Origin of the sequence: Trinickia terrae (genome assembly GCF_005144415.1) — a bacterium.
Classification (GTDB): Bacteria; Pseudomonadota; Gammaproteobacteria; order Burkholderiales; family Burkholderiaceae; genus Trinickia_A; species Trinickia_A terrae.
Window position 1 is genome coordinate 281,678 of record NZ_SWJE01000002.1, and the last position, 54,905, is coordinate 336,582.

Below are 54,905 nucleotides of genomic sequence, written 5' to 3' on the forward strand. Positions count from 1 at the left end.
AGCAACCAGTTCATTGAATCTGTTGATGAAGCTCGCACCGCCCGACGTACCTGTAAAGATACGTATTATGTCTACGGCGGGAAGCGCCCAATAAGGGACCCGCAATCGGTTTTCGGCCCGTCCTACCAATACACTGCGAACCGACGCGCTGTCGGCAAGTGCCCGAGCATATTCACCATGCGGATCGACAACTACTATGTTTGCCGCACTCCATCCTCCACGCACAAAGTTCTGCATCAGCGAGGCGACAACGCTCGTCTTACCAGATCCAGTCGATCCCACGACCGCTGCGTGACGGACGACAAATTTGGATACGTTCACACACACCGGCACATCTTCGGCCGCAGCTAAACGACCCAAACGAAGATGCGTTTCATCCGCTCGCGGAAATATGGCCGCCAACTCTTCAGGGGTCGCAAAATGCACTGGGTCATCGAGGCCTGGAAACGTGCCCACCCCGCGCTGAAACCGCCCGGTTGCGCGATCAATTTCTCCGAGCAGTTGAATCTGAAGCCACCGTTCGTCTCGCTGAACCGCGTCAAATGGAGCTACTTTGTCGGCAAGCTCGGAGATTCCTACCAAAGTGACGGTCGCAATGAGATCGATGAGACCCTGCGGAATTCGCACCAATGAACCGATCTGCCCGATAGGTTGCAACTGACCTTTATAGATCGGTGCCACGCCAGCCAAGTCGGGATTCAAGGCGACGGTAATGGTTGACCCAAGGACGTGACGGACCTTACCTACGCATGTCGGATCAAGATCGCGCATTGTCACGCTCCTCCATCTGCAGGCAGGTTCTGCGCTACTGCATCAAGCAGCTGGCGCAGACGACCGTCAACATCGGGCTCTCGTGAGGCGCTTTTCGCCAGAAATTGCGCCAATCGCCGGAAATCGCCCAGCAGAAAGCGGCCATCTTCAAATATCCCGCCTATGTTATTTTCCGGCACTGCCCACGCAGCCCTTATGCCTCCGATAATGGCTTCGCGATCCCCAACTACCTGTATGTTCGGAGTAAGCAGCGCTCGCTCAGCAAGTAGCTCAGGAATAGTTGAATAGCAGAAGACAGCAATCTCGGTTCGTTCCCGGCGAACAGCGGCATCGAACAGCAATTCATTGAGGTGCGCGTCACCAAACGAATAGCCACCGACAATTACAAGTGTCTCCGGCTGGTGTAACGCCCTGCGCATCCGGTCTTGCAGCACCAAAAAGGGAACGCGCCGTGACTCTTCGTATTTTGTATCGGATGGATATATTGCCGCCGCGACCTCTTCGCCCACGGCTTGGCCGACGCGAACCACCTGCCGGGCATCCCATGCCCAATTCACTGACCCGTGGAGCTTCCAAAGGCGCGTGAAGAAAGCGGGCACTGAGTCTTGCTCTGATCCCGGAGCGGTCTCGACTAGATCCGTTTGAAATCTTGCCCGAAGGTTTCCTATGAATCCGTCAAAGTAGGCAACCTGCAGCTCTTCGAGTGCCGTCTCGAAGAGAAGGTCATAATTCACCGTAAATATTTCTACCGGGAAGTGATAGTTTGCTCGCGCCAGCCACGCGGCAAAATGGCGCGTCGCAGTGAGATCAGCGTGGCCTATGTCGACTTCCGAAATGATTACTCTACAAATCGCTCGATCTAGCTCTGTCGCACCGGCAGCTGTTAGCCCATCGATCGCCTGATCGCCAGTCAAGAGCGCAGAGATGCGCCTCAACCTGCTCAAACCTTCTTCGAGATTCCTCCCGTGGAGCAGCCCAGTCAATGAATCGCTTTGAGGCTTCGGCAGGGCAGCAAGAATTCGCCGCTGTAACTCAGCCACATCTGGCAATCCGCATGCCTTCGATGTGCCCGCACCAAACAACGCGCACACATGACGGGACCGCGTCGCCAGCTTGGCGCTCAGCCCTGTTGCAAAACGCAAGGGATCATGCTCGGCCATCTTTACGCACCTCGGGCAGATGTCCGGTCAAGATTACACTATTGTCGTAGGATTGCACGGCAAAAATTGGGGTTTTTCGACCGGAACGGCCCGAGTCAGGTAATTAGCCCGCATGCTCAAATCGCGTGAGCGCACAGCCAGCGGCGGGATACCGCACGAGCGGCATGCAGATCAGAGGGAGATCGAAGTCCCAAACGAGACACCAGTAAGGAAACACCAGCCCGAAGGGCAAACACAAATAAAAAATGGTCGAAGCACATTTCGACCATTCTTGTACTGCATCAATCATCAAACTGCCTGCATCAACCGCTCTGCGATGTGCTCATGTACAGAGGGCCTTTTACCACTATGCCGCCTCCTGCCCAAGATCGTTGACCGCATCGCCTGCTTCGGCCATTTCCACCAATTCCCCAGCCACCGGCTCGATCGCCATCGCATCGACGATCTGCTGCCCGAGCGGAACCGCCGGGCCATGCTGCACTTCGTTACCCCAGGAATACCAGCCGTCGCGAGAAACACCACGGCGGAACAGTTCCATCTTCGGCAGTTCCGGGTACATCCTCTCGATCACCCCGTAAAACTCGTCGGGCTTCTGGCTGTGCATTCGACGGTCGAACTGGAAGACCGATGCACATCGCGACTCCGCAGCAACCGTGGGCATGCGGTGACCGCGAAGCCCGAACAGCAGCACCTCGTGATTGACACGGAAATACTGCCCCATCCCACCCGCCCCTTTGTGCCAGATCGCCTGAGTGATGTAGCGAAAGCCCCAAGCCTCGATAACCTTCAGCCCGTCGCCCACAAGTGATGCCGGAACCCACAGGAACAGGGCAGCATCGTCTGCAACCGAAGCACTGTCGCGAAGCAGATCGCAGATTTCGCTCGTAGCCATCGTCGGATAACCGAGGGTCGTTTCCGCCATGTAGTCCCAAGGCGGATCGGCATAGATCACATTGAACGGCCCGACCGGGTGATCGAATGGACGATTCAAGTTGCGGATCGCCTGCACGGCGTTCGCCTGAAGCTTTCGCTTTTTCTCACTTTCCTCCTTGCGGGCCTTCTTGGCGGCCTCGTTCAGCTTCTCGGCCGACTCGCTTACCAGCTTGTCCAGTTCGTCCTGTGACAGAGTAATCACGGCTGCCGCATTGCTCACATCGAGCCGGCCGGAATCAACGGCTTCGATCAGGCCGTCGTGCCCTGAGCGGATAACCTTGCCAGCTCGTTGCACTGAGTCGACCGACACATGCAGACCAGCGGCAGCCTGCTTCTGGGATACCGCCTGAGCGGTATGCTGGTTGGCTCCGACACCCGTGTTCGTCAGGCGTGCAGCAACCATCGCTCGCTGGCTGTCGCTCAGGTGACGACGATGCAGGTTTTGGCTAACGATAAATGACAGTACCGGCATGTCCAGATGCGGGACGGCGAGATAGACCGGATTGATCCCGAGTTCGCGGCAGGCCCGCAGCCGCTGACGGCCGTCTATGATCTTGTCGTGATACACCAAAATCGGCATCCGTTGCCCATGCTTTTTAATGTCGTTCTTGAGCTGCCAGAACTCTTCATTGGTCATGTTGGGGAAGACCCCGGCCGCACCGTGGACTTCAAACTGTTCATAAATGCTGACATCATGATTGATCACTTCCATGTAAACCTCCTTGATTAAGTTTCGATTCCCTGCCGCCAGACATGCGACAGGAATTTTCACAGCAATATTGATTCGTTATCCTATATAAATAGGATTCATATTTCCGCTACAACCAAGCCTGATTTAGTCGCCGTCCTCCATAGCAAACATCTTTTCAAGCACTGCGAGACCTTCTTTAATCGTCAGCATATGCAGCTCCTCGTAGCTCAGGCCGCTGTATTCCAAATACTCTTTCGTGCGGTCGATTTTCGTGACAACTGGATTCTCTTTCATGTACTGAAGATGGATTTTTTCGTGCCTATCTTCGACAGCAATCAGACCATCGGCATTGACATAGTCAATGATCTGGATGGCCGGGTAGGAATGGCCCTTGTAGATGATCTGAACCCGCTGGATACTGCTCCCACAGGCATAGGAATCCACTGCCACGATTTGATAGGTGCGACCATCGGACGGAACGGTGAACGGATGAGGTTTAACTTTCTTCGTTTGCTTTTTCATGCTGATTCTCCTGTATTGATAAAGGGTTAAGGTGATCGGCACCGTGCTTCGCGTGAATTTCCCGGGTTTCGTCTGCACCGTGTCGATGATTGAAAGTTTGCCCGGATGCCATCAAAATCTCGCGGACAGCTTTCCGGGATTGCTGTCATGGACGCGGTGAAATGACGGCCGACCGGCCCTTTGCGAGCAACTGGCGCGGCGAAATTGCGAGGTAGGGACGAGAGACATGGCCGACGAAGTGAAAAAAAACAACACCGGGCCGAAGCCACGCAGCATTTTGGACACGGTCCGTTCCCGCGCATGGGTGGCAGATCTGAAACGACGGACGAACACGCAGACCTATGCTGCCCTGAGCCGTGCGCTGTTTGGCGACGGAAGCAGCGTTGCACCCACCTGGCATCACTACATGAGCGGGAAGCGCACGCCGGACTTAGTAACGCTCACGCTTGTCGAAAAAGCGAAGGTCGCCAGAGGATCAACAAAGGTTCTAAAAATCGGTCCGATGGAGGACCAGGTGAATATCCCTCTCTGGCGTCTGTTCGAGGAACAGGCCGATTTCGCCGCCTATCTGGACGAGATTCTGGGGGATCAGGGGATCGAACGTGGCGCACGTTTGCGCACACAGATCGTGCTCGATCTGTTCGCTGAGCCTGCCGCCCGGGCGGTAGCCAGAAAACAGTCCAAACCAGGCTGGCCGGACGGCAATGCCGTTGAAGCGGCTTGCGGATCAGGTTATTTCGTGCAGACGCTTGCCGGATTCGCCATGGCCGTCGCGGCTGGCGTTGCGCAATGGTTGATGGGGCCGATGTGGAGCTACTCCAGCTTTTGTTGGTCAGCCTGATCGAGGGACCGGCGGAAACAATACTGGATCGCCACGGCATTCGTGAGGGAATCCGTGATCTGATCGGTGCCATGGCGGTCGAATATCATCTGGGCCGGCTGGATCTGAGGTCGGCCGTAAGTGCGCGCGACCAGTTCAGGCTCGTGCCCACGCCGGCCTGACCCGCATTCCGAAGACCGCAAAATCCGCAGACGCTACAGCTTAATGGCCACCTTGGCAGTGTCGTCGTATATGCCTGTAGGCAGCTCATCATCCAGTTTTTTACGGAGTTCGTATTTGCCCAAGATGGATCTGAACCAGCCCGATCCAGACGAGGCATGGACACGCTCACCGATGGTTCGGGGTGTCAGCCGGTCACGGTTTGCCTTGTCGACCAGTAACCCTTGACCGAGAAGTTGGGTGAGCAGCCCGTGATACGCCTGATGACAGGACGGGTTCTCGCATTCTTCCGGTGGTTGCAACTGGAAGAATGCTCCGATCGTGTCGGCCAGCAGATGCCCAATGGTCCCGTGAAACAAGATATTGCCATTTGTCTCTGCAACCATTGCATTCCGGTTCAGTTCAATGTAGTCCGCAGCCAGGACGGATTGCAGTCCGTCAAAGTCAATTGAACAGAACCCGTTGCCCTGCCACAGGCGATACAGCCAGTCGGCCGGGTTGATGCGTTGCCGCCGCATTTCGGCAGGTACGCTTTTCAGAATATGACCGGCCACGCCGCCAGCACGCCCAAGCGACATGCGCAGAAACAGGAGCAGTGCATCCGGTGTCATCTTGCCCGTCAGGGCATCGAAAATTTCCGTCGCCTCCGCTGGAGAGCCCTGTAACTTTGTTTCGAAATCACCCAGTGCATCGAGTGCCGCCAGCAATCCGTCAAACTGGTCCCGCGTCAGGCTTGCGGGTGAATACGAGGCAATCGCGGGCGTGGCGATGCGCAGCACTTGGTAGCCGTCAGGCTCCACTTCCGCATCGTCCAGGCTGGAGAAGAAACCCGCCATCCGGCCATCGATAACGACTGCTGGAAACGGATCACCCCATTCGTATGCTTCGCCGTCTTCCTCGAACCGGCTCGCCGTAACGGGCAAGCCGTCCACTGCCGCATGGATATTCAGCCAGTCACGGACATCACCGGCTCGATAGCGAACGCCGACCCCGTGTCCCACCATCCTCCAGCCCTTCAACGTCGATTCGGACTCACCGAGCAACTCAACCAGATCAACTTCGGTGACCGTGCGCCCTGCAAGCGATTGAGTGTCCGGTACAGGCAGCAGGACTTCAGCCACGGCGGCCACGTGCGCGGCCGTCAATGGGGTTTCGGCTGCTAGCTGGCTTAGTTTGAGTTGAAGTTCGGCACAAGTCATAACAAACGAGGAAATGTCAGTCGAAGGGGCAGACCAACGCCCGAGCGGGAAATCTGACCACGTCCACGACTGCCGTCAAGGCGCCAGAGCGTGATCAGGATGCCCAGAATACGGCATTCGCTAGGCACCGATTGATCGCTTTACGCTGAAAATCGCCGTGCACCTGAATGCCTAGGCATCGTATAGAACCGCGATGAAAGAAGCTGGTCGGGCTCACGATATGAATCGTGTCCCGACCTTGCCAACCCCGGAACCTCAAGGCTTACGCCAGTGATCCCGCTTGCCGTTACTTGTATTGCGAACACGCTCGACCAACGGGGGACTTCCGCCGTTCAACTCACGCGCTCTCTCGATCGCCTCCCGCTGAGTAGGAAGCACGTCGCTTGCTCGTTGTGAATTGGGACGACGTACTGCGTAGTCGCCTTCGTCACGCCGTTCTACGAAGATCTTTTTGGGCATACAGGTTCCTTTGCACTGGGCAATAGGTGATCTGATCAACTATCAGGGTTCAGCGTTCAAGGTCTTTGTCGTCTGACAACCTTCAGAGTATGCCGGGATCGTGGACTTGTGCTTGCAAGCAACTTTTTTTATAACTACACTTCCGCTCGCAGTTAGACCTGCACAAGGGCTTCTTGACCGGCAGTTTCAAGAAACCTTTTTTGCTCAATGGTCCCTTATGGGGCCATTTTTTTTGCCGAGTGCGCTTCGTCGTCGGAGCTTTCACGCAGCCTCACTTTCATCATCGGGCGCATTCTTCCGCCATTCAATGTCGTCGGTTAGGTCCATCGGGATATCTATCGGCTCTTCGCCCTCGTGGATGCCATTCCAGTGGTCTGCATCAAGCGACAACTGAAGTCCGTCTCCCACCATTTGCTCGCGTCGGTTGATCAAGGACTTCAACATCTGATGCCGCGGAGCCTCGTCGATGTCGATCCACAACGTTAGTTGGACACCACGAACCGTCGAAGGCAAAGCGTGGTTCGCGCGATAAGGCTTGCCCGTCTTGGAGTCGGTCCGGAACTCCTGACGTGCCGCCTGCGCAAACTCCTTCGCGAGCATGTCAAACGGATCACGAGGCTTCGGCAGTGGCCAACCACGTTCATTCGCGAACTTGGCGACCTTATGCATATCAACTTCCACTTCGCCCGTAGTTTCCTTGTAAAGCCGGATCAAGCGCTGCATTTCTTGATGCTTATTCACAAAAGCTCCTTCTTAAGGCCCAACCGGGGCTACATCTCCCCACCCATCGACCATGGCGCCTGGTGCCACAATTGATCGAATCTTCACCAAATGATTGCGGAATCGGTCGTATCGGCCGGTCCGATGCTGTAGCTGCCCGGCGATTAGACCAGGATGCACGTTTAGCGTTTTCGCAAACCCCAATAGGTCACGCTCAGCGAAGAACGGTGCTTTTCGTGCAATGAACGCATCCATTTTCTTACGAGGCACACAGAAGTCAGCGGCAGCGCCGTTCGCGACGCGCTCCTCTTCGGACACGGAATCGCCAGTCCCGGCGCGCTCACCCTCCAGTTCGGCATCCAAAATAATTGCATCTTTCCCGTGACCGCATAACACATGCTCTAACTCGTGCCGAAGCACGAACCAGAAATTGTCTAGCCGATCATGACGCATCGTCATTCCGATAACCGGAGCGTGTTCATTGAGCCACATACAAACACCGTCAATTTTTGCCGATGCAAGCGATTCGACGATCACAAATCGGATTCCGCATTCAGCCAATATTCGCGGCACCTTTCTGGCCTCCTCGGCCGCAGCCAAGAGTTCCGAAAGGCGATCGATGGCTCGACGACCGGATTGCTGTGTGAACTTGGGCACAAGCATCTCGCTGGCAATTTCTTTGACCCGGTAAAGCCAGGCAATTTGAGGCGGCGTCGGGTCGCCATGCACCAAAGTCTTCTTTGCTGCGTGAGGCAACACTTCGATCAATTCGGGGGATTCGGCTTTAAAGAATTTCGACAACGCAGCCTCGACACGGGGTACGTCACGAGCGTCATCCGCATCGAGCCACCCGCGCTTTATCATCTCGGCAACCGGCAAGCCTCCAAACAATTGAGCTCGCGTTGCACGTGCAGGATCGGGGCGAGCCGCGATCCGCGCTTTCGCCAAGTCATACGACTTCTGCAAGTCCAGAAATTCTTCCGCTGGAACCTCAAAAATTTCTTCCAGCCAAATGGCCATCGCGGCGTCAACTGGCCGCTTGTCCGAAACCAGCCGATTGATGCTGCTGTCATCCACGCCCAAGATTACGGCGAGAACGCGCTTGGTCCAGCCACGCGTTTCGAGCAGTGCTCCGATGAACTGGCCAGGGGTTCGGTATTCTTTCGGGTCGATCTTCATAGTGTTTGCAGAATATGCCAGTTTGCGCAAAAACGCAAACTGGCATATCTTCGCCACGAGGGTTGTGGTCACGGAGCAGCGGTTGGGACGATGCATACGACCAGACGGCGACATCACACAGCGATTTTCGAATGCAAGCTCCTTGATCGGACCATTGCACCGCGCTATAAAATAGACACCGTGCGCCGGTTTGCGGCCGACGCACGGTGCGTTACTCGTGCCTACCTCAGCCCCGGCCGGTTTGCCGCTCGAAACGACTCTGGCTGGGGCTTCCCATCACGGCACCCAGCGGGCAGGCATGCGCTGAGTGCCGGTAGCTAATCTGTTGAACATCGATCCTCCCCTTTCTTCAATCTATGCCACCGCGTTAAATCAAGAAGTGCCTACAAACGCAGCTGTCGCTGCGGCGGCTGGAGATTCTTGCGCTTGCTTCACTGCAGCCTGGTTCGCTGCCGCTTGTGCCGCCATCGCTTCGCGCGCCGCGACGATCTCGCTGTGAGCACCAATCTCGGCCGCCCGATCGACAAATCGGCCGTATAGCCCATCCTGGATGCGCCCCGTCGACCTTAGGTACTCCACCACGGCATTGGGGTTGGTGAGAAGGACATAGTGAAAGTCACCAGAAGGTCCAGGTTTCGCCCTAATAAACCAAAGCTCTTCCAGCGTCTTCATGCGTCGTCGCCAGGTGTCCACGGCCCGCTCGCCGGTGAAACCTGCTTCGCTGGCGAACGTCGATGGATTTTCGATAGTGACGACTGGATGATCCGGCGAACGGGCCCACAGGCAAAAAAGCGTATGTCCGGCGGGCTGGCCCTTCGATAGCATGTCGATCGCCTGCATCACAATCGGCAGCGTGCGGGGGATCGAGATATAGCCGTCATTTTTTTTGCGATGCCACAGGTATGCCGGGGACATCCCGGGAAAATGGACATCCATCAATTGTTGTGCACGCTCGGCCATCTTCAATCGCTTGGTCGTGCTTTGCTTTGGGGTGAGCATCGAATTTCCTCTACGTCGGTGTTGATGCCATTGTCCGACGGCGCAAAGCACCTCGCAACGATTCGAGACGCGCGTCTGTATGGCACGACTGAAGCATCTAAAGTCTTGATTGGAATGACGGAGTTCCGCTTGAATTGTGTTTATTGATAGTAGGCAATCGCGCGAAACCGCGCAAGAATTTCTCATAACTCATTGTTCGTTTTCGGTGCTCCCGGTATTCCTGTGCTACCGTGCTCCAATGTGCTCCCGCTGCTCCAAGGGGATATGCAAGGGGAGCCTGAGATCTTTTAAGCGAACCATGAATTGCCTGAACGCACGCCGTCAAGCGTGTCTGCGCGCTTTCGGACTGACATAGTCCGATCCGCAGTTCGAGGATGCCGCCCAAGCGGTATCCTCGCCGTTCGTCGGATGGCCCTTGCTTTCCATATAAATTCCGGTATTGGTATAGGAAGCCGAACAACGCACACCAAGCAAGGTCAACGTTTAACACGCACATGCCGCGTTAAACGATGTATCTGGGGTGCCAGTCCCTTGAAAGGCAGCACCGCCAAACAGACACGGACGCAGCAACGCACGGCCCAAATAACAACTAAAAACAGGAGCCAATATGGAACAGCAGCAGCATGAGGCACTCGCCTCCCACATCAAGAAGCAACCAGGCCAGAGCGGCATCGACGGCAACATCCAACGCCGTGATCAGCGCATTGATGTCCGCGTCAGTCCCGCCGAACGCGAGAAGATCGGCCAGCTCGCCCTCGAATCCGGCTATGGCAATCTGGCCCAATACCTTCGCGAAACCGCACTCGCCGGCCCCGCGTCGCTGTCCGGCGATGCCCATGTCGCATGGTTACAGGCGATCAATTTCATCGGCAACAACGTCGCCGAAATCGCCACCCTGCTACGGGATCGTCAGCAGCCCGACGATGACATGCTGATCGCGCTGCTCCAGCTTCAGGAATGTGCCGAATATGTCTGGAAGGAAGCGAAGCAAGGGAGAAGCACGGGCAACGCATGATCGTCCGTGTTTTCAATGCGGGGATTTCGCGCGGCGAGTCCCCGGTCAAATATCTGATGGGCGGCCGTGATCATACCGGCCAGCCCCGTTCGGTTGCCCCGGAAGTGCTCGAAGGCAATCCCGACCTGACGGTCGCCATCATCAACGGCATCCGGCGTAAGCACAAATACGTGTCCGGCGCGATTGCATTTCGTGATAACGAGAAGCCGACCCGCGAGCAGATGCGCGATGTTATCAAGTCGTTCAAACAGACCGTGTGCCCTGGTCTGAGTGGGGAAAACATGAATACGCTGTTCGTCCTGCATCAGGACAAGGGCAACATCGAAATTCGCTTCATCGTGCCGATGACGGAGATGAAGACCGGCAAACGCATGAACATCCATCCGCCCGGTCGACAGAGCATCCGACTGTATGAAGCCTTTACGCAGGTAACCAATCACCGACTCGACTATGCCCAGATCGTACCCGACCCGCTCAAGCTTGCCCTCAGCGACTTCGAACGATATACGACGGAAGGCACGAAAGATCGCAGCAACAAGGTATATCTGCATCGCCGTCTGACCAAAGCAATCCGCACCGGGCAGATTGCCGACCGCGACCAGCTATGCGATTTCCTGTCGCGCGAATACGGGGTCGAGATCACCCGCAAAGGTAAGGACTATCTATCGATGAAGTTTCCGGGTGCAGAGAAAGCGAAACGCTTTCGCGGCCCACTCTATCGTGCCGACGCAGACTACCGCGAGATCGTCAGACAAGCTCGCGGCAACCGGCAGGAGCAACGCCTATCGACCGCCGAATACCAGCGGTCACAGGACATCCTGCAACAGCTTGTCGAAGAGCGTAGAGAGTTCAATGTCCGTGCCTACCTCACGTCTCGCATGCTGCGATCCCAACGATTGCAGCAACGCCGAGAGGTGCAATTGCAGTCCGTGTCCCAGCCAACAATAACAACAACAAAGGAGAGCACCATGAAAGAGAAGACACCATCCCACGACATCGTCCACCAGCAGAACGACTCATCACCGTCCAAATACGAGAACAAACCCAACGTGATGCGGACGATCAAGATGATGCGCGATCAGGCTGTCATCGGCGACCGGGCCAACATGACGAGTGATTTTGGGATCGCTGGATTGATGACCGGTCTGTCGGACATCGAATCCAGCATCAATGCCGCGGTTGCCGAAATGAACAGCGCGAAAAGCCCTGAACAGAAGACCAATGCCGAGCGTAAGGTGATGGCCTTGATGGAGCGTAAGCGCCGACTGGAATTGCAGCTTGCTCAGGCCAGACAACGGCAGCTCAATATGACGAGCGGATCAGCTCGCGTTTCGGTGGATGGGACTCGCTAAAGCTCACGCACTGACCGACCGATAAACATAAATTCTCGTGATCAATGGAGACGATATGGAATTGCTCGGGTGGTGTTGGGTCGCTGTCAAGGTTCTTGTCCCTCTGTGGCTTGCATCACACATCATCCGCTGGTTTCTCCCTAGCGAAGTCGCAGATCGGCTTGAGATCGTGGATAACTTCATACTCGCACGGATCGCGTCGATTCCGGTTTTTCTCTCAAATGCGTGGCTCGTGTCGGCACAAATTTGTTACTACGTAGGCAATTTCTTTGCCGTAGTCTTAATCGCTTTTGGGGCGGTCATCGTCGGTTATTCCATCTATCTGCAACGAGAGACCTTGCAGTTCAGTTTCGCCGGGGCATATCAGCTCGCAGGGCAACTTGCTGGTGACAAAGTGGCTTGGTCAGGAGCGACGATGCTCATCGCGGCAACCGTCGCCATTTGCAACATGTGGAAGCTGAATTTGGACAGAAAGCAGTATTTCGAGAAGCAAGAAAAAGAACTGCTTGAGCGCATCAAGAAAGAGGAAGAGGTACGTCGCGAGCAAATGAAGACGTATCACGTGCCTATGGAGCCGACCAAGCCATTTGAATAAACGAATGTGAGAACGGCTTACCCACCGTTTCCTAGCTCGTGGCCCGCATAGGTGGCCGCTTCGAAAACCGTGGATAAGCCGTTCAGAATGGACTACAGAAGGGTTATCGCGACAACTGATTCACATAGTGCGTGGCGGCCTTGTCCAAGGCTTCGGCGATGTCGCGTGCTCCTTCACCTTTGATTTCCTTCGTGACGGCGATTTCCCTGCCTTTTGCCTCGATATAGACATAGGAATCCGTCGTGCTGAACGGGCCGCGGTTTGCCTTGCGGATCGTGCTCTTCCAGCCGATATCGTTGAAATCACTGTAGGTCATAGCATGCCGTCCCCAACGAATGCCATTGCGCTCAACGCTAATCGTCGCCATTGTCCAATTCAAGCGGTAGAACACAATGATCGGCAAGGCGAACACGACGAAGAATGCGAGCATGCCGAGGATGAAGCCATGGTCGGCACTGACGACCACGGAAGCCAGCAAACCGCCAATGAGCAAAATGACCGCAGGCACTGCAATCAGAAGGTCGGCGGCCGTGAAATTGATACGCCGTTGTCGGAACGTGATGGCGACGGTTCCATCCGGTCGGGTCGTCACCTGACAAGCCCGTTTAAAATTGATGGTGCTTTCCATAGAATTCCTTTTATTGGTTCCGTGAACGCCTGCGAAGCAGGCGAATGCACTGCCAGATCAACCACGGCACCGTGGCGAGAGCCATACCGTAGTAGAGCCACGAGCCGAGTCGCAGATAGCCGAGGTCGCCTGCATACCGGTCAATCAGCCACATCGGAATGACGAACGGGAACAGGCGAAGCAACAACCACACGATCGCCAGCGGGTAGTCGATGACCGCTTTCCCGAGCCATTCACCCGCGTCAGTTACGTCAAGGGTTTCGACAATTCGGTCATTCCGCGAAATCTGCTTTTTCTCGACGGACATGGTTTCCTCACTATCGGGCGATGGTCATGTTTGCGATGACTGACATCGGCGGGTTCGCGTAGAGCGTCTTGAGAACGGGGTAAGCCCGGTCGGTACACAGTGCGCCGTTACAGTTGCCACCACTGCCTTCGCCGAAACCATCAAAGTGATTCGTCAGCCCGAGCGCATGCAGTAGTTCGTGCTCAACCAACGGCTCGAACGGCGCGCAGTTCGCGTTGCTGAAATCGACATCTACGTTGAACGTTGCTCGTGGATCGATAAGCGGGCTGGAATCCACTTCGACCTGCCAGTCCGAAGCCAACGGCGGATCGATGGAATATGTCGGATCGACCCAAAGCCCAAACATATTCAGTTTGTTGGCGTAGACCTCGCCGCAGTTGTTCGGCTCGGACGAACCTTGCGTCGGCGGCGTTTCGTTGTTGAAGACGATGCCCCGAGTGACGGATGCGGAATTCGTCGTCGCGGGAAGGCGGGTGAACAGCGTTTTGCCGGCCGCAGCCTCAAGGTTGTTCAGCGCCGCCGTCAACTCGGGCCGACCGCTCGTATCGAGAACCGGAATCCGGCCGTCGCGCTCGATGTTCCAGCGATAGGAATGCACCCCATCCACACCGCCCTTATACGGGTTGCCGACTGCGCCGTAAGCCTGCGAAGTGTCCCAGATCGGCGTGTTGCTCGTTGTGCCTTGGCTCGTGGCAATGTCGGCTCGAATTTGCGCGTCGGACGGCACAATCGATGCTGAGGCGCTGCTGCTCGATGAACTTGCCTGCCCGTTATTGCTGCTTCCGCCTCCACCACAGCCGGCCAATGACGCAGCCAGCACTGCTGCCACCACTACCTTCAAACGCATTTCGCCCCCGCAGTTGATTAACTGGCACGGCACCGGCCATGCTCGGGGCAATCATAGCGTAAACTGTAACCATATCCCGCGTACTTATATCCCGTGTTTTCTTATCCCGTGGAGATTTATTCACTGCGGAGGAAACATTGGGCATGGCAACCTCCTCGACATCCGGCCTCGACAAGGCAAAGCATCCCGTCCTAGTTGCATTTGGTGCGACAGTGCGACGGCGACGGAAACAGAAAGGCTTTTCACAAGAAGCCTTCGGTGACGCATGCGGCATTGATCGCAGCTACATGGGTGGCATTGAGCGTGGCGAGCACAACCTCGCGCTCGTCAACATCATGAAAATCATCCGAACGCTTGACGTTCGCCCGTCAGAATTCTTTGCCGACCTAGATAGGGTCGGGGACGAGAAAGCCAGCAAGTAGGCTGTCTCGCTGATGCTTGATATACTTCGCCGCGGCTTGGGTTAGATACCCACGCTTTTCACCCACACTTTCTTGCCTATTTTTTGTGCACAGGTGTGTGTGGATGTAGGATTGGCGGGGGTTTGCGGGATTCTGGATAGGATTCCCATCGCCCGCTCCACATTCGGCCGATGTCTGGCCACGAAGAAGCCGCCTCGCCGAAGGCGGCTTTTTAGCATCCGCGGCGGCCATGACTGCCATCGCCGCTCTATCGCCACTGAGCACGTTGCGCCTTCGCCGCGCGAACCGCAGCGCGCGTATTCCTGTAGTCACCGATGATTCACGATCCGAACGAAGACGGCCTTTCTCCCAAGCCCGGTCAAACCGGCGGCGCGCCCACCCCCGCCGAGACCGCCTCGCCCGATCAACCGCAGCACCCGCGCCGCATCCGCAGCTTCGTCACGCGCGCCGGCCGCGTCTCGACAGGCCAGCGCCGCGCCATGGAAGAGCTCGGACCGCGCTTCGTCATCCCCTATGCACCCGTCGCGGCCGACTGGGACGCCCTGTTCGGCCGCACGGCGCCCCGCGTGCTCGAGATCGGCTTCGGCATGGGCGCGACGACCGCGGAAATCGCCGCGCAGCGCTCCGGCGACGACTTCATCGGCGTCGAAGTCCACGAGCCGGGCGTCGGCGCACTGCTCAAGCTGATGGGGGAGCAGAATCTCGCGAACATCCGCATCGTCCAGCACGATGCAGTCGAAGTGCTCGAGCAGATGATCGCGCCGGCCAGCCTCGACGGCGCGCACATCTTCTTTCCCGACCCGTGGCACAAGGCGCGCCACCACAAGCGCCGCCTGATCCAGCCGAAGTTCGTCGCGCTCCTGGTTTCGCGCCTGAAGCCGGGCGCGTATCTGCATTGCGCGACCGACTGGCAGAACTACGCCGAGCAGATGCTCGACGTGCTGAGCGCGGAGCCCACGCTCGCGAACACCTGCGAGAACTACGCGCCGCGCCCCGACTATCGTCCGGTGACGAAGTTCGAACGCCGCGGCTTGCGGCTCGGACATGGCGTATGGGATCTCGTCTTCAAGCGGCGTGCGGAATAAGAAGAAAGGAAGAAAGACTCAGGAGCGAAGCGGCAAGGCGACGCGCCGCCTCGCCTCGCACCCTCGCGCTCAGCCCCAGTTCAGCCCGCCGCCATATCCGACGATCAGCACGAGCAAGCCGAAGCCGATCCGATACCACGCGAACACCGTGAAATCGTGCGTCGCGATATAGCGCAGCAGCCAGCGCACGCAAACGAACGCGCTTGCGAACGCCGCCGCCATGCCGATCGTGAACAGGTCGAGCATCTGGACCGGCGTCTCGTGCCACGTCTTTACGATCTCGTACAGCGTCGCGCCGACAATGATCGGAATCGCGAGAAAAAACGAAAACTCGGTAGCGACGCGCCGATCGAGCCCGAAACACATCCCACCAATGATCGTCGACCCCGAGCGCGACACGCCCGGAATCAGCGCGCAACACTGTGCAAAACCGACCTTCAGCGCGTCGAGCGGCGTGAGCGCGTCGATCGACTGCACGCGCGGCGGCGCATCGCCGCGCTCGCGCTGGCGCGACTCCGCCCACAGGATGACGACACCGCCCAGCACCAGCGCCACCGCGACCGGCACCGGCGCGTAAAGCGCGGCCTTGATCGGCCTCTCGAACAAGAGCCCCAGCACGATGGCCGGAATCGTCGCAATGACGACGTTGGCCGCAAAGCGTCGCGCGGCAGCCTGCGTGGCGAGCCCGGCGACCACCTCGCCGATGCGCCGCCGATACTCCCAGCACACGGCCAGGATCGCGCCGAACTGGATCACGACGTGAAAGGTCTTCGAGCCATCGTCGGTGAAGTTGAGCAGGCTGCCGACCACGATCAAATGGCCGGTGCTCGACACCGGCAGAAACTCGGTCAGCCCCTCGACGACGCCGAGTATCACCGCCTTGCAAATCAATACCCAATCCATCGATGGCCCTTTTCGAACGATGTCGCGCTCTGGCGGCGTAGCGCGACGCTGCGCAAACGCCGTCGCGAAGAGAAACGAAGGGCGAGGCAAATGCGCGGCCCTCACGGCCGCGCGCGCGTCATTTCTCGACGATCTGCACGCGTATGCCGTTTGTAAGGATCGTGATTGTACCGGGTTCGTAGTTCACGCCGGCAAATTGCAGTTGCTCGGGCTTGAAGGTGTAGATCGGATAGTTGGTGAGGAGCTGCGTCGCGAGCAGCCCGGCGGCCGCGCTAATTTGCTGGGCGTAGGCGCGGGAGTCGCCGTCGACGTTCACGCTGTCGACGGATGGCTCCTTGAGCACGACCGAGCGGCTCGCGCTGTCGTAGGCGAGCTGGCTCGACAGCGTGAAGCTGCCGGCCACCGGCTGGCGCAGGAACGGGCTCGCAAAATGCGCGTCGACGCGCACGCTCACGCGATTCGTCTCGGGCAGCAGGCCGACGACGGGATTGCTGAGCGTGACGTCGAACACCTGCGAGACCGTCCGCTGGAACGGAAACTTGCGCTGCACCGCTTCCTGCGCCTGCTCGCGCGAGAACGTGTAGTGATCGGGGATGAACGGAAACGTCGCTGTGGCACAGGCGCCGAGCGACACGGTGATGCTCGCCGCCGCGCAGGCCGCGAGCAGAAACCGGCGCCGCGTGGGCGCTTTCGCGTGAATCATGCAAAACCTCCTGCTCTTCGATGGTGTGTTGGGCTCGCTGCGCTCAGCCGGCGGCGGGCCGCGTCGCCGCCTCGAGCTGCGTCAGCCAGGCGATCGCGTGGGCGCGCGAGCTGCCGCACATCTGCTCTTGCGGCTGCAGGCCCGAGCAGCAAGCGGGCCGCTCGGGGCGCCCGAAAATCCCGCAGCGGTGGTGCTCGTCGAGCTGCACGCAGCGCACACCCGCGGGCTTGCCGTCGGGCATGCCAGGAATCGGGCTCGTGATCGAAGGTGCGATGCAGCATGCACCGCAATCGGGGCGGCACGCATGATCGATCACGGCGTAAGGGGCAACGGCAGTCACGAAAAGCTCTGATCCAGGACAAGAAAACGGGGCACTGCGCGGCAGACCATATAGAAAAACCGCACGAAGCCCGTATTGTGCCCGGATTGCGCAATTTGCCGCATGCGACGCTGTAACACAACGTTGCCCGGCGGCACGCGCCTAAACTGCATCGAATGCGCCACCGCCATGAAAGGCTGCCCATGGATTCCGTCGATTCCCTGTTTCATCCGGACCTGCTTGCCAAATACAGCGCGAACGGTCCCCGGTATACGTCCTATCCCACCGCCCTCCAGTTCCACGACGATTTCGACCCCGCGGACTACTTCCGCGCCGCGAGCGACGCCGGCGCGTCCGCAAGCGAGCTGTCGCTGTACTTCCACCTCCCGTTCTGCGACACCGTCTGCTTCTACTGCGGCTGCAACAAGGTCGTGACGAAGAACCGCGCCCGCGCGCGCCCGTATCTCGATCGCATGAAACGCGAACTGGCGCTGCAGGCGGCCCGCTTCGACGCGACCCGGCCCGTCAGGCAATTGCATCTGGGCGGCGGCACGCCGACGTTCCTGTCGGACCGTCAATTGGCTGAGCTGATGGCCGCCACGCGCGAGCACTTCGCGCTCGCGCCCGATGAAGAAGCTGAATATTCGATCGAAGTCGATCCGCGCGAAGCCGACCCGCAATCGATCGTCCATCTGCGCACGCTTGGCTTCAATCGCCTGAGCCTCGGCGTACAGGACTTCGATCCGGTCGTGCAAGCCGCGATCAATCGCATCCAGCCGTTCGAGATGACCGCCGACGTGATGCGCGCCGCACGCGCGTCGGGCTACAAGTCGATCAGCGCCGACCTGATCTACGGGCTGCCGCATCAAACCGTCGACAGCTTCAGCCGCACGCTCGACAAGATCCTCGAGCTCGCGCCCGACCGCCTCTCGGTGTTCGGCTACGCGCACATGCCGCAGCTCTTCAAGATGCAGCGCCAGATGGACGCGTCGGCGATGCCCTCGCCCGCCGAGCGGCTGGCGATCCTGCGTCGCGTGATCGAGCGGCTGACGGATGCGGGCTACGTCTACATCGGCATGGACCACTTCGCGCTGCCCGGCGACGAGCTCGCCCGCGCCCAGGCGCAACGCACCCTGCATCGCAATTTCCAGGGCTACAGCACGCATGCCGATTGCGATCTGATCGGCATCGGCGCATCGTCGATCGGCAAGGTCGGCGACGTCTACGCGCAAAACGCCAAGGACCTCCCCGGCTATGCGGCCGCGATCGATGCCGGCCAGCTCGCGATCCAGCGCGGCGTGCGGCTCAGCGCCGACGATCGCCTGCGCCGCGACATCATCACCCAGCTCATGTGCAACCTGGAGTTGCGTTACGACGAGTTCGAGATCGTCTATGGCATCCGCTTCGCTCACGCATTCGCACATGAACTCGAGCGCCTCGTCGAGTTCGAGGCGGACGGCCTGATTGCGCTCGACAGCAAGAAGCTCGAAGTGCTCCCCGCCGGACGCATGCTCGTGCGCAACGTCGCGATGGTGTTCGACCGCTATCTCGGGCAACAGCCTCTCACGCGCTTTTCGCGAACCATCTGAGCGGCTGCGTTATTGGTAAAGTAGCCGTCTTTTACTGATCGAACGGGCGACATCATGCGCGGCACCAAGGCCATTCACGCGGTCGAGCGTCTCAAGACCCGCAGCGGCAACGCGCTCTACGCGGCCGTCAGCCTGCCGGGCGGGCTTTTCTATCTCGTCGACAAGACCGGCGGCGGCGCCCTGAAACTCTGCGATCCGCTACCGCTCGAGGAATTCGTCGCCTTCGTCGACGCGCAGTCCCCGGCCAGGCCGCGCAAGGCCAGCAAGCTCGACGTCGCGTTCGAAGCGCAGATCAAGAAGAGCCGAGGCTGAATTCGCGGCAGAATTCGGCCCCCGCCGAAAGACCCTCGAAAGATTCAGGCATTCCCCCTCGAATTTTCCGGCGCGGCGCGCACCGTCACGCCCCGCCGCCGCCTCGCAAGCGCGTTTTCGCAGTCCTGCCAAGGGACCGAATCCTAGCCGGTTTGGTACAATCCCGCAGTTACTCTCAGACCGTCTGGTTCCGTTCGGATCCCCCAACCCGCCATGAACATCGAACAAGCCCGTTTCAACATGATCGAGCAGCAAATTCGCCCCTGGGACGTGCTGGACCAGGACGTGCTGAGTCTGCTGGCGGTCGTCAAGCGTGAGAATTTCGTCCCCGCTGCCTACCGCGACATCGCCTTCGCCGACCTCGAAGTGCCGCTGCCGCGCGGCGAGCACATGCTCGCGCCGAGGATCGAAGCGCGCATCCTGCAGGAACTGGCGGTGAAAAAGCACGAAAGCATTCTCGAAGTCGGCGCCGGCTCGGGCTATATGGCCGCGCTGCTCGCCTATCGCGGCCAGCACGTGCTGACCGTCGAGATCGACCCGGAGCTCGCCGAGCTCGCCAAGCAGAACCTCGCCGCGAACGGCGTGACGAACGCGGAAGTCGCGCTCGGCGACGGCTCGCGCGGCTGGCCGGCCGCCGCCCCGTACGACGTGATCTGCGTGTCGGGCGGCCTGCCCGTTCTGCCGCAGGATCTCCTCGAGCAACTGAAGATCGGCGGCCGGCTCGCCGCCTTCGTCGGCACCGCGCCCGTCATGAAGGCGCAGATCATCACGCGCATCGACGACAAGCAGTTCCGCGTCGCCGACGTGTTCGAAACCTATGTCGAGCCGCTCGTGAACGCCGTGCAGCCGCCGCGCTTCAAGTTCTGAACGTTCCTCCAGCATCGGCCGCGCTTGCGGCCGATGCTGTTTTTGTGCTTCGCTTTTGTTCTTCGATTTTTCTCCGAGCCCGAGATGCAAAACCTGACCGCCCCCGCCCTCGCCGAATGGCTTGCCGACACCTCGCGCCCCGCGCCCGTGCTGCTCGACGTGCGCGAACCGTGGGAGATCGAGACGGCGAAGATCGCGGGCAGCGTGACCATTCCGATGCGCGACATTCCCGCGCGCAGCGAAGAGCTCGACGACGATGCGCAGATCGTCTGCATCTGCCATCACGGCGCGCGCAGCGCGAACGTCGCGATGTTCCTCGAGTCGCGCGGCTTCACCAGGATGTTCAACCTGCAAGGCGGGATCGACGCCTGGTCGAAGCTCGTCGATCCTTCCGTGCCCACCTACTGAGATTCCTCGCGCCTGGCGCCTACGCCACCTCGCGCAACACCTGCGCGACCGTCGAGAAGATTTCGTCGATCTGCTGCTCGTCGACGATGAGCGGCGGCGAGAACGCCAGGATGTCCCCCGTATAGCGCGTGAGCACGCCCTTCTCGAAGCATTTGACGAACGCGTCGTAGGCCCGAGCCCCCGGCGCTCCGGCGCGCGGCTCGAGCTCGACGCCGCCCACGAGCCCCAGGTTGCGCACGTCGATCACATGCGGCTCGCCGCGCAGCTTGTGAATCGCGGTCTCGAAGTGCGGCGACATCCGCGCCGCGCGTTCGAATAACCCCTCTCGCTCGTAGAGATCGATCGTCGCGCACGCCGCGGCCGTCGCGATCGGATGGCCCGAGTACGTGTAGCCGTGAAAGAGCTCGATCCCCGCGGGCGCGCCATTGACGATCGCATCGTGAATCGCATGGCTCGCCGCCACGGCGCCCAGCGGCGCGGCGGCGTTGTTGGTGCCCTTGGCCATCGTCAGCAAGTCCGGCGTCACGTTGAAGTACTGCGCGGCGAACGGCGCGCCGAGCCGCCCCCAGCCCGTGATGACCTCGTCGAAGATCAAGAGGATGCCGTGCTTGCCGCAGATCTCGCGCAAGCATTGCAGATAGCCTTGCGGAGGAATCAGCACGCCCGTCGAGCCCGCAACCGGCTCGACGATGACCGCGGCGATCGTCGAGGCGTCGTGCAGCGTGACCAGGCGCTCCAGTTCGTCGGCGAGATGCACGCCCCAGGCGGGCTGTCCCTTCGAAAACGCCGCATCCTTGATGCTCAGCGTATGCGGCAGGTGATCGACCGACGGCAGCAAGCCGCCCGAATACGCCTTGCGGTTCGGAGCGATGCCGCCGACCGAGATGCCGCCGAAGCCGACGCCGTGATAGCCGCGCTCGCGTCCGATGAAGCGCGTGCGCTGCCCTTCGCCGCGCGCACGATGGTAGGCGAGCGCGATCTTCAGCGCCGTATCGACCGCCTCCGATCCCGAGTTCGTGAAGAAGATGTGCTTGAGGTCGCCGGGCGTGTGCTTCGCGATTTTGGTCGCGGCCTCGAAGGCCTTCGGGTGGCCCATCTGGAAGGTCGGCGCAAAGTCCATTTCCTCGGCTTGCGCGCGCACCGCCGCCACGATCTCGTCGCGGCAGTGGCCCGCGTTCACGCACCAGAGGCCCGCAGTGCCGTCGAGAATCCGGCGGCCGTCGTATGACGTGTAGTACATCCCCTTCGCGCCCGACAAGAGCCGCGGCGCGCTCTTGAATTGCCGGTTCGCCGTGAAAGGCATCCAGAACGCGGACAGATCGAGCGAACCGCTGTTCGCTTCGCGTTGAGTCATATGTCGCTCCTGTCGGTTTGTTGATCTCGTTTCGAGCCGGCCGGCTGCAATGGCGCCCTTCAACCGGAAGGCGGCAGGCCGTTTTTTTAGTCTAGGCACGCGCACGCCCATGCACAACCGCGCGGCACCCGTGCACTGCAAAAGCCTCGCCCGCGGATCATCGCGCTTCGTCGCAGCGCAACGCGCACCGCGAAGACGCGCGGCGCCCGGCATTGCACCAATATCTTCCGCCTCCGGACGCATCCCGTTGCACCACAAACCGCGCCGCGAAAGGCATTGCAGCACGGCGATCCGATTGGCACAGCCCTTGCAGTATCCCCATCCGCCATCCATGCGGCAGCACAGCATTCGCGCGTACTCACAACGATAAGTCTCACCATCCAACGGTAAGGGGAATTACATGAAGCGTCGCAGTCTGTTGAAGTTCGGGTCGATGTCCGGCGCGCTCGCGCTCGCGGGGCAAAGCCCGTTTGCAAACGCGCAGTCGTCGGGCCCGATCAAGGTCGGCATTCTCCATTCGCTGTCGGGCACGATGGCGATCTCCGAAACTTCCCTCAAAGACACCGCGTTGATGACGATCGCCGAAATCAACGCGAGCGGCGGCGTGATGGGCCGCAAGCTCGAGCCGGTCGTCGTCGATCCGGCCTCGAACTGGCCGCTCTTCGCCGAGAAGGCCCGCCAGCTGATCACGCAGGACAAGGTCGCGGCCGTGTTCGGCTGCTGGACCTCGGTGTCGCGCAAGTCGGTGCTGCCGGTGTTCGAGGAGCTCAACGGCCTGCTCTTCTACCCCGTGCAGTACGAAGGCGAAGAAATGTCGCGCAACGTGTTCTATACGGGCGCGGCGCCCAACCAGCAGGCGATTCCCGCCACCGAATACCTGATGAGTGCCGAAGGCGGCGGCGCGAAGCGCTTCTTCCTGCTCGGCACCGACTACGTCTATCCGCGCACGACCAACAAGATCCTGCGTGCGTTCCTAAAGTCGAAGGGCGTGCAGGAGACCGATATTCAAGAGGTCTACACGCCGTTCGGCCACAGCGACTACCAGACCATCGTCGCGAACATCAAGAGCTTCTCGCAAGGCGGCAAGACCTGCGTGATCTCGACCGTCAACGGCGATTCGAACGTGCCGTTCTACAAGGAGCTCGGCAACCAGGGGCTGAAGGCAACCGACGTGCCCGTGGTGGCGTTCTCGGTCGGCGAGGAGGAACTGCGCGGCATCGATACGAAACCGCTCGTCGGCAACCTCGCCGCGTGGAACTACTTCATGTCGCTGCGCAATCCGACCAACGAGAAGTTCAAGAAGAAATGGGCCGACTGGGTGGCGTCGCAGAACCTGCCCGGCGGCGCGAAGCGCGTGACCAACGACCCGATGGAGGCGACCTACGTCGGCATTCATATGTGGAAGCAGGCGGTCGAGAAAGCGAAGAGCACCGACGTCGACAAGGTGCGCGTCGCGATGATCGGCCAGAAGTTCGCGGCGCCCTCAGGCTTCGAGCTCGAGATGGACGGCAACCACCACCTGCACAAGCCGGTGATGATCGGCGAAGTGCGCGCGGACGGCCAATTCAACGTGGTCTGGCGGACCAAGACGCCGATTCGCGCACAGCCGTGGAGCCCCTATATCGCGGGCAACCAGGGCAAGCCCGATGTCGTGAGCTCGATTCCGGCGTTCCTGCGGCGCTCGCGCGTGGCGTAAGCGCGCCGCTTATCGCACTTATTGCGCTTTCGCTCACGAGCGCGGCGCAGCGGTCGCGGCACGATGCGCGCGCAAGCTGGTTGCGCGCGCAACGACGCCAAGACCGTTGCCGCCGCGCCGAATCCGACGACGCTACGCAACGTCCACGCAAAGGCCATCATGGCGTTCCCCGCATCCCGACTCTCCCGCTTCATCCGGCGCTGCGCCGCGCTCGCGGTCATGGCGCCGGCCGCCTTCCTGCCGCTCGGCGCATTCGCATTGACGACGGCCGACGTCGCTCCGCTCGCCGGCGACGACTTCGACGCGAAGTCCGCCGCCATCGACAAGCTGATCGCGAACCACGACGCACCGTCGCTCGCGCTCTTGAAGGCGCTCACCGAAGACGGCGTGCTCGCGACCGACTCGGGCGAAGTGCTCGTGCAGGACGGCGACGCGCTGAAGGATGCCGTCACCGGCAAGACCGTCGCATCGAACGGCGCGCAGCCCGTCACGCTCAACAACCTGCTGCGCTCGAAGGTGGCAGGCGCACTCTCGGGCCTGCAGCTCGACTCGCCCGATCTCGAGACGCGCCGCGCCGCGATCGCCGGGTTGCTGAAGAATCCCGATCCGGCGATGAAGCCGATGATCGACCGCGCACGCGCGAAGGAAACCGACCCCGCATTGAAGCGCCGCCTCGACACGCTCTGGGCGATGACGGCGCTCTCCGACACAGACCCGGCCAAGCGCCTGGAAGCCGTGCAACTCGTCGCCGCGCGCCACGATCTCGAGATGTACGAGCTGCTGCGTCCGCTCGTGGCGAACAAGCCCGGCGGCTCATACGCCGAGAGCGACGCGCGCGTACGCACCGCCGCGCAGGCGGGCATCGACGCGCTCGATGCGATCCAGCGGCGCAGTGAAATCGCGGGCACCGTGTTCGCGGGACTCTCGCTCGGCAGCGTGCTGCTGCTCGCGGCATTGGGGCTCGCGATCACCTATGGCCTCATCGGCGTCATCAACATGGCGCACGGCGAGTTCCTCATGATCGGCGCCTACGCGACCTATGTCGTGCAGAACCTCGTGCAGCGCGTCGCGCCCGGCGCGTTCGACTGGTATCCCCTCTTCGCCGTGCCGGTCTCGTTCGCCGCCGCGGCGGCGGTCGGCATCGTGCTCGAGCGGCTCGTGCTGAAGCATCTGTACGGCCGTCCGCTCGAAACGCTTCTGACGACCTTCGGCGTGAGCCTGATCCTGATCCAGGCCACGCGGACGATCTTCGGCGCGCAGAACGTGCAGGTCCAGAATCCGTCGTGGATGAGCGGCGGCGTCACCGTGATGCAGAACCTGATCCTCCCGTACAACCGGCTCGTGATCCTCGCGTTTTCGCTCGCCGTCGTCGCGATCGCGTGGGGCGTGCTGACGAAAACGCGCCTCGGTCTCTTCGTGCGCGCCGTCACGCAGAACCGGCGGATGGCGGCGTGCGTCGGCGTGAAGACCGCGCGCGTCGACTCGTATGCGTTCGCGTTCGGCGCGGGCATCGCGGGCCTCGGCGGCTGCGCGCTCTCGCAGATCGGCAACGTCGGCCCCGATCTCGGCCAGAGCTACATCATCGATTCGTTCATGGCCGTGGTGCTGGGCGGCGTCGGGCAGCTCGCGGGCACGGTCATCGGCGGCTTCGGGCTCGGGCTCGTCAGCAAGGCCATCGAGCCGTTCTGGGGCGCGGTGCTCGCCAAGATCGCGGTGCTGGTGCTGATCGTCCTGTTCATCCAGAAGCGTCCGCAAGGCATGTTCGCCTTGAAGGGCCGCAGCGCGGAGGCTTGAGATGACCACAGCCACGACCTCCGTCGAGACACCAGGCGCGCCCCATGTTTCCGGACGCAACGCCGCGCAGCAGGGCCTCGCCCTCGGCCTGCCCCCTCGCCCCGCGCTGCTCTCGCGCGGCGCCTGGCTCGCGCTGATCGCGCTCGTCGCCGTGATCGGCATCGGCGTGCCGGTGAGCGCGCTCGTGTTGCCTGAATCCAGCGCGCTCCATCTGTCCGCCTATGCGCTGACGCTCGCGGGCAAGCTGATGTGCTACGCGATCGCGGCGCTCGCGCTGGATCTCGTCTGGGGCTACTGCGGCATCCTGAGCCTCGGGCATGGGCTTTTCTTCGCGCTCGGCGGCTACGCGATCGGGATGTACCTGATGCGCGCGATCGGCCATGACGGCAAGTACGGCAGCGACCTGCCCGACTTCATGGTGTTCCTCGACTGGCACGAACTGCCCTGGTATTGGCACGGCACGCAGCATTTCGCGTATGCGCTGCTGCTGGTCGTACTCGTGCCGGCCATCGTCGCGTGGGTGTTCGGCTTCTTCACGTTCCGCTCGCGCGTGAAGGGCGTCTATCTCTCGATCATCACGCAGGCGCTCACGTTCGCCGCGATGCTGCTCTTCTATCGCAATGAAACGGGCTTCGGCGGCAACAACGGCTTCACCGATTTCAAGCGCATCGCCGGTTTTCCGATCACGCATCCCGGCACGCGCACCGTGCTGTTCCTCATCACGTTCGCGGTGCTCGTGCTGTCGTTTCTCGCGGCGCGCGCGATCGTCACCTCGAAGCTCGGACGCGTCGTCACCGCCGTGCGCGACGGCGAAGCGCGGCTGATGTTCCTCGGCTACAGCCCGCTCGCGTACAAGCTCTTCGTGTGGACGGTATCCGCCGTGCTGTGCGGGATCGCGGGCGCGCTCTACGTGCCGCAGGTCGGCATCATCAACCCGAGCGAGATGTCGCCGGGCAACTCGATCGAGATGGCGATCTGGGTTGCGGTCGGCGGGCGCGGCACGCTGATCGGGCCGATCATCGGCGCGTTCGCGGTGAACGGCGCGAAGAGCTTTTTCACGGCCTATTTCGCGGAGTACTGGCTGTTCTTCCTCGGCGCGATCTTCATGCTGGTGCCGCTCTTCCTGCCCAACGGGATCATGGGCTTGATCGATGTGGCCAGACGCAAGACCAGCAAGAGGACGCCGCAATGAACGAGAACCCGATGGTCCCCGACATCACGGCCGTCGACAACGACGGACGCGCCCTCTCCGGCGTCGCCTCGATGGGCCACGCGGTGACGCCCGACGAGATCGACACCTCGCACGGCACGATCCTCTATCTCGACGACGTGACCGTGAGCTTCGACGGCTTTCGCGCGCTGAACGCCCTCACGCTCACGATCGACGCGGGCGAATTGCGCTGCGTGATCGGCCCGAACGGCGCGGGCAAGACGACGATGATGGACGTCATCACGGGCAAGACCGCGCCCGATACGGGCAAGGTGTTCCTCGGCCAGTCGATCGATCTCACGCGCATGAGCGAGCCGACCATCGCGCGCGCCGGCATCGGCCGCAAGTTCCAGAAGCCGACCGTGTTCGAGAACCATCCCGTGTGGGAGAACCTCGAGCTCGCGATGAAGACCGACAAGGGCTGGTGGGCCTCGCTGCGCGCGCGGCTCGACGGCGCGGCGCAGGCGCGCATCGAGGAGACGCTCGCGCTGATCCATCTCGAAGGCGAGGCGCGGCGCCTGGCCGGGGAGCTTTCGCACGGACAAAAGCAGCGGCTCGAAATCGGCATGCTGCTGATGCAGCGCCCCGCGCTGCTGCTGCTCGACGAGCCCGCGGCCGGCATGACCGACCACGAGACGATGGAGCTTGCCGAGCTCCTGAACCGGCTGCGGGGAACCTGCTCGATGATGGTCGTCGAGCACGACATGGAGTTCGTCGCGGCGCTCGCGGGCGAGACCGGGCGCGTCACCGTCATGGCCGAAGGCAGCGTGCTCGCGCACGGCACGCTCGACGAAGTGAAACGCGACGAAGCCGTGATCGAATCGTATCTCGGGCGCTGAGGCGCGCCGAAGGAAGGAACCAGACGATGCTCAAAGTCGACTCGCTGAACCAGTATTACGGCGGCAGCCACATCCTGAGAAATGTCGCGCTCGAAGTGCCGGAAGGCAAGCTGACGGTCCTGCTCGGGCGCAACGGCGTCGGCAAGACGACGCTCCTGCGCTGCCTGATGGGCGTCGTGCATGCGGAGAACGGCTCGATCTCGTGGCGCGGCAAGGCGCTGGAGAAGCTCCCGCCCTATGCGCGCGTCGAGCAAGGCCTCGCCTATGTGCCGCAGGGGCGCGATATCTTTCCGCGTCTCACCGTCGAGGAAAACCTGCTCGTCGGCGCGGCAAGCCGCAAGGCGCCGTCGAAGATTCCCGAGCACATCTACACGCTCTTTCCCGTACTGAAAGAGATGCGCGCGCGCCGCGGCGGCGATCTGTCGGGCGGCCAGCAGCAGCAGCTCGCGATCGGCCGCGCGCTGATGAGCGAGCCGCAGCTCCTGATCCTCGACGAGCCGACCGAGGGCATCCAGCCGTCGATCATCCAGGAGATCGGCAGGACGCTCAGGCGGCTCGTCGACGAAATGGGGATGACGGTGCTGCTCGTCGAGCAGTACTACGACTTCGCGAAGGCGATCGCGGACTGCTACTGGGTGATGAGCCGCGGGGAGATCGTCGCGGGCGGCGCGGGGGCGGAGATGGATGCGAACGGCGTGCGGGAGCTGATCGCCGTCTGAAGCGCGGCGCTATGTTCGCTTGCAATACGGCGTGGCATCATGCGGAGCGCGAGCCGAACGCCCTCCTTCTTCCCTGCGGCGGCTCGGCGGCCTTCGATATCGCCAGTCATGTCTCTTCACGAACAGCACGCCACCCTCTCCCCACAGCCCCAAACGGCCGCCGCGCACAACGAATGGCAAGCGCGGCTCGAATTGCGCTTCGACCGGCACGGCGCGCGCACGACGCTCGCGCATCGTCTACACGACGGCCCATTGCGCGTTCAACGGCCGCTCTACCCCGAAGGCGAGGCGATCTGTCATGCGGTCATCGTCCATCCGCCCGGCGGCGTCGCGGGCGGCGACCGGCTCTCGATCGATATCGCGCTCGGCGAGCGCACGCACGCGGTGCTGACCACGCCCGGCGCGACCAAGTGGTACAAGTCGAACGGGCGCGAGGCGCGGCAGGAGATCCACATCGCCGTCGGCGCGAATGCGAAGCTCGACTGGCTGCCGCAGAACAACATCGTCTTCGATCATGCGAACGCGTCGCTCGATTTCACGCTGACGCTCGCCCCAGGCGCGACGGCGCTCGGCTGGGACGCCACGCAGCTCGGCCGGCAGGCGGCGGGCGAACGCTGGTCAGCGGGCAGCCTGGCGAGCGTGGCGAGAATCGTCGGCCCCTCGGGCGCGCCGCTGTGGCTCGAGCGCGCGCAGCTCGACGCCGAAGACCTGCTGCGCGATGCGCCGCAAGGCCTCGCCGGTTTTCCGGCATACGGCGCGCTCTGGGCCGTCGGCCCGGCCTGCACCGACGCCCTCGCCGAATCGTTGAGCGCGCAACTGCCTTTCGGCGGCACACAGCGCGCGGGCGTCTCGTGCGTGACGCCCGGGGTGATGCTCGTGCGCGTGGTCGCCCGCTCGATGGAAGCGCTCCAGCACACGCTGACGCAATGCTGGCTGCAATTGCGGCCCGTCGTGCATGGCGTCGACGCCGCACCGCTGCGGCTCTGGACCACCTGAAAATCGTTGCGCACGCACCAATAGCAGGAATTCGCGGCAGCATCGGCGCGCCATGACGGTGCATGGCGGCGTTCAACTGGTCTTACCTGTCTGGCGGGACAAGGACTGTTCGTCACGTCGCGTGTGGCATGCCCCTTGCTCCTATGGGGCCACCTCGCGCCGCTTGCGCTTGGTTCCTAAAGCGGCTCAGCCACACTCCCCGGAGACCACCACCTCATGAATCGCAATTCTGTCCGCGCGGCCACGCGCACCCGCCGCTCGCGCCGCGCATGGCTCGCCGCAACGCTTGCCGCCCCCCTCGTCGCCCTGTGCGCGCTCGCCCCCGCCGCCGCCCATGCCGACGCACTCGACACGATCACGAAGAACGGCGTGCTGCGCGTCGCCGTGCCGGAAGACTATCCGCCGTTCGGCTCGGTCGGCGCCGACATGAAGCCGCAAGGCTACGACATCGACACCGCCGCCCTGCTCGCCAAAGCACTGAACGTGAAGCTGGAGCTCGTGCCGGTGAACAGCGCGAACCGCATTCCGTACCTGAGCACCAACAAGGTCGACCTCGTGATCTCGTCGCTCGGCAAGACGCCCGAGCGCGAGAAGGTCATCGACTTCTCGATCGCGTACGCACCGTACTACCAGGCCGTGTTCGGCCCGGCCGACCTCAAGGTGGCCAATCCCGGCGACCTGACCGGCAAGGCGGTCGGCGCGACGCGCGGCGCGCTCGAAGAGCTCGCGCTCACGCAGATGGCGCCGAACGCGACCATCAAGCGCTTCGAGGACAACAACGCGACGATCTCCGCGTATCTCTCGAACCAGGTCCAATTGATCGCCGCAGGCAATATCGTGGCGGCCGCCATCAACGCCAAGCATCCGCCGCGCATGCTCGAGACGAAGTTCGTCATCAAGAGCTCGCCGTGCTACGTCGGCCTGAACAAAAACGAACCGCGCCTCCTGGAGAAGGTCGATGCCGCGCTCACGCAGGCGCGCAAGGACGGCGCGCTCGACACCATGTCGAAGAAGTGGCTTGGAGCGCCGCTGCCTGCGGACCTATAACGCGTATAAAGCACGGGAACGCAATTGCGACAGCGCGGTGCTACGATAGCCGCGCAACAAAAATATCGTTCTGTATCAATCATTTATTACATTTTCCCTGTCTCGTTCTTTCATGAAGCTGACACCCAGAGAGAAAGACAAGCTGCTGATCTTCACCGCCGCGCTGCTCGCCGAGCGCCGCCGTGCGCGCGGCCTGAAGCTCAACTATCCGGAGACGGTGGCCTTCATTTCGGCGGCGCTGATGGAAGCCGCGCGCGACGGCAAGACCGTCGCCGAAGTGATGCACTACGGCACGACGCTGCTCACGCGCGACGACGTGATGGAAGGCGTGCCCGAGATGATTCCCGACATCCAGGTCGAAGCGACGTTCCCCGACGGCACCAAGCTCGTCACCGTCCATCATCCGATTCCATGAAGGAGCACGCGCGATGATTCCCGGCGAAATCCTCACCGACGACGGCGAGCACGAGCTCAACGCAGGCCGCGCGACCGTCACGCTGACCGTCGCGAACACGGGCGACCGCCCCGTGCAGATCGGCTCGCACTACCACTTCTACGAAGTCAATGTGGCGCTTTCCTTCGATCGCGAGCAGGCACGCGGCTTCAGGCTGAACATCGCGGCAGGCACCGCGGTGCGCTTCGAGCCGGGCCAGGAACGCACCGTCGAGCTGGTGGCGCTGGCCGGCAGCCGCGCCGTCTACGGCTTCAACGGCAAGGTCATGGGACCGCTGTAACCCTTCTTCCGGACGTTCAAACATGACTCTACGCATCGGACGCCGCGCGTACGCGGAGATGTTCGGCCCCACGACCGGCGACCGCATCCGCCTCGCCGACACCGAGCTCCTGATCGAGATCGAGCGCGACTACACGACCTACGGCGAGGAGGTGAAGTTCGGCGGCGGCAAAGTGATCCGCGACGGCATGGGCCAGTCGCAGCTGACGGCGGCCGATGTCGCCGACACCGTCGTCACGAACGCCGTGATCCTCGATCACTGGGGCATCGTGAAGGCCGACATCGGCATCAAAAACGGCCGCATCTGGGCGATCGGCAAGGCGGGCAACCCCGACATCCAGCCTGGCGTGACGATTCCGATCGGCGCGTCGACCGAGGTGATCGCGGGCGAAGGGCTGATCGTGACGGCGGGCGGCATCGATACGCACATCCACTTCATCGCGCCGCAGCAGATCGAGGAAGCGCTCGCCTCGGGCGTGACGACGATGATCGGCGGCGGCACCGGCCCCGCGACCGGCACCAACGCGACGACCTGCACGCCGGGCCCGTGGCACATGGAGCGCATGCTGCAGGCAGCCGACGGCTGGCCGATCAACATCGGCTTTCTCGGCAAGGGCAACGTGAGCCTGCCGGAGCCCGCCACCGAGCAGATCGCGGCAGGTGCGATCGGCCTGAAGCTGCACGAGGACTGGGGCTCGACGCCGGCCGCGATCGACAATTGCTTGTCAGTCGCCGACGACACCGACACGCAGGTCGCGATCCACACCGATACGCTCAACGAAGCGGGCTTCGTCGAAGCGACGGTCGCCGCCTTCAAGGGCCGCACGATCCACACGTACCACACCGAAGGCGCGGGCGGCGGCCATGCGCCAGACATCATCAAGGTGTGCGGCGAGGCGAACGTGCTGCCGTCGTCGACGAATCCGACGCGCCCCTACACCGTCAACACGCTCGACGAGCACCTCGACATGCTGATGGTGTGCCATCACCTCGACCCGTCGATCGCCGAGGACCTGGCCTTCGCCGAATCGCGCATCCGCCGCGAGACGATCGCCGCCGAGGACATCCTGCACGACCTGGGCGCGTTGTCGATGCTGTCGTCGGACTCGCAGGCGATGGGACGCGTGGGCGAAGTGATCATCCGCACCTGGCAGACCGCGCACAAGATGAAGGTGCAGCGCGGCGCGCTGCAAGAAGACAGCGCGCGCCACGACAACTTCCGCGCGAAGCGCTATGTCGCGAAGTACACGATCAACCCGGCGCTCACGCACGGCATCGCGCACGAAGTGGGCTCGCTCGAACCCGGCAAGTGGGCCGACATCGTGTTCTGGGAGCCGGCGTTCTTCGGCATCAAGCCGACGCTGATCCTCAAGGGCGGCATGATCGCGCTCGCGCAGATGGGCGACCCGAACGCCTCGATCCCGACGCCGCAGCCCGTGCACTATCGCGAGATGTTCGCGACGCGCGGCGGGGCGCTCGCGCGCACCTCGCTCACCTTCGTCTCGCAGATGGCCGCCGACGCCGGCATCGCCGGGCGCTACGGCCTCGCCAAGCGCATCGTGCCGGTGCGCAACTGCCGCAAGGTAACGAAGGCCGACATGATCCACAACGCCTGGCAGCCGTCGATCAGCGTCGATCCGGAGACCTATCAGGTGATCGCCGACGGCCAGCTGCTCACCTGCGAGCCGGCCAAGGTGCTGCCGATGGCGCAGCGCTATTTCCTGTTCTGATGTTTTTGGTGTTTCTGTTCTGACATGCGCACGATCGATAAACGCATCACCCCCAACGTGAAGCTCGCAGCCACGCTCGTCGCGCGCGCGCCGACGCTCACGCTCGCGTTCGACGCGCGCTGCAAGAGCCGGCTCGCGGCCACGCTCGATAGCGGCGAGGAAGTCGCGCTCGTGCTGCCGCGCGGCACGGTGCTCGCCGACGGCGACGTGCTCGTGGCCGACGACGGCGGGCTCGTGCGCGTCGTCGCCGCGGCAGAAGACGTCCTGCTCGTGCGCGCGCCCGACCCGCTGACGTTGACGCGCGCCGCCTACCACCTCGGCAACCGGCACACGCGCGTCGAAATCGGCGCCGACTGCCTGAAGCTCGAAGCCGACCCCGTGCTCGCAGAGATGCTCCAACGCCTCGGCGCGAGCGTCGAAAAAGCGTCGCTGCCGTTCCAGCCGGAAACGGGCGCGTACGGTGGCGGCCACAAGCATGGCCACGACGAGACTTTCGCGGAAGACTACGCGCTCGCGCAGCAGGTGTTCGACGAGCATCACGGGCATGACCATGGGCACGACCACGGCCACGCGCATGACCACGACCCTAGCGATCACGGCGACTGCTGCGGCCACGATCACGCCCACGGCCATGCGCATCGCTGAGCTCACGGCGCTGCTGCACCTCGCCTCGCCGGCGCTGCCGATCGGGGCGTTCAGCTACTCGCAAGGCCTCGAAGCCGCAATCGAAGCGCAGTTGATCACCGACGCCGACAGCGCCCGCGACTGGATCGCAAGCGGCCTCGTCAACGTGCTCGCGCGCGGCGAGCTGCCGTTTCTCGCGCACCAGATCGAACGCTGGCGCACGCATGACGCCGCCGCGCTCGCAGAGGCCGACGCCGAGTTCCTCGCGAGCCGCGAGTCGTCCGAACTGCGGCGCGAGACCGAGCAGATGGGCTGGTCGCTCAAGCAGCTGTGCGCGTCGCTCGAATGGGGCGACGACGCGCGGCGCGCGACGCTGACCTCGCTGACGCCTATCGCGCAGCCAACGGCCTTCGCGTTCGCCGCCGTCGCTCACGAGGCGGCCACGGACGCCGCGCTCGCCGCCTACGCGTTCAGTTGGGTCGAGAACCAAGCCGCCTCCGCATTGAAAGCCGTGCCGCTCGGCCAGCTCGCCGGGCAGCGCATCATCGTCGCCTTGCGCGCCGCGATCGACAGCGCAGTCGCGCAAGCGCTGCAAACGCCGCCCGGACGAATCAACACCTTCGCGCCGCAGCTCGGCATCCTGTCGGCGCGCCACGAGTCGCAGTATTCGCGGCTCTTTCGCTCATAAGCTGTCCCACGATCATGAACGCACCTGCATCCACCGCCCATCGCCCATCCCGCACCAAGAAACTGCCGCCGCTTCGCGTGGGCGTCGGCGGCCCGGTCGGCTCCGGCAAGACGACGCTGCTCGAAATGCTCTGCAAGGCGATGCGCGACACCTACGACCTCGTCGCGATCACCAACGACATCTACACGAAGGAAGACCAGCGCCTCCTGACCGTGGCGGGCGCGCTGCCGGCCGAGCGCATCATGGGCGTGGAGACGGGCGGCTGCCCGCACACGGCGATCCGCGAGGACGCCTCGATCAACCTCGAAGCCGTCGACCGCATGCTCGCGCGCTTTCCCGACGCCGACATCGTCTTCATCGAATCGGGCGGCGACAACCTCGCGGCGACCTTCAGCCCGGAGCTGTCGGACCTGACGATCTACGTGATCGACGTGGCGGGCGGCGAGAAGATTCCGCGCAAGGGCGGACCGGGGATCACGAAGTCGGACCTGCTCGTCATCAACAAGACGGACCTCGCGCCGCTCGTGGGCGCGAACCTCGACGTGATGGCGTCGGACGCGAAGAGGATGCGCGGCGAGCGGCCGTTCGTGATGTGCAACCTGAAGGCGCTCGAGGGGTTGCAGGAGGTGATCGCGTTTATCGAGAAGAAGGGGTTGTTGAGGGTGTAGCGGAGCGCAATCGGACAGTACCAGCTGTACGCCGTCATGCTTGGTAGTGGTAGCGGCAAGCGATGATGCTTAGTTGATCGTCATCGGCCTCATATACAAGGCGATTGGTGTCGTCGATGCGGCGAGACCAGAAACCGGAAAAATTGGCCTTCAATGGCTCAGGCTTGCCGATGCCTTCGAACGGCGTACGTTGCGCTTCGCGAATGAGCTGGTTGATGCGCTTGAGGGTCTTGCGATCCTGCCCCTGCCAATAAACGTAGTCGTCCCATGCGTCGGGCGTGAAAAGCACCCTGCGCATGCTCATGCATCGTCCTCGGAAAGCTTGCGTTCCTTCGCCTTACCTTTGCGCAGTTGGGCAATCGAGCGTTCGAGATGCGCGACGTTGGCGGGCGAACGCAGCAGGTGAACCGTCTCCATGAGACTGTCGTAATACTCCTGCGACATGATGACCGCATTCGGCGCGTCGCGACGCGTGATCAAGGTCACGTCAGCATCGTCGACGACCTGATCGATCACGGACTTCAGATTGCTGCGGGCGTCCGTGAAGTGGATGGTTCGCATGGCACGATCTCACATGTACATTTAACTGTACAAGTATAGCAAATACACCACGTGCGGCACACGGCGCCCACACCTTGCTGCGGCCTACCCGAATCGCGTACACCAGTGTCGACACTTTTGTCGGCACCTGGCATCGTGCGCCTGCGCGGCTCGCCATGACGCACGAGAGAAAGCCGGTCTTGCCGCCAGACTCGATCAGCAAGGACTCGGACATGCAAGTCAGGGACATTTTCAGCGTGCGGGATCAGGTGGTCTGCATCAGCGGAGCCAGCCGTAGCCTCGGCAAGGGGCTCGCACGCATGTTTGCGGAACGCGAAGCGCGGTGCCGCGAGTTGATCGAAATGCACATTACCTGCCGAATGGAAGAGATCGCGCAGGTCGTCGACGCGGGAATGGTCAAGCTCTATTCGCGGTAGGACGCGGGTCAATACGAGGCGCTCAGCTCGGCGTTAAAACACGCGCCCGGTTCTCCTCCACCTTGCCCGCAATCAAATCGATCATCGGCAGGCTCGAAGACGAACGCGCCCATCGCCTTGTCGCCGATGAATGCGAGTCGATCGAGCGCCGACATTTGCTGAGGCGCGCGCCCCTGTTTGCGAAACAGGCGGTCCATCAGCAGCATGCCCCAGCCGTCGGGAAGCGCATCGCTCACGAGCCCCGGCAAGCGGAGCTGGTGGGCAGGAAATTCACCATGGGTGCGCGCGGCGAGCGGCAATTTGAGCGGCGACAGCTCGAGACCGCGTTGCAGCGCCTCGGCCGAATATTCGAACAGGAGATCCTGGCCGTCGTCGGCCAGTTGGCCCAGGGTGAAGCGCTCGCCCCACCCCGCGTACACGACGTTGATCTTCTTCACGGGCTCTTCCTCGACGCGCGCTCGCGCCCGGCGCTCGCCAGTTCCATGTCCTTGATCGTTTTCGGCTTCAGCTCGAAGAGCTGCGACAAGTCGGCAGCGAGACCCAGGGTGCTGGCGACGCGCAAAAAGGTGTCGAGCGTGCCGCGGCCCGTGCGCTCGAGATTGCGTAGCGCGCGCTCGGAGATGTCGGCCCGCGCCGCCAGCTCGCTTTGCTGGAAGTTCTGCGCAAGCCGGCACGCGCGCAGCCGCTGGCCGAGCTCGCTCGCGATTTCGTCGGGGGCTGCCAATTCAAACGGTAGCATTGTGCCGGTTAATGCCAAAAAAACACGATAACCGGCCTTATTGTGCCGGTTAACCTGGCATCAGCATATTTCCCGAATTAATCGGAAAATTTATGCCGGTTAAATGCCATGAAAGCATATAACCGGCACGGAATCGCTGTTAGCGAAATTCAGCGAAGCGGCGCACCATCCTCTCCGGCCTCCAGCAGCGCCGTCAGCACCTCGACCGTCCGCGCCGTCGCCCCGCGATGCCGCGCCGCAAACGCGGACGCCGCCGCCGCCATGGTCGTGCGCCGCGGCTTGTCGGCAAACAATTCGCCGAGCACCTTGGCGAGCTCGGCCGGATCCGTCACTTGCACGGCGGCGCCCGCCGCGACCGCATCCGCCGTCGCCTGCGAAAAGTTGAACACGTGCGGCCCGATCAGCACCGGCGTGCCCACTCCGCACGCCTCGATCAGGTTCTGCCCGCCGAGCGGCAGCAGGCTGCCGCCGATGAACGCGACGTCCGCCGCGGCGTAGTAGGCGCCCATCTCGCCCATCGAATCGCCGAGCAGCACCGTGACGCTCTCGGGCAGAGGCCGAGGCGTGGCCGATTGCCCGGCCGCCGCAGCCGCTGCGGCAGCCCATTGCGAGCGCCGCTCGCAGCGCAGCCCGCGCTTTTCCACCAGCGCCGCGACTTCGTCGAAGCGTTGTGGATGGCGTGGCACCAGAATCAGCAGCGCATCCTCGGTGGCGAGCGCCGCGAACGCGTCGAGCACCAGCGGCTCCTCGCCTTCGCGCGTGCTCGCGGCCACCCAGACCGGCCGCGCACCGATCGCCGCGCGCCACGCATGGCCGCGCGCCACGAGCTCGGGCGGCGTCGCGATGTCGAACTTCAGGTTGCCGAGCACGGCGAGGTTGCGTGCGCCGAGCGCGGTCAGCCGTTCGGCGTCCGACGGGCTTTGCGCCAGCACCCGGGTAAAACCGCCGAACACTTCGCGCGCCGCGCTGCCGAAGCGCGCCGCGCGCTTGTACGAGCGCGCCGACATCCGCGCATTCGTCAGCACGAGCGGCACGCCGGCGCGCCGGCATTCGTCGATCAGCGTCGGCCAGACTTCCGTCTCCATGACGAGGCCGAGCGACGGCCGCCACGCGCGCAGGAAGCGGCGCACGGCATGCGGCATGTCATACGGGAGGTAGCAGCGCAGCACGCGCTCGCCGAAGAGCTGCTCGCCGGTCGCGCGGCCGCTCGGCGTCATGTGCGTGAGGAGAATGCGAGCGCCGGGCCGCGCCGCCATCAACGCGGCGATGAGCGGCTGCGCTGCGCGCGTCTCGCCGACCGACACCGCATGCACCCAGATCAGCGGCGCCGCGTCTTCGGGCAGTCGGCCGCGCACATGGCCGAAGCGCTCGCCGACGTGTTCGCGGTAGCCGCGCTCGCGGCGGGAGCGGAGGTAGAGACGCAGGACCGCCAGCGGCGCGACAACCCACCAGAGCGCCCGATAGACGACTCTCAGCATGCGCCCCCCAGCCTACCAGGGAGCCGCGCACAGACCGGCGCACGCAACGGCGCGAACGAAGCTTGAGGCGACACTCGAGCCGCGCTCAAACCAGCGCCCGGCCCTGGAGCCGCTCGAGAATGCCGAGCGGCGCGCACTCGGGGTGCACCATCGCCTTCACCGGCAGGAAGAACGTTTGTTCCAGCATGAACTGGCCTGACATGACCGCGTGCGACGTCTGATCGGAGAAGCAGACCCACACGCTGCCCGGCGGAAACGGCATGGTCTCCTGCGGGCTCGCCTTCTGATACTCGAGATTGGCCTTCATGCCGTCGTGCAGATGAAGCATCAAATGGTCGTATTCGCTGCGCCGGGACTTGGTGATGTGCAGCAGATCGAGCAGCCACGCGGTGCCCGGCATCTGCGGCTTGATCTCCGGCAAGAAGCGCTTGGCCATGTCCTCGAACGGCTCGCCGACGCGCCACACGCGCGGCACGCCCTGCGGATTCACGTTCGTGAACACGCGCAGGATGCGCTCGCCGTAGTTGGGGCGCGACGGAAATGCGTCGACGTGCAAGCGGCTGTCGTCCTTGCGCCAGGACGTCTCGCGGGTCTCGACGCGATGCAGGCGCAGGCTCGTCGGCGCGACGCGGAGCTTGCCGCGATATTCGGGGAGAAGGCCGTCGACGAGCGAGCGCGCATTGGCCTGATAGCGCGCGACGAGCGCCCGCGCCGCCGATTGCGTGACCGCGTCGCCGAGCACGCCGTGGAGCGCGCCGCCGTTCGCTTCGAGACTGATGTTCTTGCGCTTCGGATCGGCGAGCGCCGGATCGAGGAGCGCCTGTTCGCCGCCGTCGACCGCAAAGCGCAGGTTCGGGAAATAGAGCACTTTGCCGTGCTCGAGCGCATCGCGCAGTTGCTCGCGCGGCACCGGCAGGTTCTGCGCCTGCCAATCGGCCGACTCGATCTCGACGATCTGGGATTCGTTCATGGTGATGGGCCCCTGGGATTGTCTGTTGTCTGCTCAGAGCAGGCCGAATCCGGCGAGCGCGGACTTCACATCCTGAAGGGCCGGCGGCCGCCCGGCCGTGCCAAGATTGACGACGTTCGGCGACCAATAGCCGCCGGTACGCCATGCAGTCGCGAAATTGTACAACTCGACGGTGGGCCGCTTCAGCGCCGCGGCGATATGCACCAGGCCGGTATCGACGCCCACGGTGGCCGCCGCCGAATCGATGAGCCCCACCACCGCCGGCAGCGACAAGCGCGGCGGCACGATCGCCGCGGCGCCGAATTCCTTCGCGAGACGCTCGCTCGTCGCGCGCTCGCCGTCGCTGCCCCAGGGCAGCACGAGCGACGCGCCGCGCCGCACGAGCGACTGGCCGAGCTCGATCCATGCGGCGTCCGGCCATTGCTTGTCGGCGCGCGAGGTCGCGTGGACGAACACCACGTAAGGCACCGGCAGGTTGAGGCCGAGCCCGTTGAGGGCGAGCGCCGCGCGCCGCGTGTCGAGGCCGAAATCGATGTCGTCGGTGGGCTGCGGCTTGGGGTCGCCGAGCGCCGCCGCGACCAGCTGGCGCGTGCGCTCGACGACGTGCGTGCGCGGCTCGATCGGCACGCGCTTGTCGTAGAAGAAGCGCACGGGCCATTCGTAGCCGGCGCCGTCGGTGCGGTTGCCGAGGCCGACGAGCGGCCCGCGCGCCCAGCTCGCGACCCACGCGGTCTTGATGAGCCCCTGGCAATCGATCACGAGATCGTAGTTCTCGGCCGCGAGCGCGTGCTTGAACGCGCCGATCTCGCGCCAGCTCTCGGGCGACGTGAGGCGCTTGCGCCAGCGCCGCAGCGAGAACGGAATCGCGCGGCGCACGCCGTCGACGAGTTCCACGAGCTCGGCGAAACTCTCCTCGACCAGCCAGTCGATCTGCGCGTCGGGGTGCCTGCGGCGAATGCCGGCGATGACCGGCATGTTGTGAACGACGTCGCCCAGCGACGACACTCTCACGATCAATATTTTCTGCGCGCTCAAAGGAAAAGCCGGCGAGCCGGTTCGAAGGGAGTTCTAAAGGGCAGCAATTCTACCTCGCCGCGCGGGCGCGCTTCCCGGTGCGCGGGCGGGTCCGGCCTGACACCGGGTTTCGATTCGGCTTCAAAAAGCTTTCAGCGATGGCACGCTTGGCGAATCGACAACACGGGAACTCGCGCATCGAGGGCCGGAACCCATGTGCGCTGCCGGGAGATTCGTTCGCCAAGCGCCGCGCGAGGCGGGTCAGGGTTTTTGTAAATCCTTGTTGCACAAGCGTTTAGTTTCTTCGGCGGTAACCGCACTACAATGCATGTCGTTTGCCGTTGAGCAGTCATTCCTCAGACCATGCCCACCCGATTTTCCAAAGCCCACGGCGCGCTCACGCTCGCCGCTCTGGCTGCATTCTCCACGTTGGCCGCTTGCTCCAGCGCTCCGCCGCCGCAGAAATACCAGCAGGAAATGTTCGACACCGGCGTGAGCCAGTACTCCCGCAACCTCAACGCCAGCGCCGGCGACGCCTGCGAGGCCGCGCGCCGCACCCTGCTGAACCAGGGCTACGTGACGACCGTGCCGCATCCCGACTCGATCGTCGGCACCAAGGACTTCCAGTCCGACGGCGACAAGCACGTCCAGGTCGAGTTCCATGTGGTCTGCGTGCCCGGCGAGGAAACGAGCGATACCAGCATCGTCTATGCGAACGCCGTGCAGAACGGCTTCGCGCTCAAGAAGAGCGATACCTCGGCGACCGTCGGCCTGAGCATCATCGGCTCGATCTCGATGCCGATCCGCTCGAACAGCGACGAAATGGTCAAGGTCTCGAGCGAGACGATTCAATCGGACAAGTTCTACGACCGCTTCTTCGAGTTCGTCGAGCGCTACTTGCCCAAGGTCGTCAAGAAGGCGGACCCGGTGCCGGCCGCGGCGATCACCAGCACGGCGATACCGGGAGCGGCGCCTGCCGCGCCCTCCGCGCCGGCCGCCTCATCGGCGCCGGCGAAGGCCTCGATCCCAGCGCTCGCCGACGACAGCAAAACGCCGGCGCTCATCCCCGCTGCGGCATCGGCGGCAAGCGCGACGCCCGCCGCCACCCCGCCCGCCTCACCTTGATGCGTGCGCCGGCTGCGGCGGACCGTTCGGCAGTGCCGCAGCCGCCGCCACGCCGGCAATCCGCCATTCAGGTCAGAACGGCAGCTTCGCGTCCGGCTTCGCCGCGAGAATCACGCGCCGGAAATCGTCCTGAATACGCTTGAGCGCCGCATCGCTATCGGCCTCGAAACGCATCACGACGACCGGCGTCGTATTCGACGAACGCGCGAGGCCGAAGCCGTCCGGATACTCGACGCGCAGGCCGTCGATCTTCACGACCTCGTCCGCGCCCGTGAACTGCGCCTCTTGCTGCAGGCGCGCGATCAGCGCGAAGTTCTCGCCCTCTTCGAGCTTCAGTTGCAATTCGGGCGTCGAGAGCGAATTCGGCAGGTCGTTCAGCAGCTTGCTCGGATCCTGCGCCCGCGCGAGGATCTCCAACAGACGCGCGCCCGTATAGAGGCCGTCGTCGAAGCCATACCAGCGGTCCTTGAAGAACACGTGGCCACTCATCTCGCCCGCGAGCGGCGCGCCCGTCTCGCGCAGCTTCGCCTTCACGAGCGAGTGGCCCGTCTTCCACATCAGCGGCTCGCCGCCCTGCTCGCGCACCCACGCCGCGAGATTGCGGGTGCACTTCACGTCATAGATGATCTGGCCGCCCGGGTTGCGTGACAGCACTTCCTGCGCGAACAGCATCAACTGGCGGTCGGGGTAGATGATCTGGCCGTCCTTGGTGACGACGCCGAGCCGGTCGCCGTCGCCGTCGAACGCGAAGCCGATCTCCGCGTCGGTTTCTTTCAAGGCACGGATGACGTCCTGCAGGTTCTCGGGGTGCGCCGGGTCCGGGTGGTGGTTCGGGAAGTTGCCGTCGATCTCGGTGAAGAGCTCGACGAGCTCGCAGCCAAGCGCCTTGAAAAGCCGCGGCGCGAGCCCGCCCGCCACGCCGTTGCCCGTATCGACGACGATCTTCAGCGGCCGCGCGAGCTTGATGTCGCTCGTGATGCGCTCGAGGTACTTGTCCGCGATGTCGTACTGCTCATAGCTGCCGCTGCCCTGCTCGAAATTGCCGTCGACGATGCGCTTGTAGAGCGCCTGAATCTGCTCGCCGTAGATCGCAGCGCCGCGCAGCACCATCTTGAAGCCGTTGTAGTCGGGCGGATTGTGGCTGCCCGTCACGACCATGCACGAATCGACCTTGCGCTCGCCGCCTTTGAGCGCGAGCGGCACGCTCGCCGCGAAGTAGCCGACCGGCGTCGGCACCATGCCGACGTCGACCGCGTCGACGCCCGCCGAGCGCAAGCCGTCGGACAAGGCCGCAATCAGCTCCGGCCCCGACAGGCGGCCGTCGCGCGCCACCACGACGGCGTCGCCGCCCTGCGCGCGGATTTCGCTGCCGAACGCGCGGCCGATTTGCCGCGCGACATCCGCATCGAGCGTCTTGCCGATGACGCCGCGAATGTCGTACGCCTTGAAGATGGATTGGGAAATCATGATTAGGCTCTCAGTTGCTTGCGAAAGGTGGGAAAGGAACGGGAACGGTGAAACACTCCCCCAGGCACGGGGACATACGCCTGGCGAGCGGCGCGCCGTTTGGGCTCGCCGTCACGGCCGGGCAGTAAGCCGCGCGATGTATCGGTGCCGGTTGCAAGCCGGTTCCAACTTATAATTGCGGTTTTTATCAATGCGTGCGACGCGCCCATTTTAATGCTTAGACGCCCTCCTGCCGCAACGCTGCCGCCGCAATTTCCATACCGCGCATGCTGAAGCGCTTCGCGAATCAGGACGTCGCGAAGGCCGTCGCGAACATCGTCTGGCTCGGGCTCGAGCGTCTCACGCAAATCGGCGTCGCCATCGCGATCAGCGGCATGCTCGCCCGCTACTTCGGTCCCGACGTGTTCGGCAAGTGGCAATACGCGAACACGCTCCTGCTGGTGCTCGCGCCCATTACCTGGGTCTGCGGCGCCGAAATCCTCGTGCCGACCATCGTCCACCGCCAAGCCAGCGAACTCGGCACCGTGCTCGGCAGCGCGTTTGCGCTGCGCCTTGCGGTGTCCGCCGCCGCCTTGCTGCTCACCTGGGCCGGCATCGCGGCCGGCGCGACCGATCCGCTCGTCGGCGCGATGCTCGCCGGGCTCGCCGTCACGATGCTGTTTCGCGAGCCGTTCGTCGGCGTCATCAACTCGTGGCTGCAGAGCATGACCTACAGCAAGCCGCAGCTGCTGACGAGCATGACGACGGCGCTCGTCAAGGCGGGCTTCGTCTTCCTGCTCGTGCGCGCCGCCGCCGCGCCCGCGCGCTTCTCGTGGCTGTGGGCCGCAGAATCGGCGGCCATCGGCATCGTGCTGATTCTCTATTACATGCATAAGAACGGCGGCAAGCTCGGCTGGCATGTGGAGCGCGCGCTGTTTCGCCACTTCGCGACCGCGGGCACGGTGTTCTGGGTCGGCTTGATCTGCATGTACCTGTTCCTGAAACTCGATCGCCTGATGCTCGAACGCGCGATTTCGTTCGCCGATCTCGGCCGCTACTCGGCCGCGCAGCAGATCAACGAAAACTGGATCGCGCTCGCGCTGATGCTCGCGCAGACCATCGCGCCAGCCTTCGTCTATCGCGTGCAGGACGTCGCGCAGCTGAGACGCAACATGTGGCGCCTCACGCTGATGGCCGCCGCGCTGATGACAGCCGGCGCGTTCGTGCTCGACCTGCTCGCGCACGTCATCATCACGCGCGTGTTCGGGCCCGACTACGAAGACGCAATCGGCATCTTCCGCTGGGCCGTGTGGCTCTCGGTGCCGGCCGGCATCGAAGCGATCGGCAATCTCGTCGTGCTCAAATACCAGGCGAAGTTCGTGCTGCTGTCGAAATGGCTGCTCGCGCTTGCCGTCGCGTTCGCCGTGAACCTGCTTGCGATTCCGCGCATGGGCTCGTACGGCGCGCTCGCCGGGCTCGCAGCCGGCTATCTCGCGGCGACATCGGTCAACCTCTACTACATCCGCTTCAGGCTGCGCCCATGACGACGCCCTTTCCTTCCACCGTCGTGAACGTCGTGCTCGACGACGTCGCCGTGCTGATACCCGCCTACAACGGACAGCAGGACGTCGAGCGCACGCTCGCGTCGTTCGTCGAGAGCGCGCCCGTGCACGTGCTGATCGTCGACGACGGCAGCACGCCGCCGATCGTCGCTCCAACGCTGCCGAACCTCGCAATCGAAGTGCTGCGCATGCCGGTCAACGGCGGCATCGAACGCGCGCTGCAAGCGGGCATCGACGCGCTCGCCGAACGCGGCTACCGCTACGCCGCGCGCATCGACGCGGGCGACCTCGCCGCGCCGGGGCGGCTCGCGAAACAGCGCGCGTACCTCGAAGCGCACCGCCAGGCGGCCGCCGTCGGCATGTGGACGCAAGTCGTGACGCGCGAAGGCAAGCCGCTCTTCATGCTGACGCCGGCCACCGAACCGCGCGCGATCAAGCGCACGCGCTTCTTCCGTGCGCCGTTCGTGCATCCGGCGATGATGCTGCGCGTCGACGCCGTGCGCGCGGTCGGCAACTATCGCGAGAAATACCGCGCGGCCGAAGACCTCGATCTGTTCCTGCGGCTGATGGAGCATTACGACTGCGCGAACCTGCCGGAGCTCGGCCTCTACTACGAGCTCAACGAAGGCGGCATCAGCGCGACGAAGCGGCGCCGCCAGGTGATGTCGACACTCGCGCTGCAGCTGCGCTACTTCAATCCGTTCAATCCGTTCGACTGGCTCGGCCTCGCCAAGAACCTGCTGCACTTCGTGACGCCATACACGCTGCTGCAGCGGATCAAGCGCTCGCTCTTCGCGCCGCGCACGGCTTGAACCGAGCGGCGGCCTGGTCACGCGCAGCCGCATCCCTTTCCACGAACCGCATGAAGCCCCGCATGAAGCCTGCCTCCAAGCCGCTCGCCATCAGTCTCGTCTGCAACACCGCCTGGGCGATCTATACCTACCGGCACGGCCTCATCAAGATGCTGACGAGTCAAGGCGCCGAGGTGACGGTGCTCGCGCCGCGCGACCGCACCTTCCCGCTGCTCGAGCAGATGGGCTGCCGCTGCATCGACCTGCCGGTCTCATCCAAAGGCACGAATCCGCGCCACGACCTGAGCACGCTCATCGCGCTCTACCGGCTCTACCGCGCGATCAAGCCGAACCTCGTCTTCCATTACACGATCAAGCCGAACATCTATGGCTCGATCGCCGCGAAACTCGCGGGCGTGCCCTCGGTCGCGGTGACGACCGGGCTCGGCTACGTCTTCATCCAGCAGAGCCGCGCGGCGCAAGTCGCCAAAAAGCTCTACCGCTTCGCGTTTCGCTTTCCACGCGAAGTCTGGTTCCTCAATCGCGACGATCAGGCCGCCTTTCTCGACGAGCGCCTGCTCGCGCATCCGGAGCGCGCGCGTCTCATGCATGGCGAAGGCGTCGACCTCGAGCACTTCGCGTACCAAACTCTGCCTGAAAAAAATTCAGAATTTATTTTTGTATTAATCGGACGCTTGCTTTGGGATAAGGGCGTCGGCGAATATGTCGAGGCCGCGCGGCGCCTGCGCGCGAAATATCCGCAGGCGCGCTTTCAGCTGCTCGGGCCGGTCGGCGTCGCGAATCCGAGTGCGATCTCGCAAGCCGAAGTCGACGCGTGGCAGCGCGAAGGCCTGATCGAGTATCTCGGCGAAGCGCACGACGTGCGCCCTCACATCGCGAATGCCGATTGCGTCGTGCTGCCGTCATATCGCGAAGGCGTGCCGCGCACGCTGATGGAGGCGTCGGCGATGGGCCGCCCGATCGTCGCGACTGACGTGCCGGGCTGCCGCGAAGTGGTCGCCGACGGCGTCACGGGCCTGCTCTGCGAAGCGCGCAGTGCGGACAGCCTCGCGGCCAAGCTCGCGCAGATGCTCGACATGAGCCACGACGCGCGGCGCGCGATGGGCGAGAACGGCCGCAAGAAAGTCGCGGCGGAATTCGACGAGGCAGCGGTCGTCGAACGCTACAAGGACACCCTGCGCACCTGGACTGGCGCATCACTCTTCTGACTTCTGACGGAGAACGGCAATGGCGGACAAGGGCACGATTCTGGTGACGGGCGGAGCGGGCTACATCGGATCGCATACGGCGGTCGAATTGCTGGCGAGTGGCTACGACGTCGTCGTCATCGACAATCTCGTCAACAGCAATCGCGAAGCGGTAAGGCGCGTCGAGCAGATCGCCGGCAAGCCGGTCGCCTTCCACGAAGCCGACGTGCGCGACGAAGCCGCGCTCGCGCGCATCTTCGATGCGCATCCGATCACGGGCGCGATTCACTTCGCGGCGCTCAAGGCGGTCGGCGAATCGGTCGCGAAGCCGATCGACTACTACCGCAACAACATCGGCAGCCTGCTCGTGCTGCTGGAGACGATGAAGCAGCGCGACGTCAAGCAGTTCGTGTTCAGCTCGTCGGCAACCGTGTACGGCGTGCCGGAAAGCTCGCCGATCGACGAGACGTTTCCGCTCTCAGCGACCAACCCCTACGGCCAGACCAAGCTGATCGCCGAGCAGATCCTGCGCGATCTCGAGATCTCTGATTCCGATTGGCGCATTGCGACGCTGCGCTATTTCAACCCGGTGGGCGCGCACGAGAGCGGCTTGATCGGCGAAGACCCGGCCGGCGTGCCGAACAACCTGATGCCCTACGTCGCGCAAGTGGCGGTCGGCAAGCTCGCGAAGCTGCGCGTGTTCGGCAGCGACTACGAGACACCCGACGGTACCGGCGTGCGCGACTACATCCACGTGGTCGATCTGGCGCGTGGGCATATCGCGGCGCTCGATGCTTTAACGACGCGCGATGCGAGCTTTGTCGTCAATCTCGGCACCGGTCAGGGCTACAGCGTGCTCGACGTGGTGAAGGCGTTCGAAGCGGCGTCGGGGCGTCCGGTGCCGTATGAGCTCGTCGAGCGGCGTCCCGGCGACGTGGCCTCGTGCTACGCGAATCCGGCCGCCGCCGCCGAAGTGCTCGGCTGGCACGCCGAATACGGCATCGAGCGCATGTGCCAGGATCACTGGCGCTGGCAGGAAAAGAATCCGCACGGGTTTGCCTGAAGGCTGTTCTTGCCGTTCAGGTTGTCGTGCAACTTTGATTTCGCAGCGTTCCGTATAGTCCGTCCCTCCCCGGGACCGGGGTCACTTTTGTCCTTGCCAAAAGTAACCAAAAGCGCGTCCTCGCCGGACGGCCTCGCCCGGAGGCACTCAACACTGTTAGAGCCGAAGTACCGAGTGCAGGCGTGGGAAACCGTTGTCGCGCGACGTACGTCCCTTCAGTACGCGGCACCGAATAGCGCAGTTTCGAAATAAATCGAAGCTATCGATTGGGCGGCGCTCCATCCTTTCTTCGCCTTCCGGCCGTACCGCCTCCCTCTGTCGAACGGACAGGTTGATCGGATGACTGACTATCCATACAGTGATTCGATGACTTCCGATAAACCCAATCGCTTACACAGGAGGCACACGCATCTGATGCCGTAAACGCAGCGCGGGCCGTATGGGCGGCAACCCGTACGACCCGCTGACCACCATCAACTCTGTACAGGAGTCGACTATGGCTGACGCCAATCTTACCTCACGTCCCGCTCACCCCGAGCGCCGCGTCACGATTCAGCAATCCCGTCGCTGGCGGCCCTATTCGCCTCGGCCCCGTAACGGCCCGCCCCTCATGCTCTGGTTCAAGCTCTCCGGGCGATGGCTCGAACACGCCGGTTTCAAACCCCATCAGCAACTCAAGATCGAAGTCCAACAAGAACGGCTTGTGATCACGCCCGCGTAAGTGATCGCATAGTCAGCGAACCCGGCGCGCCGGGTTCGTCTCCCCGCTGCTCTCCGAGGGAGGAGAATTTAATCTGCCCTGGCATCAAGGCAACAGAGCTTGTTAGATTTTGGGTATCCGCATTTCGTGGTCGATGTCGACAAACTCTCCTGCGTTGCGGAAATTAGGGCGCTGACTGTGCGTGGCTCGACCGGTTGAATCCGCAACCCATCTCGGACGCTCGACCGCGTGCCGCATTAAAGGCAGGTCCCAAGTGCAGAGCGGCCATTCGTCCAGTGCGATATTGGTCCTTTCGGCGATGAACGCCGCCGTATCGGCGTTGCCCACTGAATCTGCCGCATCGATTTCGCGATTTGCGCGCGATGCAGTTTGGGCGATGACAGAGGTATAAGTCGCACCGCGCTGACTTTCCGGGCGAAGGCTTGCGGTTGCCGACATCGCGTTCCAATTTCACCAGAGCGGTGGGCTCATGGTGGTGTCATAGTCAGCAAACATGATGTTGAAGCTGACGCTCACGCGTGCTTGCGCACTTGTGTTCGCCGACACCGAATGCGGTAGCCAGGCTGGAAACAGCAACAACGTGCCTTCGCTGACTGGCAATACCACCTGATCGGTGTTGTAAGCCGTCAACTCAGTCACGGGCGGACGAATGACGGTCGTCTGTGGGCGCGGATCATGAAAATTGATCGTGTCGGCACCAGCTTGCGAGCGCAGGTAATACACGCCGCTCAGGAAATTGTTGGGATGGCTGTGCATCGCGTGTGTCCCGCCTGGATCCAGCACATTGACCCAGCATCCGGTAATGTGAAATGGGGCATCTGCGACTTTGAGAAACGTGAGTACGTCGCGCGCAGCCCGTCCGATATGCGCGATCAACTCAGAAAACTCCGGCCTTTTATGTTGCTGGTGACCAGATTGCCACGCGGCGCCGTTACGGATGCCGCTGCCGCTGCAGATTAAGGTGTCGACGTACGCCATCAGCTCACGATCAAGCGGCTCGTAGCACTCCTGCTCGAGGAGACGCCGCCAAACGAAAGTCGGGAAAAGTCGGACGATATCCGGAGCGGAGGCTTCCATTGCCGGTTGCGCAACGCGCTAGTCGAGACGCTCATCCATCACTATAGGCGTGGAACAGCCGTTTCCGGAATGAAGCGGACGCTTGAATAGCCAAGTCGCGGTTGCAGCGAATGTCGCGTTCTGGCCGAGGCTGTGTGAAAACGCAAAAGTACTCGGTTTTCAGGTGTCGCTTTACCCTTCCCGAACTGCTGCCAAGCCATTACAGCGCGATCTGAAGGGTCGAATATCCAGAACAGCACATCCGACACGCGTTTTCACACAGCCTCGACCCCAAACCGCCGTCTACGACGGTCGGCTGTTGAGGAAGGCTGGTAGCATACCGGGAAGTTCACGACTATCCCGGGCAACTTATCGTCGCCCGGTTTACGTATCGTACAGAGAACGGGGGATCTACCGATGTGGCCAAACGGTCTGGGGCTCATGCTCTACAACGGGGCGAGCGGGCTCATCTACTACTCCAGCATGGCTGCTCGCGTATTCGTCAGCAACGCGGGCTTAATCACAACGATCGCAATTGGCGGATATTTTTTCCCCGAGGAAACTGTGGCCGGGGTGGTCGGTGCCGTGGCGATACGTGGTGCGAACTGGATAACGAAAAAAGTCGATCCCGAGCATAGAGTTCATATCGCCACAGGCATCGATCGGCTCCTCTCTCACATGCCGAACTATGTCAGCGTGAACTACATCAGAGCGTCGCGCGTGATCGCACGTCCGCAAGGATACGTCAGTACCGGGATAGCGAACACCCCGCAATTGAGTTGGGTTAACGAAAGCCTTGCCACGGAACTGTTGTCACCGTTCCTGGAAGAATCGATTTTCCGGGTGGGTGTTCAGGAAGGGCTGGCTCTCGGTTTGATGGCCGTCGGCGTACCTCGACCGGCAGCAAGTTTCCTGTCGGGCTCGATCTCGGCGTCGCTCTTCGCGGGTGCGCACAACGCCAACCCTGACAGCGATCAGTATCGCGACACGATCATTGCGGGAATCGGGTTCGGCGTCATGATGTATTTGCACGGCCTGCCCGCCGCAGTGGTCGCCCATTCCACGTACAACGCGGGCGACCGGCTGGAAGAGTTTTTCAGGCATTAACGACGGCTTTGTAGCGAGCTTGCGGCGACGCGAATGACTGTTTCTGGCCGAGCCTGTGTGAAAACGCACTGATCGCCTAGACTGAATCAACGCATTCAGACTGGGTGACTCATGAAGCGATTCGTTGAAGGCGATGACCGCAAGCAGGTTTCACTTCTTCCCGAATGCATCGACGACTACATCGGACAGGACAACCCGGTCAGGATCGTAGACGTCGAACCTCGCACATGGGCCTCAAAGCCCCGCGCGCCGCGGTCTGCGCCTCGCGCATGAGCTTCAAACCTTCGCGTGCCGCGGTCCGAGCCTCGCGCATGAGCTTCAACCCCTCGCGTGCCGCGGTCCGAGCCTCGCGCATGGGCCTCAGAGCCTCGCGCGCCGCGGTCCGAGCTTCGCTCATGAGCCTCAAAGCGTCGCGCGCCACGGTCCAAGCCTCGCGCATGAACCTCAAACCCGACTGAACGGAAGGTCGGGCCCAAGAGGGCGGATTGAGGTTTTGTGGCGCATGCGTCGCAAGACGAGCCTTTTCAGACGCTTCCCGACCGCCGACATGGGTTTGATTCGAAGCCGAGGCAACCACGAGCCGCGTGCGCTTCGGCCGTTCGTCGTGCGGAGACGCTGGAACCCAAAGACCGCTACCGCCAACAGGACTGAGTGCTAACGGGCCAAGGCCGTCCGCCCAGGACGCGCTTTTGGTTACTTTTGGCAAGGACAAAAGTAACCAAAAGCGCGTCCTGGGGAGGGACGGACTAAACGGACCGGCGCGAATTCAAAGTTTTCGCGAAAACCTCAAACTTCCGATCCATCAGAACGACAAGCACCGTTAGAGAACCGAAGGCAAGCGATCAAGCAATCGCCCGCGCCGCGTTACGCCCGCGCAACCATTCGAGCGCAAGCAGCAAGCAAGTCGAGAACACGATCAGGATAGTGGCAAGCGCAGCGATAGTAGGGCTGATGTTCTCGCGAATGCCGGTGAACATCTGACGCGGCAAGGTGACCTGATTCGCACCTGCGAGGAACAACGTCACGACCACTTCGTCGAACGACGTCGCAAACGCAAACAGCGCCCCTGAAATGACACCCGGCGCGATCACGGGCAGCGTGATCCTGAAGAACGTCGACACCGGATTCGCCCCCAGCGACAAACTCGCGCGCACGAGATTGTGATTGAAGCCCTGCAGCGTCGCGCCCACCGTCGTCACGACGAACGGCACCCCGAGCGCGGCATGCGCGAGTATCAGGCCCACATAGGTGTTGGCGAGCCCGAGCGGCGCGAAAAACAGATACATCCCGACGCCCACCACCACGACCGGCACGATCATCGGCGAGATCAGCACGGCCATCAGCAGGCCCTTGCCGCGAAAGTTCGCCTTGGAAAGACCGATCGCGGCCAGCGTGCCGAGCACCGTCGCGACCACCGTCGCGGACGGCGCGACGATGAAGCTGTTCTTCGCCGCCATCCGCCATTCGTCGGACGCGACCAGGTTCTGGTACCAGCGCAGCGACCAGCCCGGAATCGGATACACGAGAAACGTGCTCGACGAAAACGACAACGGCACGATCGCGAGCACCGGCAGGATCAGGTACAGCAGCGTGAGCACGCACAGGCCGCGCAGCGCGAAATACCAGGCGCGCTCGGCAAGCGACATATGCGGCGCGAACATCGGTCGAGAGAATTTCATCGATTGGCCCTTTAGCGATCGTTCAGCCGAGGCTCAGGCTCGAGCGGGTGAAGCGTCCATACACGACGTACAGCACGAGCGTCGCAGCCAGCAGCAGGCCGCCCAGTGCGCACGCCATGCCCCAGTTGATCGTGACGTTCGTGAAATAGGCGACGTAGTAGCTCACCATCTGATCGTTCGGCCCGCCCAAGAGCGCGGGCGTGATGTAGTAGCCGATCGCCAGGATGAAGACGAGCAGCGCGCCCGCGCCGATGCCCGGATAGGTCTGCGGCACGTACACACGCCAGAACGCCGCGAACGGGTGGCTGCCGAGCGACACCGCCGCGCGCTGATAGCTCGACGGAATCGACTTCATCACGCTGTACAAAGGCAGGATCATGAAGGGCAGCAGGATGTGCGTCATCGAAATGTAGACGCCCACGCGGTTGAACAGCAGCGCGAGCGGATCGTGAATCAGCCCGCTGCCGATCAGCGCCTTGTTGACGAGCCCTTCGCTTTGCAGAATCACGATCCACGCGGCGACGCGCACGAGGATCGACGTCCAGAACGGGATCAGCACCAGGATCATCACGAGGTTCGCGCGGCGCTCGTCAAGCGTCGAAATCCAGTAGGCGAGCGGATAGCCGAGCAACAGGCAGAACACCGTCACCGCTGCGCTGATCGCGAACGTCCGGCTGAACACGGTGAGGTAGATCTGCTGATCCGGGTCGCTCGGCGCGATATGGCCGAACGCATCCTGCCTATGGTCCAGCGACGCGAGCAGATAGAACGGCGAATACGCGCTGCCGTTCTTGGCGATGGCCTGCCAGTACGCGACATCGCCCCAGCGCGAATCGAGCTCGACCAGCTTGGCCCGGATTTGCGCGGGCGGCAGCGCGTGGCCGGCATCGTCGTTGAGCGGCATCGCGCGCGCCGTCTTCGCGGCGAGCGAGCGATAGCCTGGAATTTCGGTGTTCAAGCGGCGCGCCAGCGCACCGAGCACTTCGCCCTCTTGGTTCGCGGTGAGGTCGGCCGCGAGCGCCGCGTAGGCGGCGTCGCCCGGCGGCGACTTGCGGTCCCAGCCGCGCAGCGCGTCGACCGTATGCGGCAATGCGGTGGCGATCTCGGGGTTCTGCACGGCGCGCGTCAATAGCGCGCCGATCGGCACGACGAAGATCAGCAGCAGAAAAATGGCCAGCGGCGCGACGAGCAAGAGCGCCATCGTGCGCTTTCTCGCTTCCGCGGCCTTCAGCTCGCGCTTGAGCTTGTGCGCCGACGCTGTCGTCGAATCGGCGGCGATTGTCATCGTGCTCACTCCCCTCTCCTGTGTCGATCAGAGTTAGCGCTTCAGCGCTTACTCTGATCCCATGCTGAGGTTGCTTGGAGTTCGTGCTTCAGCACTTACTCCAAGCCCTCAGCGGCCAGCCGCAGTTAGCGCTTCAGCGCTTACTTCGCGGCCCACGAGGCGAAGCGCTGCTCCAGCTCGTCGCCGTGGTCGTTCCAGAACGTCAGGTCCTGCAGCACCGCGTTCTTGCCGTTGGCCGGCGAGTTCGGCAGGTTGGAGAGCGTCTTCGCGTCGAGCGACTTGACCGCGGCGACGTTCACCGGCCCGTACGCGATATGCTTCGCGTAGTCCTGCTGCGGCTTCGACGACAGCGAGTAGGCGATGTACTTGACGGCCAGATCCTTGTTCGGCGTGCCCTTCGGAATCGCCCAGTAGTCGAGGTCGTAGATGCTGCCGTTCCAGACCACCTTCAGGTTCTTGCCTTCCTTCTGCGCGGCGTCGATGCGGCCGTTGTACGCCGTCGACATCACGACGTCGCCCGCCACCAGGAACTGCGGCGGCTGCGCGCCGGCTTCCCACCATTGGATGTTCGGCTTGAGCTCATCGAGCTTCTTGAAGGCGCGATCCTGGCCTTCCTTCGTCGCGAGCACCTTGTAGACGTCCTTCGGCGCAACGCCGTCGGCCATCAGCGCGAACTCGAGGTTGTAGCGCGCGCCCTTGCGCATGCCGCGCTTGCCCGGGAACTTCGAGACGTTCCAGAAATCGGCCCAGCTCGCCGGCGCGGTCTTCAGCTTGTCCGCGTTGTAGGCAAACACGGTCGACCACACGAAGATGCCCGCACCGCACGTTTGCGGCGCTTCGGGAATCAGGTCGCCCTTCTTCGCGATCTTCGACCAGTCGAGCTTCTCGTACAGACCTTCGTCGCAGCCGCGGCCAAGATCGCCCGACTCCACTTCGACGACGTCCCAATTCACGTGCTTCGCTTCGACCATCGCCTTGACCTTGGCCTGCTCGCCGTTGTACTCGACGGCCGTCACCTTGGTGCCCGACTCCGTTTCGAACGGCTGGTTGAACGCGGCTTTCTGCGCGTCGCCGTTCGCGCCGCCGAAGTTGACGACGGTCAGCTCCGCCGCGCCGGCCTGCGCCGCGGAGAATGCGAGCGCCATGCCGGCAGCCAGTGCACAGCGCGATTTTCCGATCTTCATCATGATGTCTTCCTCTTTTGTGTGGTGATGCGCCAAATAGGGTGGAACGGGGTTGTCATGCCGCAGCGTCGAGGCGCCTGTGCGGCTCAGGCTGCCTCGGCGAAGATGCGCAGATGCTCTGCCGCGAATTCGAGGGATACCGGTGCGCCGGGGGCGAAGGCATCGAGCGCATCGGTGCCGAGCGGCACCTTCACGAAGCATTCGTCCTGTTCGCGCACGCCGCAACGCATGCGCACGTGATCGCCGAAATAGATCAGGCTGCGCGCTTCGCCGTCGAGCGCATTCGCGCTGCGTGATCCGTTCGACGCGCCGTTTGCGCGGCTCGCGAGCTTCATCCGCTCCGGGCGAATGCAGGCGACAGCCTTTGCTCCAGCGCGCGCGCCGCCGATATTGCGCCCGACGAGACGCGTGCCGTCG

The 54,905-nt window shown here is 62.8% G+C and carries 62 protein-coding genes (2 of these 62 running past the window's edge); 32 read left to right on the top strand and 30 right to left on the bottom strand.

What is annotated here, in order from left to right:
- From FAZ69_RS04520 to FAZ69_RS04535, 4 genes are all read right to left on the bottom strand, one after another.
- Positions 1-771, bottom strand: partial view of an ATP-binding protein gene (locus FAZ69_RS04520; RefSeq protein WP_206171172.1) — the 5' end (the start) only. 996 nt of this gene lie to the left of the window's left edge; the window shows 771 of its 1,767 coding nt (coding positions 1-771); the start codon lies at positions 769-771; its stop codon lies off the left edge, out of view.
- 2 nt (positions 772-773) lie between these two features.
- A complete protein-coding gene (locus FAZ69_RS04525; protein WP_136892745.1) occupies positions 774-1,931 on the bottom strand; it encodes an SIR2 family protein in 1,158 nt (385 codons plus the stop codon).
- Positions 1,932-2,277: 346 nt separating this feature from the next.
- Positions 2,278-3,576: an MT-A70 family methyltransferase gene (locus FAZ69_RS04530; RefSeq protein WP_136892746.1), complete on the bottom strand. Its 1,299-nt coding sequence runs from the start codon at positions 3,574-3,576 to the stop codon at positions 2,278-2,280.
- Positions 3,577-3,699: 123 nt separating this feature from the next.
- Positions 3,700-4,077: a hypothetical protein gene (locus FAZ69_RS04535; RefSeq protein WP_136892747.1), complete on the bottom strand. Its 378-nt coding sequence runs from the start codon at positions 4,075-4,077 to the stop codon at positions 3,700-3,702.
- Positions 4,078-4,303: 226 nt separating this feature from the next.
- Here FAZ69_RS04535 and FAZ69_RS04540 point away from each other — a divergent pair, with 226 nt between their 5' ends.
- Complete coding sequence (locus FAZ69_RS04540; RefSeq protein WP_136892748.1) at positions 4,304-4,918, top strand: hypothetical protein; 615 nt, start codon at positions 4,304-4,306, stop codon at positions 4,916-4,918.
- The gene (locus FAZ69_RS33180; protein ID WP_169708554.1) at positions 4,906-5,079 is read left to right on the top strand and encodes a hypothetical protein; all 174 of its coding nucleotides are present in this window, start codon (positions 4,906-4,908) and stop codon (positions 5,077-5,079) included. The genes FAZ69_RS04540 and FAZ69_RS33180 overlap by 13 nt, the downstream gene beginning before the upstream one ends.
- 33 nt (positions 5,080-5,112) lie before the next feature.
- Here FAZ69_RS33180 and FAZ69_RS04545 read toward each other — a convergent pair whose 3' ends face one another.
- The 5 genes from FAZ69_RS04545 to FAZ69_RS04565 form a co-directional block, all read right to left on the bottom strand.
- Positions 5,113-6,198: a hypothetical protein gene (locus tag FAZ69_RS04545; RefSeq protein ID WP_136892749.1), complete on the bottom strand. Its 1,086-nt coding sequence runs from the start codon at positions 6,196-6,198 to the stop codon at positions 5,113-5,115.
- A gap of 333 nt (positions 6,199-6,531) precedes the next feature.
- Positions 6,532-6,735 carry a DUF2188 domain-containing protein gene (locus FAZ69_RS34185; protein WP_081070442.1) on the bottom strand — a complete coding sequence of 68 codons (204 nt, stop codon included), beginning with the start codon at positions 6,733-6,735 and terminating at the stop codon, positions 6,532-6,534.
- Between the two features lie 261 nt (positions 6,736-6,996).
- Positions 6,997-7,476, bottom strand: coding sequence for a hypothetical protein (locus FAZ69_RS04555; protein ID WP_059709556.1), 480 nt, complete (start codon positions 7,474-7,476; stop codon positions 6,997-6,999).
- Positions 7,477-7,488: 12 nt separating this feature from the next.
- Positions 7,489-8,634, bottom strand: a complete 1,146-nt coding sequence (locus FAZ69_RS04560; RefSeq protein ID WP_059709616.1) for an ImmA/IrrE family metallo-endopeptidase — start codon at positions 8,632-8,634, stop codon at positions 7,489-7,491.
- A 372-nt stretch (positions 8,635-9,006) separates the two neighbouring features.
- On the bottom strand, positions 9,007-9,633 hold the full coding sequence (locus FAZ69_RS04565) for a hypothetical protein (RefSeq protein ID WP_136892750.1): 627 nt from the start codon (positions 9,631-9,633) through the stop codon (positions 9,007-9,009).
- 607 nt (positions 9,634-10,240) lie between these two features.
- On the opposite strand from FAZ69_RS04565, the gene FAZ69_RS04570 reads away from it, so the two are divergent.
- From FAZ69_RS04570 to FAZ69_RS04580, 3 genes are read left to right on the top strand one after another with little or no spacing between them, the layout of a single operon-like run.
- Positions 10,241-10,648, top strand: coding sequence for a plasmid mobilization protein (locus FAZ69_RS04570; protein ID WP_136892751.1), 408 nt, complete (start codon positions 10,241-10,243; stop codon positions 10,646-10,648).
- A complete protein-coding gene (locus FAZ69_RS04575; RefSeq protein WP_169708555.1) occupies positions 10,645-12,000 on the top strand; it encodes a relaxase/mobilization nuclease domain-containing protein in 1,356 nt (451 codons plus the stop codon). The genes FAZ69_RS04570 and FAZ69_RS04575 overlap by 4 nt, the downstream gene beginning before the upstream one ends.
- Positions 12,001-12,055: 55 nt before the next feature.
- Positions 12,056-12,595 (top strand): hypothetical protein, encoded by a 540-nt coding sequence (locus tag FAZ69_RS04580; RefSeq protein WP_136892753.1) that lies wholly within the window; start codon positions 12,056-12,058, stop codon positions 12,593-12,595.
- A 103-nt stretch (positions 12,596-12,698) separates the two neighbouring features.
- Here the strand turns inward: FAZ69_RS04580 and FAZ69_RS04585 are convergent, their stop codons facing one another.
- The 3 genes from FAZ69_RS04585 to FAZ69_RS04595 are packed head-to-tail and all read right to left on the bottom strand — an operon-like array spanning position 12,699 to position 14,377.
- Positions 12,699-13,223, bottom strand: a complete 525-nt coding sequence (locus FAZ69_RS04585) for a hypothetical protein (protein WP_136892754.1) — start codon at positions 13,221-13,223, stop codon at positions 12,699-12,701.
- Positions 13,224-13,233: 10 nt separating this feature from the next.
- Positions 13,234-13,530 carry a hypothetical protein gene (locus FAZ69_RS04590; protein ID WP_136892755.1) on the bottom strand — a complete coding sequence of 99 codons (297 nt, stop codon included), beginning with the start codon at positions 13,528-13,530 and terminating at the stop codon, positions 13,234-13,236.
- A 10-nt stretch (positions 13,531-13,540) separates the two neighbouring features.
- Positions 13,541-14,377: a hypothetical protein gene (locus tag FAZ69_RS04595; protein ID WP_136892756.1), complete on the bottom strand. Its 837-nt coding sequence runs from the start codon at positions 14,375-14,377 to the stop codon at positions 13,541-13,543.
- 143 nt (positions 14,378-14,520) lie between these two features.
- Here FAZ69_RS04595 and FAZ69_RS04600 point away from each other — a divergent pair, with 143 nt between their 5' ends.
- Positions 14,521-14,799 carry a helix-turn-helix domain-containing protein gene (locus tag FAZ69_RS04600; RefSeq protein WP_136892757.1) on the top strand — a complete coding sequence of 93 codons (279 nt, stop codon included), beginning with the start codon at positions 14,521-14,523 and terminating at the stop codon, positions 14,797-14,799.
- A 314-nt stretch (positions 14,800-15,113) separates the two neighbouring features.
- Positions 15,114-15,884, top strand: coding sequence for a tRNA (guanosine(46)-N7)-methyltransferase TrmB (trmB, locus tag FAZ69_RS04605; protein WP_136892758.1), 771 nt, complete (start codon positions 15,114-15,116; stop codon positions 15,882-15,884).
- 69 nt (positions 15,885-15,953) lie between these two features.
- Here the strand turns inward: trmB and FAZ69_RS04610 are convergent, their stop codons facing one another.
- The 3 genes from FAZ69_RS04610 to FAZ69_RS04620 all read right to left on the bottom strand — a co-directional run bounded on the left by FAZ69_RS04610 (position 15,954) and on the right by FAZ69_RS04620 (position 17,830).
- Positions 15,954-16,787, bottom strand: a complete 834-nt coding sequence (locus tag FAZ69_RS04610; RefSeq protein WP_136892759.1) for an undecaprenyl-diphosphate phosphatase — start codon at positions 16,785-16,787, stop codon at positions 15,954-15,956.
- 118 nt (positions 16,788-16,905) lie between these two features.
- The gene (locus FAZ69_RS04615; protein WP_136892760.1) at positions 16,906-17,490 is read right to left on the bottom strand and encodes a DUF1439 domain-containing protein; all 585 of its coding nucleotides are present in this window, start codon (positions 17,488-17,490) and stop codon (positions 16,906-16,908) included.
- A gap of 43 nt (positions 17,491-17,533) precedes the next feature.
- Positions 17,534-17,830: a YkgJ family cysteine cluster protein gene (locus FAZ69_RS04620; RefSeq protein ID WP_240702109.1), complete on the bottom strand. Its 297-nt coding sequence runs from the start codon at positions 17,828-17,830 to the stop codon at positions 17,534-17,536.
- Positions 17,831-18,012: 182 nt separating this feature from the next.
- Here FAZ69_RS04620 and hemN point away from each other — a divergent pair, with 182 nt between their 5' ends.
- The 4 genes from hemN (at position 18,013) to FAZ69_RS04640 (ending at position 20,985) form a co-directional block, all read left to right on the top strand.
- The gene (hemN, locus tag FAZ69_RS04625) at positions 18,013-19,398 is read left to right on the top strand and encodes an oxygen-independent coproporphyrinogen III oxidase (RefSeq protein WP_136892761.1); all 1,386 of its coding nucleotides are present in this window, start codon (positions 18,013-18,015) and stop codon (positions 19,396-19,398) included.
- A 54-nt stretch (positions 19,399-19,452) separates the two neighbouring features.
- On the top strand, positions 19,453-19,710 hold the full coding sequence (locus FAZ69_RS04630) for a hypothetical protein (RefSeq protein ID WP_136892762.1): 258 nt from the start codon (positions 19,453-19,455) through the stop codon (positions 19,708-19,710).
- A 213-nt stretch (positions 19,711-19,923) separates the two neighbouring features.
- Positions 19,924-20,577 (top strand): protein-L-isoaspartate O-methyltransferase family protein, encoded by a 654-nt coding sequence (locus FAZ69_RS04635; RefSeq protein WP_136892763.1) that lies wholly within the window; start codon positions 19,924-19,926, stop codon positions 20,575-20,577.
- A gap of 84 nt (positions 20,578-20,661) precedes the next feature.
- Positions 20,662-20,985, top strand: a complete 324-nt coding sequence (locus FAZ69_RS04640) for a rhodanese-like domain-containing protein (RefSeq protein WP_136892764.1) — start codon at positions 20,662-20,664, stop codon at positions 20,983-20,985.
- A gap of 19 nt (positions 20,986-21,004) precedes the next feature.
- Here FAZ69_RS04640 and aptA read toward each other — a convergent pair whose 3' ends face one another.
- Positions 21,005-22,339 carry an omega-aminotransferase AptA gene (aptA, locus tag FAZ69_RS04645; protein WP_136892765.1) on the bottom strand — a complete coding sequence of 445 codons (1,335 nt, stop codon included), beginning with the start codon at positions 22,337-22,339 and terminating at the stop codon, positions 21,005-21,007.
- A gap of 400 nt (positions 22,340-22,739) precedes the next feature.
- Between aptA and urtA the strand changes: the two genes are divergently transcribed.
- The 13 genes from urtA to ureG all read left to right on the top strand — a co-directional run bounded on the left by urtA (position 22,740) and on the right by ureG (position 35,083).
- Complete coding sequence (gene urtA, locus FAZ69_RS04650; protein WP_136892766.1) at positions 22,740-24,035, top strand: urea ABC transporter substrate-binding protein; 1,296 nt, start codon at positions 22,740-22,742, stop codon at positions 24,033-24,035.
- Between the two features lie 159 nt (positions 24,036-24,194).
- Positions 24,195-25,829 (top strand): urea ABC transporter permease subunit UrtB, encoded by a 1,635-nt coding sequence (gene urtB, locus FAZ69_RS04655; RefSeq protein ID WP_136892883.1) that lies wholly within the window; start codon positions 24,195-24,197, stop codon positions 25,827-25,829.
- Position 25,830: 1 nt separating this feature from the next.
- Positions 25,831-27,021, top strand: a complete 1,191-nt coding sequence (gene urtC / locus FAZ69_RS04660) for an urea ABC transporter permease subunit UrtC (RefSeq protein WP_136892767.1) — start codon at positions 25,831-25,833, stop codon at positions 27,019-27,021.
- A complete protein-coding gene (gene urtD / locus FAZ69_RS04665) occupies positions 27,018-27,878 on the top strand; it encodes an urea ABC transporter ATP-binding protein UrtD (protein WP_136892768.1) in 861 nt (286 codons plus the stop codon). The genes urtC and urtD overlap by 4 nt, the downstream gene beginning before the upstream one ends.
- A 26-nt stretch (positions 27,879-27,904) precedes the next feature.
- A complete protein-coding gene (urtE, locus tag FAZ69_RS04670) occupies positions 27,905-28,597 on the top strand; it encodes an urea ABC transporter ATP-binding subunit UrtE (RefSeq protein ID WP_136892769.1) in 693 nt (230 codons plus the stop codon).
- A 108-nt stretch (positions 28,598-28,705) separates the two neighbouring features.
- On the top strand, positions 28,706-29,593 hold the full coding sequence (locus tag FAZ69_RS04675) for an urease accessory protein UreD (protein WP_136892770.1): 888 nt from the start codon (positions 28,706-28,708) through the stop codon (positions 29,591-29,593).
- A 216-nt stretch (positions 29,594-29,809) separates the two neighbouring features.
- Positions 29,810-30,640 carry a transporter substrate-binding domain-containing protein gene (locus FAZ69_RS04680; protein WP_136892771.1) on the top strand — a complete coding sequence of 277 codons (831 nt, stop codon included), beginning with the start codon at positions 29,810-29,812 and terminating at the stop codon, positions 30,638-30,640.
- 112 nt (positions 30,641-30,752) lie between these two features.
- Positions 30,753-31,055, top strand: a complete 303-nt coding sequence (gene ureA, locus FAZ69_RS04685; RefSeq protein ID WP_136892772.1) for an urease subunit gamma — start codon at positions 30,753-30,755, stop codon at positions 31,053-31,055.
- Positions 31,056-31,068: 13 nt separating this feature from the next.
- Positions 31,069-31,374 (top strand): urease subunit beta, encoded by a 306-nt coding sequence (locus FAZ69_RS04690; protein ID WP_136892773.1) that lies wholly within the window; start codon positions 31,069-31,071, stop codon positions 31,372-31,374.
- Positions 31,375-31,396: 22 nt separating this feature from the next.
- A complete protein-coding gene (gene ureC / locus FAZ69_RS04695) occupies positions 31,397-33,103 on the top strand; it encodes an urease subunit alpha (protein ID WP_136892774.1) in 1,707 nt (568 codons plus the stop codon).
- Between the two features lie 24 nt (positions 33,104-33,127).
- Positions 33,128-33,748, top strand: a complete 621-nt coding sequence (ureE, locus tag FAZ69_RS04700; protein ID WP_136892775.1) for an urease accessory protein UreE — start codon at positions 33,128-33,130, stop codon at positions 33,746-33,748.
- The gene (locus FAZ69_RS04705) at positions 33,735-34,415 is read left to right on the top strand and encodes an urease accessory protein UreF (RefSeq protein ID WP_136892884.1); all 681 of its coding nucleotides are present in this window, start codon (positions 33,735-33,737) and stop codon (positions 34,413-34,415) included. The genes ureE and FAZ69_RS04705 overlap by 14 nt, the downstream gene beginning before the upstream one ends.
- 14 nt (positions 34,416-34,429) lie before the next feature.
- Positions 34,430-35,083, top strand: coding sequence for an urease accessory protein UreG (gene ureG / locus FAZ69_RS04710; protein ID WP_136892776.1), 654 nt, complete (start codon positions 34,430-34,432; stop codon positions 35,081-35,083).
- Positions 35,084-35,117: 34 nt separating this feature from the next.
- On the opposite strand, the gene FAZ69_RS04715 is transcribed toward ureG, so the two are convergent.
- Both FAZ69_RS04715 and FAZ69_RS04720 read right to left on the bottom strand, forming a co-directional pair.
- The gene (locus FAZ69_RS04715; RefSeq protein WP_136892777.1) at positions 35,118-35,387 is read right to left on the bottom strand and encodes a Txe/YoeB family addiction module toxin; all 270 of its coding nucleotides are present in this window, start codon (positions 35,385-35,387) and stop codon (positions 35,118-35,120) included.
- Entirely contained in the window at positions 35,384-35,644 is a 261-nt protein-coding gene (locus FAZ69_RS04720) for a type II toxin-antitoxin system Phd/YefM family antitoxin (protein WP_136892778.1), read from the bottom strand. Before FAZ69_RS04720 ends, FAZ69_RS04715 begins: the two co-directional genes overlap by 4 nt.
- A 212-nt stretch (positions 35,645-35,856) precedes the next feature.
- Between FAZ69_RS04720 and FAZ69_RS04725 the strand changes: the two genes are divergently transcribed.
- Positions 35,857-36,060: an SDR family oxidoreductase gene (locus FAZ69_RS04725; RefSeq protein ID WP_136892779.1), complete on the top strand. Its 204-nt coding sequence runs from the start codon at positions 35,857-35,859 to the stop codon at positions 36,058-36,060.
- 8 nt (positions 36,061-36,068) lie between these two features.
- On the opposite strand, the gene FAZ69_RS04730 is transcribed toward FAZ69_RS04725, so the two are convergent.
- The 5 genes from FAZ69_RS04730 to waaC form a co-directional block, all read right to left on the bottom strand.
- Positions 36,069-36,497 (bottom strand): HipA N-terminal domain-containing protein, encoded by a 429-nt coding sequence (locus FAZ69_RS04730; protein ID WP_136892780.1) that lies wholly within the window; start codon positions 36,495-36,497, stop codon positions 36,069-36,071.
- On the bottom strand, positions 36,494-36,784 hold the full coding sequence (locus FAZ69_RS04735) for a helix-turn-helix domain-containing protein (RefSeq protein WP_169708556.1): 291 nt from the start codon (positions 36,782-36,784) through the stop codon (positions 36,494-36,496). Before FAZ69_RS04735 ends, FAZ69_RS04730 begins: the two co-directional genes overlap by 4 nt.
- A 164-nt stretch (positions 36,785-36,948) precedes the next feature.
- Positions 36,949-38,277, bottom strand: a complete 1,329-nt coding sequence (gene waaA, locus FAZ69_RS04740) for a lipid IV(A) 3-deoxy-D-manno-octulosonic acid transferase (protein ID WP_136892782.1) — start codon at positions 38,275-38,277, stop codon at positions 36,949-36,951.
- An 85-nt stretch (positions 38,278-38,362) separates the two neighbouring features.
- On the bottom strand, positions 38,363-39,247 hold the full coding sequence (kdoO, locus tag FAZ69_RS04745) for a Kdo hydroxylase KdoO (RefSeq protein WP_136892783.1): 885 nt from the start codon (positions 39,245-39,247) through the stop codon (positions 38,363-38,365).
- Between the two features lie 33 nt (positions 39,248-39,280).
- A complete protein-coding gene (waaC, locus tag FAZ69_RS04750; protein WP_136892784.1) occupies positions 39,281-40,282 on the bottom strand; it encodes a lipopolysaccharide heptosyltransferase I in 1,002 nt (333 codons plus the stop codon).
- 342 nt (positions 40,283-40,624) lie between these two features.
- On the opposite strand from waaC, the gene FAZ69_RS04755 reads away from it, so the two are divergent.
- Entirely contained in the window at positions 40,625-41,386 is a 762-nt protein-coding gene (locus FAZ69_RS04755) for a DUF2242 domain-containing protein (RefSeq protein ID WP_136892785.1), read from the top strand.
- Between the two features lie 72 nt (positions 41,387-41,458).
- On the opposite strand, the gene FAZ69_RS04760 is transcribed toward FAZ69_RS04755, so the two are convergent.
- Complete coding sequence (locus tag FAZ69_RS04760) at positions 41,459-42,853, bottom strand: phosphomannomutase/phosphoglucomutase (protein ID WP_136892786.1); 1,395 nt, start codon at positions 42,851-42,853, stop codon at positions 41,459-41,461.
- Between the two features lie 266 nt (positions 42,854-43,119).
- Between FAZ69_RS04760 and FAZ69_RS04765 the strand changes: the two genes are divergently transcribed.
- The 5 genes from FAZ69_RS04765 to FAZ69_RS04785 all read left to right on the top strand — a co-directional run bounded on the left by FAZ69_RS04765 (position 43,120) and on the right by FAZ69_RS04785 (position 48,177).
- Entirely contained in the window at positions 43,120-44,376 is a 1,257-nt protein-coding gene (locus FAZ69_RS04765) for an oligosaccharide flippase family protein (RefSeq protein ID WP_136892787.1), read from the top strand.
- Positions 44,373-45,206, top strand: coding sequence for a glycosyltransferase (locus FAZ69_RS04770; RefSeq protein ID WP_136892788.1), 834 nt, complete (start codon positions 44,373-44,375; stop codon positions 45,204-45,206). The genes FAZ69_RS04765 and FAZ69_RS04770 overlap by 4 nt, the downstream gene beginning before the upstream one ends.
- Positions 45,207-45,256: 50 nt before the next feature.
- Positions 45,257-46,414 carry a glycosyltransferase family 4 protein gene (locus FAZ69_RS04775; RefSeq protein WP_169708557.1) on the top strand — a complete coding sequence of 386 codons (1,158 nt, stop codon included), beginning with the start codon at positions 45,257-45,259 and terminating at the stop codon, positions 46,412-46,414.
- A gap of 19 nt (positions 46,415-46,433) precedes the next feature.
- Entirely contained in the window at positions 46,434-47,456 is a 1,023-nt protein-coding gene (gene galE, locus FAZ69_RS04780) for a UDP-glucose 4-epimerase GalE (protein WP_136892790.1), read from the top strand.
- 496 nt (positions 47,457-47,952) lie between these two features.
- A complete protein-coding gene (locus tag FAZ69_RS04785; RefSeq protein ID WP_169708562.1) occupies positions 47,953-48,177 on the top strand; it encodes a SymE family type I addiction module toxin in 225 nt (74 codons plus the stop codon).
- 102 nt (positions 48,178-48,279) lie between these two features.
- On the opposite strand, the gene FAZ69_RS04790 is transcribed toward FAZ69_RS04785, so the two are convergent.
- A complete protein-coding gene (locus FAZ69_RS04790; RefSeq protein ID WP_136892792.1) occupies positions 48,280-48,615 on the bottom strand; it encodes a hypothetical protein in 336 nt (111 codons plus the stop codon).
- A 12-nt stretch (positions 48,616-48,627) separates the two neighbouring features.
- The gene (locus FAZ69_RS04795; protein WP_136892793.1) at positions 48,628-49,254 is read right to left on the bottom strand and encodes a 2OG-Fe(II) oxygenase family protein; all 627 of its coding nucleotides are present in this window, start codon (positions 49,252-49,254) and stop codon (positions 48,628-48,630) included.
- Between the two features lie 420 nt (positions 49,255-49,674).
- Between FAZ69_RS04795 and FAZ69_RS04800 the strand changes: the two genes are divergently transcribed.
- Positions 49,675-50,340: a CPBP family intramembrane glutamic endopeptidase gene (locus FAZ69_RS04800; protein WP_169708558.1), complete on the top strand. Its 666-nt coding sequence runs from the start codon at positions 49,675-49,677 to the stop codon at positions 50,338-50,340.
- Positions 50,341-51,182: 842 nt separating this feature from the next.
- Here the strand turns inward: FAZ69_RS04800 and FAZ69_RS04805 are convergent.
- The 4 genes from FAZ69_RS04805 to FAZ69_RS04820 form a co-directional block, all read right to left on the bottom strand.
- A complete protein-coding gene (locus FAZ69_RS04805; protein ID WP_136892795.1) occupies positions 51,183-52,019 on the bottom strand; it encodes an ABC transporter permease in 837 nt (278 codons plus the stop codon).
- Between the two features lie 22 nt (positions 52,020-52,041).
- Positions 52,042-53,313, bottom strand: a complete 1,272-nt coding sequence (locus FAZ69_RS04810; protein ID WP_439654744.1) for an ABC transporter permease — start codon at positions 53,311-53,313, stop codon at positions 52,042-52,044.
- Between the two features lie 131 nt (positions 53,314-53,444).
- Positions 53,445-54,491 carry an ABC transporter substrate-binding protein gene (locus FAZ69_RS04815; RefSeq protein WP_136892796.1) on the bottom strand — a complete coding sequence of 349 codons (1,047 nt, stop codon included), beginning with the start codon at positions 54,489-54,491 and terminating at the stop codon, positions 53,445-53,447.
- 83 nt (positions 54,492-54,574) lie between these two features.
- Positions 54,575-54,905, bottom strand: partial view of an ABC transporter ATP-binding protein gene (locus FAZ69_RS04820; protein ID WP_136892797.1) — the final stretch only. The gene runs 785 nt beyond the window's last position; only the last 331 of its 1,116 coding nucleotides appear in the window; its start codon lies off the right edge, out of view; its stop codon occupies positions 54,575-54,577.

Bases quoted from the DNA above. Each gene is read 5' to 3' on its own strand.
- FAZ69_RS04770 (WP_136892788.1), top strand. From the start codon at position 44,373: ATGACGACGCCCTTTCCTTCCACCGTCGTGAACGTCGTGCTCGACGAC.
- FAZ69_RS04585 (WP_136892754.1), bottom strand. From the start codon at position 13,223: ATGGAAAGCACCATCAATTTTAAACGGGCTTGTCAGGTGACGACCCGA.
- FAZ69_RS04590 (WP_136892755.1), bottom strand. From the start codon at position 13,530: ATGTCCGTCGAGAAAAAGCAGATTTCGCGGAATGACCGAATTGTCGAA.
- FAZ69_RS04640 (WP_136892764.1), top strand. From the start codon at position 20,662: ATGCAAAACCTGACCGCCCCCGCCCTCGCCGAATGGCTTGCCGACACC.
- FAZ69_RS04725 (WP_136892779.1), top strand. From the start codon at position 35,857: ATGCAAGTCAGGGACATTTTCAGCGTGCGGGATCAGGTGGTCTGCATC.
- FAZ69_RS04630 (WP_136892762.1), top strand. From the start codon at position 19,453: ATGCGCGGCACCAAGGCCATTCACGCGGTCGAGCGTCTCAAGACCCGC.
- FAZ69_RS04720 (WP_136892778.1), bottom strand. From the start codon at position 35,644: ATGCGAACCATCCACTTCACGGACGCCCGCAGCAATCTGAAGTCCGTG.
- FAZ69_RS04775 (WP_169708557.1), top strand. From the start codon at position 45,257: ATGAAGCCCCGCATGAAGCCTGCCTCCAAGCCGCTCGCCATCAGTCTC.
- FAZ69_RS04815 (WP_136892796.1), bottom strand. From the start codon at position 54,491: ATGATGAAGATCGGAAAATCGCGCTGTGCACTGGCTGCCGGCATGGCG.
- FAZ69_RS04535 (WP_136892747.1), bottom strand. From the start codon at position 4,077: ATGAAAAAGCAAACGAAGAAAGTTAAACCTCATCCGTTCACCGTTCCG.
- FAZ69_RS04690 (WP_136892773.1), top strand. From the start codon at position 31,069: ATGATTCCCGGCGAAATCCTCACCGACGACGGCGAGCACGAGCTCAAC.
- FAZ69_RS04760 (WP_136892786.1), bottom strand. From the start codon at position 42,853: ATGATTTCCCAATCCATCTTCAAGGCGTACGACATTCGCGGCGTCATC.
- FAZ69_RS04525 (WP_136892745.1), bottom strand. From the start codon at position 1,931: ATGGCCGAGCATGATCCCTTGCGTTTTGCAACAGGGCTGAGCGCCAAG.
- urtC (WP_136892767.1), top strand. From the start codon at position 25,831: ATGACCACAGCCACGACCTCCGTCGAGACACCAGGCGCGCCCCATGTT.
- FAZ69_RS04680 (WP_136892771.1), top strand. From the start codon at position 29,810: ATGAATCGCAATTCTGTCCGCGCGGCCACGCGCACCCGCCGCTCGCGC.
- urtD (WP_136892768.1), top strand. From the start codon at position 27,018: ATGAACGAGAACCCGATGGTCCCCGACATCACGGCCGTCGACAACGAC.
- FAZ69_RS04705 (WP_136892884.1), top strand. From the start codon at position 33,735: ATGCGCATCGCTGAGCTCACGGCGCTGCTGCACCTCGCCTCGCCGGCG.
- FAZ69_RS04610 (WP_136892759.1), bottom strand. From the start codon at position 16,787: ATGGATTGGGTATTGATTTGCAAGGCGGTGATACTCGGCGTCGTCGAG.
- FAZ69_RS04675 (WP_136892770.1), top strand. From the start codon at position 28,706: ATGTCTCTTCACGAACAGCACGCCACCCTCTCCCCACAGCCCCAAACG.
- FAZ69_RS04530 (WP_136892746.1), bottom strand. From the start codon at position 3,576: ATGGAAGTGATCAATCATGATGTCAGCATTTATGAACAGTTTGAAGTC.
- FAZ69_RS04575 (WP_169708555.1), top strand. From the start codon at position 10,645: ATGATCGTCCGTGTTTTCAATGCGGGGATTTCGCGCGGCGAGTCCCCG.
- FAZ69_RS04540 (WP_136892748.1), top strand. From the start codon at position 4,304: ATGGCCGACGAAGTGAAAAAAAACAACACCGGGCCGAAGCCACGCAGC.
- FAZ69_RS04785 (WP_169708562.1), top strand. From the start codon at position 47,953: ATGGCTGACGCCAATCTTACCTCACGTCCCGCTCACCCCGAGCGCCGC.
- FAZ69_RS04800 (WP_169708558.1), top strand. From the start codon at position 49,675: ATGCTCTACAACGGGGCGAGCGGGCTCATCTACTACTCCAGCATGGCT.
- ureA (WP_136892772.1), top strand. From the start codon at position 30,753: ATGAAGCTGACACCCAGAGAGAAAGACAAGCTGCTGATCTTCACCGCC.
- hemN (WP_136892761.1), top strand. From the start codon at position 18,013: ATGGATTCCGTCGATTCCCTGTTTCATCCGGACCTGCTTGCCAAATAC.
- kdoO (WP_136892783.1), bottom strand. From the start codon at position 39,247: ATGAACGAATCCCAGATCGTCGAGATCGAGTCGGCCGATTGGCAGGCG.
- FAZ69_RS04570 (WP_136892751.1), top strand. From the start codon at position 10,241: ATGGAACAGCAGCAGCATGAGGCACTCGCCTCCCACATCAAGAAGCAA.
- waaA (WP_136892782.1), bottom strand. From the start codon at position 38,277: ATGCTGAGAGTCGTCTATCGGGCGCTCTGGTGGGTTGTCGCGCCGCTG.
- FAZ69_RS04805 (WP_136892795.1), bottom strand. From the start codon at position 52,019: ATGAAATTCTCTCGACCGATGTTCGCGCCGCATATGTCGCTTGCCGAG.
- ureE (WP_136892775.1), top strand. From the start codon at position 33,128: ATGCGCACGATCGATAAACGCATCACCCCCAACGTGAAGCTCGCAGCC.
- urtA (WP_136892766.1), top strand. From the start codon at position 22,740: ATGAAGCGTCGCAGTCTGTTGAAGTTCGGGTCGATGTCCGGCGCGCTC.
- urtE (WP_136892769.1), top strand. From the start codon at position 27,905: ATGCTCAAAGTCGACTCGCTGAACCAGTATTACGGCGGCAGCCACATC.
- aptA (WP_136892765.1), bottom strand. From the start codon at position 22,339: ATGACTCAACGCGAAGCGAACAGCGGTTCGCTCGATCTGTCCGCGTTC.
- FAZ69_RS04795 (WP_136892793.1), bottom strand. From the start codon at position 49,254: ATGGAAGCCTCCGCTCCGGATATCGTCCGACTTTTCCCGACTTTCGTT.
- urtB (WP_136892883.1), top strand. From the start codon at position 24,195: ATGGCGTTCCCCGCATCCCGACTCTCCCGCTTCATCCGGCGCTGCGCC.
- FAZ69_RS04615 (WP_136892760.1), bottom strand. From the start codon at position 17,490: ATGATTCACGCGAAAGCGCCCACGCGGCGCCGGTTTCTGCTCGCGGCC.
- ureG (WP_136892776.1), top strand. From the start codon at position 34,430: ATGAACGCACCTGCATCCACCGCCCATCGCCCATCCCGCACCAAGAAA.
- FAZ69_RS04755 (WP_136892785.1), top strand. From the start codon at position 40,625: ATGCCCACCCGATTTTCCAAAGCCCACGGCGCGCTCACGCTCGCCGCT.
- FAZ69_RS04560 (WP_059709616.1), bottom strand. From the start codon at position 8,634: ATGAAGATCGACCCGAAAGAATACCGAACCCCTGGCCAGTTCATCGGA.
- FAZ69_RS04790 (WP_136892792.1), bottom strand. From the start codon at position 48,615: ATGTCGGCAACCGCAAGCCTTCGCCCGGAAAGTCAGCGCGGTGCGACT.
- FAZ69_RS04580 (WP_136892753.1), top strand. From the start codon at position 12,056: ATGGAATTGCTCGGGTGGTGTTGGGTCGCTGTCAAGGTTCTTGTCCCT.
- FAZ69_RS04715 (WP_136892777.1), bottom strand. From the start codon at position 35,387: ATGAGCATGCGCAGGGTGCTTTTCACGCCCGACGCATGGGACGACTAC.
- FAZ69_RS34185 (WP_081070442.1), bottom strand. From the start codon at position 6,735: ATGCCCAAAAAGATCTTCGTAGAACGGCGTGACGAAGGCGACTACGCA.
- FAZ69_RS04765 (WP_136892787.1), top strand. From the start codon at position 43,120: ATGCTGAAGCGCTTCGCGAATCAGGACGTCGCGAAGGCCGTCGCGAAC.
- galE (WP_136892790.1), top strand. From the start codon at position 46,434: ATGGCGGACAAGGGCACGATTCTGGTGACGGGCGGAGCGGGCTACATC.
- FAZ69_RS04635 (WP_136892763.1), top strand. From the start codon at position 19,924: ATGAACATCGAACAAGCCCGTTTCAACATGATCGAGCAGCAAATTCGC.
- FAZ69_RS04600 (WP_136892757.1), top strand. From the start codon at position 14,521: ATGGCAACCTCCTCGACATCCGGCCTCGACAAGGCAAAGCATCCCGTC.
- trmB (WP_136892758.1), top strand. From the start codon at position 15,114: ATGATTCACGATCCGAACGAAGACGGCCTTTCTCCCAAGCCCGGTCAA.
- FAZ69_RS04565 (WP_136892750.1), bottom strand. From the start codon at position 9,633: ATGCTCACCCCAAAGCAAAGCACGACCAAGCGATTGAAGATGGCCGAG.
- FAZ69_RS04595 (WP_136892756.1), bottom strand. From the start codon at position 14,377: ATGCGTTTGAAGGTAGTGGTGGCAGCAGTGCTGGCTGCGTCATTGGCC.
- ureC (WP_136892774.1), top strand. From the start codon at position 31,397: ATGACTCTACGCATCGGACGCCGCGCGTACGCGGAGATGTTCGGCCCC.